At 46.5% G+C, this 54,011-nt stretch carries 68 protein-coding genes (1 of these 68 running past the window's edge); 26 read left to right on the forward strand and 42 right to left on the reverse strand.

The genetic code is table 11. The features are described from left to right. On the forward strand, positions 1-419 hold a 419-nt coding region (locus FZD51_RS17500; RefSeq protein ID WP_148975950.1), incomplete at its 5' end, for a transposase. Positions 420-702: 283 nt separating this feature from the next. Here FZD51_RS17500 and FZD51_RS17505 read toward each other — a convergent pair. Together FZD51_RS17505 and FZD51_RS17510 are read right to left on the reverse strand one after the other, a co-directional pair. Beyond that, positions 703-1,542, reverse strand: coding sequence for an aldo/keto reductase (locus FZD51_RS17505; protein ID WP_148976115.1), 840 nt, complete (start codon positions 1,540-1,542; stop codon positions 703-705). 36 nt (positions 1,543-1,578) lie between these two features. Further along, positions 1,579-2,790: an MFS transporter gene (locus FZD51_RS17510; RefSeq protein ID WP_148975951.1), complete on the reverse strand. Its 1,212-nt coding sequence runs from the start codon at positions 2,788-2,790 to the stop codon at positions 1,579-1,581. Between the two features lie 174 nt (positions 2,791-2,964). On the opposite strand from FZD51_RS17510, the gene FZD51_RS17515 reads away from it, so the two are divergent. Then, on the forward strand, positions 2,965-3,336 hold the full coding sequence (locus FZD51_RS17515; RefSeq protein ID WP_022543312.1) for a winged helix-turn-helix transcriptional regulator: 372 nt from the start codon (positions 2,965-2,967) through the stop codon (positions 3,334-3,336). Positions 3,337-3,890: 554 nt separating this feature from the next. Then, entirely contained in the window at positions 3,891-4,634 is a 744-nt protein-coding gene (locus tag FZD51_RS17520) for a MerR family transcriptional regulator (RefSeq protein ID WP_148975952.1), read from the forward strand. A 37-nt stretch (positions 4,635-4,671) separates the two neighbouring features. On the opposite strand, the gene FZD51_RS17525 is transcribed toward FZD51_RS17520, so the two are convergent. Beyond that, the gene (locus FZD51_RS17525) at positions 4,672-6,906 is read right to left on the reverse strand and encodes an EAL domain-containing protein (protein ID WP_148975953.1); all 2,235 of its coding nucleotides are present in this window, start codon (positions 6,904-6,906) and stop codon (positions 4,672-4,674) included. Positions 6,907-7,073: 167 nt separating this feature from the next. Continuing rightward, positions 7,074-7,343, reverse strand: coding sequence for an IDEAL domain-containing protein (locus tag FZD51_RS17530; protein ID WP_187445809.1), 270 nt, complete (start codon positions 7,341-7,343; stop codon positions 7,074-7,076). Between the two features lie 207 nt (positions 7,344-7,550). Here FZD51_RS17530 and corA point away from each other — a divergent pair, with 207 nt between their 5' ends. The 3 genes from corA (at position 7,551) to FZD51_RS17545 (ending at position 10,552) form a co-directional block, all read left to right on the forward strand. Then, positions 7,551-8,501: a magnesium/cobalt transporter CorA gene (corA, locus tag FZD51_RS17535; protein ID WP_148975955.1), complete on the forward strand. Its 951-nt coding sequence runs from the start codon at positions 7,551-7,553 to the stop codon at positions 8,499-8,501. A 23-nt stretch (positions 8,502-8,524) separates the two neighbouring features. After that, a complete protein-coding gene (locus FZD51_RS17540; RefSeq protein ID WP_148975956.1) occupies positions 8,525-9,232 on the forward strand; it encodes a hypothetical protein in 708 nt (235 codons plus the stop codon). Positions 9,233-9,679: 447 nt separating this feature from the next. Continuing rightward, positions 9,680-10,552: a hypothetical protein gene (locus FZD51_RS17545; RefSeq protein WP_148975957.1), complete on the forward strand. Its 873-nt coding sequence runs from the start codon at positions 9,680-9,682 to the stop codon at positions 10,550-10,552. Positions 10,553-10,586: 34 nt separating this feature from the next. Here FZD51_RS17545 and FZD51_RS17550 read toward each other — a convergent pair whose 3' ends face one another. After that, on the reverse strand, positions 10,587-10,982 hold the full coding sequence (locus FZD51_RS17550) for a VOC family protein (RefSeq protein ID WP_148975958.1): 396 nt from the start codon (positions 10,980-10,982) through the stop codon (positions 10,587-10,589). A 169-nt stretch (positions 10,983-11,151) separates the two neighbouring features. Here FZD51_RS17550 and FZD51_RS17555 point away from each other — a divergent pair, with 169 nt between their 5' ends. Continuing rightward, positions 11,152-11,607 carry a DinB family protein gene (locus tag FZD51_RS17555; protein WP_148975959.1) on the forward strand — a complete coding sequence of 152 codons (456 nt, stop codon included), beginning with the start codon at positions 11,152-11,154 and terminating at the stop codon, positions 11,605-11,607. Between the two features lie 44 nt (positions 11,608-11,651). On the opposite strand, the gene FZD51_RS17560 is transcribed toward FZD51_RS17555, so the two are convergent. From FZD51_RS17560 to FZD51_RS17590, 7 genes are all read right to left on the reverse strand, one after another. Further along, complete coding sequence (locus tag FZD51_RS17560; RefSeq protein ID WP_129613642.1) at positions 11,652-12,371, reverse strand: YebC/PmpR family DNA-binding transcriptional regulator; 720 nt, start codon at positions 12,369-12,371, stop codon at positions 11,652-11,654. Between the two features lie 235 nt (positions 12,372-12,606). After that, on the reverse strand, positions 12,607-13,038 hold the full coding sequence (locus FZD51_RS17565; RefSeq protein ID WP_148975960.1) for a hypothetical protein: 432 nt from the start codon (positions 13,036-13,038) through the stop codon (positions 12,607-12,609). Then, positions 13,035-13,313 carry a hypothetical protein gene (locus FZD51_RS17570; RefSeq protein WP_148975961.1) on the reverse strand — a complete coding sequence of 93 codons (279 nt, stop codon included), beginning with the start codon at positions 13,311-13,313 and terminating at the stop codon, positions 13,035-13,037. The genes FZD51_RS17565 and FZD51_RS17570 overlap by 4 nt, the downstream gene beginning before the upstream one ends. Before the next feature lie 89 nt (positions 13,314-13,402). Next, positions 13,403-13,750, reverse strand: coding sequence for a DUF6054 family protein (locus FZD51_RS17575; RefSeq protein WP_148975962.1), 348 nt, complete (start codon positions 13,748-13,750; stop codon positions 13,403-13,405). Positions 13,751-13,861: 111 nt separating this feature from the next. Then, positions 13,862-15,301, reverse strand: coding sequence for a substrate-binding domain-containing protein (locus tag FZD51_RS17580; protein WP_148975963.1), 1,440 nt, complete (start codon positions 15,299-15,301; stop codon positions 13,862-13,864). A gap of 212 nt (positions 15,302-15,513) precedes the next feature. After that, positions 15,514-16,923 carry a dipeptidase PepV gene (gene pepV, locus FZD51_RS17585; protein WP_148975964.1) on the reverse strand — a complete coding sequence of 470 codons (1,410 nt, stop codon included), beginning with the start codon at positions 16,921-16,923 and terminating at the stop codon, positions 15,514-15,516. Further along, positions 16,916-17,749: a DODA-type extradiol aromatic ring-opening family dioxygenase gene (locus tag FZD51_RS17590; RefSeq protein WP_148975965.1), complete on the reverse strand. Its 834-nt coding sequence runs from the start codon at positions 17,747-17,749 to the stop codon at positions 16,916-16,918. Before FZD51_RS17590 ends, pepV begins: the two co-directional genes overlap by 8 nt. Positions 17,750-18,025: 276 nt before the next feature. Here FZD51_RS17590 and FZD51_RS17595 point away from each other — a divergent pair, with 276 nt between their 5' ends. Further along, complete coding sequence (locus FZD51_RS17595; protein ID WP_148975966.1) at positions 18,026-19,702, forward strand: glycosyl hydrolase family 28-related protein; 1,677 nt, start codon at positions 18,026-18,028, stop codon at positions 19,700-19,702. A 111-nt stretch (positions 19,703-19,813) separates the two neighbouring features. After that, a complete protein-coding gene (locus FZD51_RS17600; RefSeq protein WP_148975967.1) occupies positions 19,814-20,533 on the forward strand; it encodes a DUF3784 domain-containing protein in 720 nt (239 codons plus the stop codon). An 82-nt stretch (positions 20,534-20,615) separates the two neighbouring features. On the opposite strand, the gene FZD51_RS17605 is transcribed toward FZD51_RS17600, so the two are convergent. Both FZD51_RS17605 and FZD51_RS17610 read right to left on the reverse strand, forming a co-directional pair. Continuing rightward, the gene (locus tag FZD51_RS17605) at positions 20,616-21,347 is read right to left on the reverse strand and encodes a ZIP family metal transporter (protein WP_148975968.1); all 732 of its coding nucleotides are present in this window, start codon (positions 21,345-21,347) and stop codon (positions 20,616-20,618) included. Between the two features lie 57 nt (positions 21,348-21,404). Beyond that, entirely contained in the window at positions 21,405-21,623 is a 219-nt protein-coding gene (locus FZD51_RS17610) for a hypothetical protein (protein WP_148975969.1), read from the reverse strand. 200 nt (positions 21,624-21,823) lie between these two features. Here FZD51_RS17610 and FZD51_RS17615 point away from each other — a divergent pair, with 200 nt between their 5' ends. Continuing rightward, entirely contained in the window at positions 21,824-22,219 is a 396-nt protein-coding gene (locus tag FZD51_RS17615; RefSeq protein ID WP_148975970.1) for a DUF2512 family protein, read from the forward strand. Between the two features lie 39 nt (positions 22,220-22,258). On the opposite strand, the gene FZD51_RS17620 is transcribed toward FZD51_RS17615, so the two are convergent. Both FZD51_RS17620 and FZD51_RS17625 read right to left on the reverse strand, forming a co-directional pair. Next, on the reverse strand, positions 22,259-22,732 hold the full coding sequence (locus FZD51_RS17620) for a DUF4275 family protein (RefSeq protein ID WP_148975971.1): 474 nt from the start codon (positions 22,730-22,732) through the stop codon (positions 22,259-22,261). After that, complete coding sequence (locus FZD51_RS17625) at positions 22,704-23,402, reverse strand: HAD family hydrolase (RefSeq protein ID WP_148975972.1); 699 nt, start codon at positions 23,400-23,402, stop codon at positions 22,704-22,706. The genes FZD51_RS17620 and FZD51_RS17625 overlap by 29 nt, the downstream gene beginning before the upstream one ends. Positions 23,403-23,738: 336 nt before the next feature. On the opposite strand from FZD51_RS17625, the gene FZD51_RS17630 reads away from it, so the two are divergent. From FZD51_RS17630 to FZD51_RS17640, 3 genes are all read left to right on the forward strand, one after another. Beyond that, complete coding sequence (locus tag FZD51_RS17630) at positions 23,739-25,175, forward strand: carbon starvation CstA family protein (RefSeq protein ID WP_148975973.1); 1,437 nt, start codon at positions 23,739-23,741, stop codon at positions 25,173-25,175. 232 nt (positions 25,176-25,407) lie between these two features. Next, a complete protein-coding gene (locus FZD51_RS17635) occupies positions 25,408-26,364 on the forward strand; it encodes a DUF2268 domain-containing putative Zn-dependent protease (protein WP_148975974.1) in 957 nt (318 codons plus the stop codon). Next, positions 26,361-27,035, forward strand: coding sequence for an AlkZ-related protein (locus FZD51_RS17640; protein WP_148975975.1), 675 nt, complete (start codon positions 26,361-26,363; stop codon positions 27,033-27,035). Before FZD51_RS17635 ends, FZD51_RS17640 begins: the two co-directional genes overlap by 4 nt. 265 nt (positions 27,036-27,300) lie before the next feature. On the opposite strand, the gene FZD51_RS17645 is transcribed toward FZD51_RS17640, so the two are convergent. The 3 genes from FZD51_RS17645 to FZD51_RS17655 all read right to left on the reverse strand — a co-directional run bounded on the left by FZD51_RS17645 (position 27,301) and on the right by FZD51_RS17655 (position 29,403). After that, entirely contained in the window at positions 27,301-28,041 is a 741-nt protein-coding gene (locus FZD51_RS17645; protein WP_148975976.1) for a TPM domain-containing protein, read from the reverse strand. Beyond that, entirely contained in the window at positions 28,041-28,616 is a 576-nt protein-coding gene (locus FZD51_RS17650; protein WP_148975977.1) for a LemA family protein, read from the reverse strand. The genes FZD51_RS17645 and FZD51_RS17650 overlap by 1 nt, the downstream gene beginning before the upstream one ends. 160 nt (positions 28,617-28,776) lie before the next feature. Beyond that, positions 28,777-29,403, reverse strand: coding sequence for a metal-dependent hydrolase (locus FZD51_RS17655; RefSeq protein ID WP_148975978.1), 627 nt, complete (start codon positions 29,401-29,403; stop codon positions 28,777-28,779). Between the two features lie 231 nt (positions 29,404-29,634). On the opposite strand from FZD51_RS17655, the gene FZD51_RS17660 reads away from it, so the two are divergent. Together FZD51_RS17660 and FZD51_RS17665 are read left to right on the forward strand one after the other, a co-directional pair. After that, the gene (locus FZD51_RS17660; protein WP_148975979.1) at positions 29,635-30,144 is read left to right on the forward strand and encodes an SRPBCC family protein; all 510 of its coding nucleotides are present in this window, start codon (positions 29,635-29,637) and stop codon (positions 30,142-30,144) included. Between the two features lie 174 nt (positions 30,145-30,318). Continuing rightward, the gene (locus FZD51_RS17665) at positions 30,319-31,575 is read left to right on the forward strand and encodes a CYP152 family fatty-acid peroxygenase CypC (protein WP_148976116.1); all 1,257 of its coding nucleotides are present in this window, start codon (positions 30,319-30,321) and stop codon (positions 31,573-31,575) included. 155 nt (positions 31,576-31,730) lie between these two features. Here FZD51_RS17665 and FZD51_RS17670 read toward each other — a convergent pair whose 3' ends face one another. Then, the gene (locus tag FZD51_RS17670; protein ID WP_129613661.1) at positions 31,731-31,931 is read right to left on the reverse strand and encodes a cold-shock protein; all 201 of its coding nucleotides are present in this window, start codon (positions 31,929-31,931) and stop codon (positions 31,731-31,733) included. A 420-nt stretch (positions 31,932-32,351) separates the two neighbouring features. Between FZD51_RS17670 and FZD51_RS17675 the strand changes: the two genes are divergently transcribed. Further along, positions 32,352-33,602 carry a GGDEF domain-containing protein gene (locus FZD51_RS17675; protein WP_148975980.1) on the forward strand — a complete coding sequence of 417 codons (1,251 nt, stop codon included), beginning with the start codon at positions 32,352-32,354 and terminating at the stop codon, positions 33,600-33,602. A gap of 45 nt (positions 33,603-33,647) precedes the next feature. On the opposite strand, the gene FZD51_RS17680 is transcribed toward FZD51_RS17675, so the two are convergent. The 3 genes from FZD51_RS17680 to FZD51_RS17690 all read right to left on the reverse strand — a co-directional run bounded on the left by FZD51_RS17680 (position 33,648) and on the right by FZD51_RS17690 (position 36,662). Further along, positions 33,648-35,693 (reverse strand): catalase, encoded by a 2,046-nt coding sequence (locus FZD51_RS17680; protein ID WP_148975981.1) that lies wholly within the window; start codon positions 35,691-35,693, stop codon positions 33,648-33,650. A gap of 133 nt (positions 35,694-35,826) precedes the next feature. After that, positions 35,827-36,105, reverse strand: a complete 279-nt coding sequence (locus FZD51_RS17685) for a GNAT family N-acetyltransferase (protein ID WP_148975982.1) — start codon at positions 36,103-36,105, stop codon at positions 35,827-35,829. Beyond that, positions 36,075-36,662: a Clp protease N-terminal domain-containing protein gene (locus FZD51_RS17690; protein ID WP_148975983.1), complete on the reverse strand. Its 588-nt coding sequence runs from the start codon at positions 36,660-36,662 to the stop codon at positions 36,075-36,077. The genes FZD51_RS17685 and FZD51_RS17690 overlap by 31 nt, the downstream gene beginning before the upstream one ends. 111 nt (positions 36,663-36,773) lie before the next feature. Here FZD51_RS17690 and FZD51_RS17695 point away from each other — a divergent pair, with 111 nt between their 5' ends. Next, positions 36,774-37,421, forward strand: a complete 648-nt coding sequence (locus FZD51_RS17695) for a hypothetical protein (RefSeq protein ID WP_148975984.1) — start codon at positions 36,774-36,776, stop codon at positions 37,419-37,421. Positions 37,422-37,447: 26 nt separating this feature from the next. Here the strand turns inward: FZD51_RS17695 and FZD51_RS17700 are convergent, their stop codons facing one another. From FZD51_RS17700 to FZD51_RS17715, 4 genes are all read right to left on the reverse strand, one after another. Beyond that, entirely contained in the window at positions 37,448-37,702 is a 255-nt protein-coding gene (locus tag FZD51_RS17700) for a hypothetical protein (protein ID WP_148975985.1), read from the reverse strand. 34 nt (positions 37,703-37,736) lie between these two features. Then, positions 37,737-38,255 (reverse strand): GNAT family N-acetyltransferase, encoded by a 519-nt coding sequence (locus FZD51_RS17705; RefSeq protein ID WP_101551984.1) that lies wholly within the window; start codon positions 38,253-38,255, stop codon positions 37,737-37,739. An 18-nt stretch (positions 38,256-38,273) separates the two neighbouring features. Beyond that, positions 38,274-38,696: a DUF1801 domain-containing protein gene (locus FZD51_RS17710; protein WP_094768049.1), complete on the reverse strand. Its 423-nt coding sequence runs from the start codon at positions 38,694-38,696 to the stop codon at positions 38,274-38,276. A 129-nt stretch (positions 38,697-38,825) separates the two neighbouring features. Further along, positions 38,826-38,978, reverse strand: a complete 153-nt coding sequence (locus FZD51_RS17715; RefSeq protein ID WP_148975986.1) for a YfhE family protein — start codon at positions 38,976-38,978, stop codon at positions 38,826-38,828. Between the two features lie 118 nt (positions 38,979-39,096). Between FZD51_RS17715 and FZD51_RS17720 the strand changes: the two genes are divergently transcribed. The 5 genes from FZD51_RS17720 to FZD51_RS17740 all read left to right on the forward strand — a co-directional run bounded on the left by FZD51_RS17720 (position 39,097) and on the right by FZD51_RS17740 (position 42,686). Then, positions 39,097-39,423: a hypothetical protein gene (locus FZD51_RS17720; protein ID WP_148975987.1), complete on the forward strand. Its 327-nt coding sequence runs from the start codon at positions 39,097-39,099 to the stop codon at positions 39,421-39,423. A gap of 201 nt (positions 39,424-39,624) precedes the next feature. Further along, positions 39,625-40,572 carry an L-lactate dehydrogenase gene (locus tag FZD51_RS17725; RefSeq protein ID WP_148975988.1) on the forward strand — a complete coding sequence of 316 codons (948 nt, stop codon included), beginning with the start codon at positions 39,625-39,627 and terminating at the stop codon, positions 40,570-40,572. A 276-nt stretch (positions 40,573-40,848) separates the two neighbouring features. Beyond that, positions 40,849-41,562, forward strand: a complete 714-nt coding sequence (locus FZD51_RS17730) for a 2OG-Fe(II) oxygenase (RefSeq protein ID WP_009792404.1) — start codon at positions 40,849-40,851, stop codon at positions 41,560-41,562. 11 nt (positions 41,563-41,573) lie between these two features. After that, positions 41,574-42,395: an SPL family radical SAM protein gene (locus FZD51_RS17735; RefSeq protein ID WP_148975989.1), complete on the forward strand. Its 822-nt coding sequence runs from the start codon at positions 41,574-41,576 to the stop codon at positions 42,393-42,395. A gap of 108 nt (positions 42,396-42,503) precedes the next feature. Beyond that, a complete protein-coding gene (locus FZD51_RS17740; protein ID WP_148975990.1) occupies positions 42,504-42,686 on the forward strand; it encodes a DUF1272 domain-containing protein in 183 nt (60 codons plus the stop codon). Between the two features lie 220 nt (positions 42,687-42,906). Here the strand turns inward: FZD51_RS17740 and FZD51_RS17745 are convergent, their stop codons facing one another. Beyond that, the gene (locus FZD51_RS17745; protein ID WP_148975991.1) at positions 42,907-43,248 is read right to left on the reverse strand and encodes a hypothetical protein; all 342 of its coding nucleotides are present in this window, start codon (positions 43,246-43,248) and stop codon (positions 42,907-42,909) included. A gap of 95 nt (positions 43,249-43,343) precedes the next feature. On the opposite strand from FZD51_RS17745, the gene FZD51_RS17750 reads away from it, so the two are divergent. Continuing rightward, the gene (locus FZD51_RS17750; RefSeq protein WP_148975992.1) at positions 43,344-43,592 is read left to right on the forward strand and encodes a hypothetical protein; all 249 of its coding nucleotides are present in this window, start codon (positions 43,344-43,346) and stop codon (positions 43,590-43,592) included. Between the two features lie 118 nt (positions 43,593-43,710). On the opposite strand, the gene FZD51_RS17755 is transcribed toward FZD51_RS17750, so the two are convergent. From FZD51_RS17755 to FZD51_RS17765, 3 genes are all read right to left on the reverse strand, one after another. After that, positions 43,711-44,727: a S66 family peptidase gene (locus tag FZD51_RS17755; protein WP_148975993.1), complete on the reverse strand. Its 1,017-nt coding sequence runs from the start codon at positions 44,725-44,727 to the stop codon at positions 43,711-43,713. A 15-nt stretch (positions 44,728-44,742) separates the two neighbouring features. Further along, positions 44,743-45,237 carry a GNAT family N-acetyltransferase gene (locus FZD51_RS17760; protein ID WP_148975994.1) on the reverse strand — a complete coding sequence of 165 codons (495 nt, stop codon included), beginning with the start codon at positions 45,235-45,237 and terminating at the stop codon, positions 44,743-44,745. 463 nt (positions 45,238-45,700) lie between these two features. Then, complete coding sequence (locus FZD51_RS17765) at positions 45,701-45,997, reverse strand: hypothetical protein (RefSeq protein ID WP_148975995.1); 297 nt, start codon at positions 45,995-45,997, stop codon at positions 45,701-45,703. A gap of 133 nt (positions 45,998-46,130) precedes the next feature. Here FZD51_RS17765 and FZD51_RS17770 point away from each other — a divergent pair, with 133 nt between their 5' ends. Then, positions 46,131-46,862: an alpha/beta fold hydrolase gene (locus FZD51_RS17770; protein ID WP_148975996.1), complete on the forward strand. Its 732-nt coding sequence runs from the start codon at positions 46,131-46,133 to the stop codon at positions 46,860-46,862. A gap of 47 nt (positions 46,863-46,909) precedes the next feature. Here the strand turns inward: FZD51_RS17770 and FZD51_RS26260 are convergent, their stop codons facing one another. After that, positions 46,910-47,083, reverse strand: a complete 174-nt coding sequence (locus FZD51_RS26260; RefSeq protein ID WP_187445810.1) for a hypothetical protein — start codon at positions 47,081-47,083, stop codon at positions 46,910-46,912. A gap of 88 nt (positions 47,084-47,171) precedes the next feature. Continuing rightward, positions 47,172-48,017 carry a P-loop NTPase family protein gene (locus FZD51_RS17775; RefSeq protein ID WP_148975997.1) on the reverse strand — a complete coding sequence of 282 codons (846 nt, stop codon included), beginning with the start codon at positions 48,015-48,017 and terminating at the stop codon, positions 47,172-47,174. A gap of 155 nt (positions 48,018-48,172) precedes the next feature. Between FZD51_RS17775 and FZD51_RS17780 the strand changes: the two genes are divergently transcribed. After that, positions 48,173-48,688 (forward strand): CBO0543 family protein, encoded by a 516-nt coding sequence (locus tag FZD51_RS17780; protein WP_148975998.1) that lies wholly within the window; start codon positions 48,173-48,175, stop codon positions 48,686-48,688. Positions 48,689-48,772: 84 nt separating this feature from the next. Beyond that, positions 48,773-49,222: a MarR family winged helix-turn-helix transcriptional regulator gene (locus FZD51_RS17785; protein ID WP_148975999.1), complete on the forward strand. Its 450-nt coding sequence runs from the start codon at positions 48,773-48,775 to the stop codon at positions 49,220-49,222. Positions 49,223-49,258: 36 nt separating this feature from the next. On the opposite strand, the gene FZD51_RS17790 is transcribed toward FZD51_RS17785, so the two are convergent. The 9 genes from FZD51_RS17790 to FZD51_RS17830 all read right to left on the reverse strand — a co-directional run. Next, positions 49,259-49,684 carry an organic hydroperoxide resistance protein gene (locus FZD51_RS17790; RefSeq protein WP_148976000.1) on the reverse strand — a complete coding sequence of 142 codons (426 nt, stop codon included), beginning with the start codon at positions 49,682-49,684 and terminating at the stop codon, positions 49,259-49,261. 118 nt (positions 49,685-49,802) lie between these two features. After that, positions 49,803-50,192: a hypothetical protein gene (locus tag FZD51_RS17795; protein WP_148976001.1), complete on the reverse strand. Its 390-nt coding sequence runs from the start codon at positions 50,190-50,192 to the stop codon at positions 49,803-49,805. Continuing rightward, complete coding sequence (locus tag FZD51_RS17800; RefSeq protein ID WP_148976002.1) at positions 50,189-50,398, reverse strand: helix-turn-helix transcriptional regulator; 210 nt, start codon at positions 50,396-50,398, stop codon at positions 50,189-50,191. The genes FZD51_RS17795 and FZD51_RS17800 overlap by 4 nt, the downstream gene beginning before the upstream one ends. 144 nt (positions 50,399-50,542) lie before the next feature. Next, positions 50,543-50,983, reverse strand: coding sequence for an NUDIX hydrolase (locus FZD51_RS17805; RefSeq protein WP_148976003.1), 441 nt, complete (start codon positions 50,981-50,983; stop codon positions 50,543-50,545). A 10-nt stretch (positions 50,984-50,993) separates the two neighbouring features. Further along, positions 50,994-51,617 carry an alpha/beta family hydrolase gene (locus FZD51_RS17810; RefSeq protein WP_148976004.1) on the reverse strand — a complete coding sequence of 208 codons (624 nt, stop codon included), beginning with the start codon at positions 51,615-51,617 and terminating at the stop codon, positions 50,994-50,996. A gap of 78 nt (positions 51,618-51,695) precedes the next feature. Continuing rightward, positions 51,696-51,887, reverse strand: a complete 192-nt coding sequence (locus tag FZD51_RS17815) for a hypothetical protein (protein WP_009792424.1) — start codon at positions 51,885-51,887, stop codon at positions 51,696-51,698. 44 nt (positions 51,888-51,931) lie between these two features. Next, a complete protein-coding gene (locus FZD51_RS17820; RefSeq protein ID WP_148976005.1) occupies positions 51,932-52,471 on the reverse strand; it encodes a hypothetical protein in 540 nt (179 codons plus the stop codon). A gap of 37 nt (positions 52,472-52,508) precedes the next feature. Then, positions 52,509-52,937 carry a GNAT family N-acetyltransferase gene (locus tag FZD51_RS17825; protein WP_187445811.1) on the reverse strand — a complete coding sequence of 143 codons (429 nt, stop codon included), beginning with the start codon at positions 52,935-52,937 and terminating at the stop codon, positions 52,509-52,511. Between the two features lie 148 nt (positions 52,938-53,085). Next, positions 53,086-54,011, reverse strand: partial view of an aldehyde dehydrogenase family protein gene (locus FZD51_RS17830; RefSeq protein ID WP_148976007.1) — the 3' portion only. The gene runs 553 nt beyond the window's last position; the window shows 926 of its 1,479 coding nt (coding positions 554-1,479); the start codon falls outside the window, past its right edge; its stop codon occupies positions 53,086-53,088.

The raw sequence follows: 54,011 nt of genomic DNA on the forward strand, positions 1-54,011 counted from the left end.
GCTCAAGTACCAAATATGTATCTTATAAACACTTAAAGGAATTTGTCGCTGATTTAAAGCTAATCTATACTTCAATCAACGAAGAAACGGCAAGGGAAAGATTGATGGAATTTAAAGAAAAGTGGGGGAAAGAATATCCTTCTTCGGTTAGGTCCTGGGAAGAAAATTGGGATATTTTGGCCGCCTTCTTTGCATATCCACCAGAAATTAGGAAGATAATATATACTACGAATATTATTGAGGGTCTTCACCGCCAATTTAGAAAAGTAACAAAAACTAAGTCTATTTTTCCTAATGATGACAGCTTAAGAAAAATGCTTTATTTGGCCGCTCAAAATATTACGAAGAAATGGACAATGCGTTACCGTAATTGGGATATGATATTGAACCAGCTTGAGATCTTAAACCAAACATCATGATTGGGGACTCTGTCCCCAAACCCCTGAAGTTTATCGCTTTTGTTTTCCCTAAAACGGACAAACAAAAAAACGGACAGCATAATCTATCCGTTTTAGTGTAAAAGCCATAAAACCGCTCAGGTTGCACTTCTGCATTGCCCTATCCTGTTTTATGGTAAAAGGCAATTATAGTATTGCCAGCCTATATCTTTTTATACCTATAATTTCTTGCCTTGAGAAGATTGTCGAATATTACTTACACAAGATTTTACGCAGACCCTGCCGGGGCTTTTTCGTTTCCCTATTAAAAATCAATATGATCCGGGTCCGGCCCTACACGCAGATTTTGATTCAGTGAGCTGATCTGCTCCATTTCATCGCTTGACAGTTCAAAATCAAATATATTACTATTGGCAGCTATCCTGTGCTCCTTCGTGGATTTAGGAATTGTAATCACACCATTCTGCAAATCCCAGCGCAGGATAACCTGGGCTGCAGATTTACCGTGCTTCTCTGCAATGCTAGTAATGATATCATTGTCCAACAACTGCCCCTGCATAAGCGGGCTCCACGCCTCAAGCTGGATTCCATTTTCCCGGCAGAATGCTTTTACTTCCTGCTGGGTAAGCCGCGGATGATATTCCACCTGATTGATCACCGGCTTGACCTCAGCATCCTTCAACAATTCCTCCAGGTGGTGCACTTGGAAGTTGCTCACGCCTATAGCTCTTACTTTTTCTTCATTATAAAGAGTTTCAAGCGCACGCCATGCGTCTTTATACTTCCCTTCCACCGGCCAATGGATAAGATACAGATCCAGATATTCTAGCCCAAGCTTCTGCAGGCTAGTTTCATACGCCTGGATTGCTGACTCATAGCCTAAATCACTGTTCCACACCTTTGATGTGATAAAAAGGTCCTCGCGTGATATGCCTGCTTCCGCAATCCCCCCCCTGATTCCCTGTCCAACGCCTTCTTCATTTCCATAAATGGCAGCTGTGTCTATGCTCCGGTAACCCAGCTTGATGGCTGATTTTACGGCGTTAACAAGCTCCGGCCCTTCTTCTACTTTAAAAACGCCCAATCCGATCCATGGCATTTCCACACCATTATTTAAAACTGTTTGATCTTGAATGCTTTTCATCATCACGGTTCCTCCTTTATTTTTCCGGAAGCTGCTTTAAGCAGCTCCCCCATTGATGCTTGTTGTTTTCATATCCCGGTTTTCCAGCTTCATGCTCCAGCCTGTTAGAATGACAGCGCCAAGCACCATTGCGGCACCAATCCACGGTGTATGGATCAGCCCGATAGAGTCCGTGACGAGGCCTCCCAAGTAAGAGCCAATCGCAATTCCGGCGTTGAAGGCGGCAATATTAATAGCAGAAGCAACATCCACCGCTCCAGGGACAAACCGTTCTGCCAGCATGACCACATATACCTGCAGCCCTGGGACGTTCATGAATGCAAACAGCCCCATCAGCAGGATGACAATCAAGCCTGCAGTCTTATAAGGTGCAGCAAATGTGAGCAGCAGCAGAACCACAGCCTGAATGATGAACATATAAAAGAGTGCCCTGATCGGATTTTTGTTCGCCAGGCGGCCGCCGGCCATATTTCCTATCGCAATGGCAATTCCATATAAAAGCAAAATGGCAGCCACTGTACCAGCTTTAAAGCCGGTCACTTCCTGCAGCAGCGGTGACAGATACGTAAATACAACGAATGTGCCGCCGTAGCCAAGCGCAGTAATGATAAAAACCAGCAGCAGCCTGCCGTTTGTAATCAGTTTGATCTGATCGGCAAATGCAGCTTTCGACCCTTTTGAAAGATTTTTTGGCACAAGGATGCTGTTGGCAATAAAGGCAATGATGCCGATCACGACAATGGCCACAAAAGCAAATCTCCAGCCAAACTGCTGGCCGAGGAATGTCCCAAACGGAACACCTGTTACTGTGGCAACAGTCAGCCCTGTGAACATGATTGAAATGGCGCTTGCCCTCTTATCCTTCGGCACTAAATCGGCGGCAATGGTAGAGCCGATGGACATGAACACCCCGTGGCTCAAGGCAGAAATAATCCGCGCTGCAAGGAGAATACCTATGCTGCCTGAGGATGCAGCAATGATATTCCCTGCAATGAATACCACCATGATCCAAAGCAAAAGTGATTTGCGGGACATTTTAGCTGTGAGCGAGGTAAGGACAGGCGCTCCGAACATGACCCCCAGTGCATATATAGAAACAGTCAGTCCTGCTGTGGTGACGGGAATATTCAAATCTTCCGCGATCATCGGCAGCAGCCCGACTGAAATGAATTCAGTTGTTCCGATTGCAAACGCACTGACTGCAAGCGCAAGCAGCGGAAGCAAACTTGTTTGTTTGCCAGATGGCATATTTTTCTCCTCCTATTCCTGTCTATGAAAATTTTATGAGTATAGCAATTTCCTGCCGGCAAATGCTATTATGGGATATAGCGTTTCTTTTGAAAAGTACGTACTTTATAGTGCTATAGGCACCGAAAAGTTCTATAGGCACCTTTTAGTTCCTATGAAACAGGAGTGATCATGATGGAGAAAAAGAAATACAATATATCGGTGGAAGCCACCCTTGAAGTAATCGGCGGGAAATGGAAGACTGTGATTCTCTGCCACCTTACCCACGGGAAGAAACGGACGAGCGAGCTGAAACGGCTCATGCCGAATATCACACAGAAAATGCTCACCCAGCAGCTTCGCGAGCTTGAGGAGGACGGTGTCATCAACAGGATTGTATACAACCAGGTGCCTCCCAAGGTCGAATACGAGCTCAGCGACTACGGCAAATCTCTGGAAAGCATCCTTGACGCACTCTGTGCCTGGGGCGAACGCCATATCACCAAAGTCTATGGCGATAAATTTTCCGTTCTGGAAGAAAGTGTACTGAACGATAAATTGAAATAGAAAAGCGGAAGCGGCTTGCCCAGAGCCGACAAGCATAAGCCCCGGCAGAATAAAAGGCGTTCTTTGCCTTTAATTCTGCCGGGGCTTATGACTCGAGGCTCTAGCCGCTGGAGCTGGACAAATAGAAAAGCGGAGGGCGCTTGCTCAGCCCCGACAAGCATAAGACGCTTTAGGATAGAAGGCGTTCTTTGCCTTCAATCCTAAAGTGGCTTATGACTCGAGGGGCTAGCGCCCGGAGCTGGACAAATAGAAAAGCGAAGGGCGCTTGCTCAGCCCCGACAAGCATAAGACGCTTTAGGATAGAAGGCGTTCTTTGCCTTCAATCCTAAAGTGGCTTATGACTCGAGGGGCTAGCGCCCGGAGCTGGACAAATAGAAAAGCGGAGGGCGCTTGCTCATATAAGGAACGCAGGTAAAGACACCTTGTCCCCCTCCTGCCCTGCACCTCCGCGGGCTTTCTTTTTTATTGTGCCTTTTTATAAATTCTTCTATTTTACATGTTGACTCTCACGCTGCGTAATACTTTAAAGTATTGGTTGAAGGGAGGCCGGAACAATGGCCATGAAAGTGAAAGAAGCTGCCGATCTGGCCGGCATCAGTGTGCGCACACTGCATCATTATGATGAAATCGGGCTCCTCGTCCCGGATGAGCTCTCGGAAGCAGGCTACCGGCTGTACTCAGATGAAAACCTGCAAACCCTGCAGCAGATCCTCTTTTTCAAAGAGCTCGGCTTCCCTTTGAAGAAAATCAAAGATATTATCAGCAGCCCTTCGTTTGACCAGCAGAAGGCCTTCGAGCTGCACCGGGAAATGCTGCTCGAAAAGCGCAGCCGCCTGGATAAGATGATTGCATCGCTGGATAAAACGATCAGGCATGCAAAAGGAGAGATACACATGTCAAATAAAGAAAGATTTGAAGGCTTTGACTTCGGTTCCAATCCCTATGAGCAGGAAGCCCGTGAACGCTGGGGGGATGAAGCTGTAGATGCCTCAAATAAAAAGATTTCCAACATGACAAAAGAAGAGCAGCAAAAAATGGGGGATTCCATGAACGGGATTTACCGGAGCCTCGCGGAAGTGCGGCATCTGGCCCCTGACTCTGATGAAGCCCAAGAGGCAATAGGAGAATGGTTTAAATTCCTGAACAAAATGGGCAGCTATTCACTGGATGCCTTCAAGGGGCTCGGGCAGCTGTATGTCGATGATGAGCGCTTCACCAAAAATATTGATCAATTCGGGGAAGGCCTCGCTATCTTCATGCGTGACACGATGGCCGTATATGCAGACAAAAGTAAATAAAGAGAAAACCCAAGCCCTTCTGCGGCTTGGGTTTTCCTTATTGTAAACTTTTAATGAACTCCTTAAATACTTCCCCTGTTACAGGCCTGCTGAAGTAGTATCCCTGGCCAACCGGGCAATTGTTTTTCAGCAGGAACTCTGCCTGTTCTTTATGTTCAATGCCTTCAGCGACTACACTGAAATTCAGATTTAAGCCCATATCGATTATGGCCTTCACAAGCGATCCATTTTGGGCAGGATCCAGTATATCGTCTACAAACGACTTATCAATCTTGATAGTGTCGATCGGCAGGTGCTTCAAATAGCTTAATGAGGAATAGCCTTTTCCGAAATCATCAATGGAAAGCCGGATGCCTATCTTTTTTAATTCATTCAGGGCAATGGTCGCCTTTTCGATGTTCTGCATGATGCTTTCTGTAATCTCCAATTCAAGGCAGCCAGGCTCAATATCGCAGGAAGACAGAACAGATTTTACATACATGATGAATTCAGGATCCTCCAGCTGCCGGACTGATATATTGACTGCTATCGGAACCGATCCGGCTCCCTCCGACTTCCAGCGCTTATGCTGTTCACATGCTGTCCGCAGGATCCATTTTCCCATCGGCACAATCAGACCGGTCTCTTCTGCCAGCGGTATGAATTCCCCGGGAGGAACAAGCCCTCCATCTGGACGCTGCCAGCGCACGAGCGCCTCTGTCCCTTTCAGCTTCCCTGTCTTCAGATCTATCTGCGGCTGGTAATGAAGAAGAAGCTCACCGCGGTCAAGCGCTTTGCGCAGTCCATTCTCCAAAGCCATTTTCCGGGAGGCCAGCCCCTCAAGGGAAGAGGTGTAAAATTGAAAATTATTCTTTCCTCTTTCCTTGGCCAGATACATGGCTGTATCTGCATGCTTGATCAGCGTTTCCTGATCAGTCCCATGCTCAGGATACAGGCTGATGCCGATACTTGGTGTAATATAAAACTCTTCTCCTTCCAGGATGAAAGGCCTGTTGAACTGCTCGAGGATTGCCCGTGCCGCACCTTCTATCTGCTGCTTTTCTTTTTCTTCAAAAAGGATGATGAATTCATCACCGCCCTGCCTGGCTACAAGCCCGAGGCTTCCTACAGTATCCTCCAAACGGATACCTGCCTTTTTAAGGAGCAGATCGCCGGTAGAATGGCCTTTTGTATCATTGATAATTTTGAAGCGGTCCAAATCCAAGAATAAAACCGCCGCTTTCTCTTTTCCGCTGTTCAGAATTCCCTGCAGCCGCCTCATGATTTCATTCCGGTTTGGCAGTCCTGTCAATGTGTCATAAAACGCCATATACTCCATGGTCTTTTCAGACTTTTTCCGTTCCGTAATATCCCGGCCAATCACCTGTACAGCTTCTCTGCCGCCGTACCGGATCGGCATGGAGGATACTTCCACATCAACAAGGACGCCATCAAGCCTTTTAGCCTGTACCTCAAAGCGCCTCTTCCCAGCCAGGTCGCTGTCTGCTGCCAGCAGCGTATTATAAATTTCAGAGGTTGCCTCTTTATTGACAAAGTTAATAATAGGCTTCCCAAGAAGCTGTTCTTTACTGGAAGCGCCGATCAGCCGGCATCCTGCTTCATTGATATATACAATGACATTCCCGGAAATAACCCCTATAAAGTCAGGAGACAGCTCAACAAGGCCCCGGTACCGGTCTTCACTTTCTTTTCTGTCTGTTATATCAAACAGGACGCTCGAAAATTCTATCAGCCTGCCTTTTTTGTCAAGGACGGGGATTCCTCTATCCTGTATCCACCGGATTCCCCCTTCAGGGCGGATGATCCGGTATATGCTCACAACCGGCTCGCCATGTTCAACTTTTTCTTCACGTTCTTTCAGGACAGATACATCGTTCGGATGGATGACTTTTCTCCATAAATCATGGTCCTTGTAAAACGATTCCCGAGGAAAGCCATACAGCTTTTCAATTCCGGAGGTAATCATCAGCCTGCCGCTCTTCATATTATGATGCCAGATGGCGACGTCAAGGGTATCAAAGATATTGTTAAGCCTTTGATTGCTTTTTCTCAGTTCGGCTGTCGTTTTCTGGATGCCCTTTTGGATAAAAACGAGGAACAATACAATCAGGAGCCCTACACTGATCACTGTATGGATCAATTCGAACACCCACAAGTTCCGTGGAGGAAAATAATAGGCAAGAGCTGTTTTAATAGCCTCATCCACTAAAAATATGAAACATAATATAATAATCCATACCAGCATGGTATAATTCCTGGCGAAAAATCTCATTTATGGCAAGCTCCTATGTATATGCTTTTAAAAGGAAATATCCGTTATTTCCACTATTATCCCATAAATAACGGATAAACAAAAAAAAAATCGGGCTCATTTCCAAATTGAAAAGATGGGCCCGATCTCGGAAATATAAATATATTCTCTCTTCTATTCATCCTGTTTTATAACACCGCTTCCCAGTTTTCTGATGTAAGCGCCTGAAAACGCTCTTCATCTTTATCATCCAAAGCTTTGTCTATTTCATCATATCGTTTGGCTTCAAGCCACTCGCCCTGCACTTTTCCAATGACTTCGTTCACTGCATCTGTATATTCTGTTGTTTCCTGAGACAGAATCTTTCTTGTCTTCCAGCTGTCTTTATCCGCTAGGTCATGGATGGATGATAAATATTGATCCTGGTTGAATTGGTTCGGTTTGTATTCGGAATTCATATAGTTCTGCCTCCTGTTTTTATAAGATAATATCATTCAATTGTGTTAGTACTTATTTATTACCCGAATTTCCTAAAAAATAACGGGTCAATCGGTCTTATGTCTTTATTTCACAGAAAAAGCCTGTATCATCAACCCATTTTCAAATTTTATTTAAGCGATTATTTCGTTTATTATAAAGAGGATGCACTGTTAAAAGGAGATAATATGATCAGAACGATTGCGGTTACTAAGAATCATGAAATTAAGAGCAATTGGGATATCACCAGGCTGCTGGAAGAGGATATTCTCTGGTACTGGGCGGATTTCAGCAATCCATCCGATGCAGAAATCGAACTGCTGAGGAAGCCGCTGAATTTCCATCCTCTGGCCATCGAGGACTGTATCCATGTGCTTCAGCGCCCAAAGCTCGACTATTATGAAGACTATGCATTTTTTGTTACGCATAGTGTCAATCCGGATACGATTGTTCGTGAAGAAGTTAACTTTTTCCTCGGGAAAAATTATGTGATTACTTTCCATCACCATCCCTCCACTGAAATAGAAGATGTCAGGGAAAGGCTCAGGCTGTCCAACTCGCCTGATAAATGGGAGCCGCTCTTGGTTCTATACCATATTCTTGATAAAATTGTGGACAACTACTTTCCGCTCGTCTACCAGCTGGAGGACACGCTGAATGATATTGACGAAAATTCAAAGGACAGGCCGATGGAGCTTCTGCTCGAAGATCTCTTTGATGCCAGGCACGATCTCCTGGCCCTGAGGCACACTGTCGCCCCGATGAGGGATCTGATCTACAGGATGCTGAACTCCCAGCGGCTCGCTGGCTTCCAGGAAAAAATCAAATATTTTTCCGATATCCATGACCATCTCCTGAAGCTTGCCGAGATGATTGAAGAGAATCGGGAGCTGACTACCGATATCAGGGACAGCTATCTATCATTGAATGCCCATCAGACAAACAGGGTCATGAAGGTGCTGACGGTCATTACGACCATATTCATGCCGCTCACCTTCATCGCAGGGATATACGGGATGAATTTTGAGCATATGCCAGAGCTGGAATGGGACAGCGGCTATTATGCCACTCTGCTGGTCATGCTCACTATCGGGCTTGCCATGTTTGCCTGGTTCAAGAAAAAAGGCTGGTTCAAGTAGAAAATAAAATAGGAGGATCATCCATGTTCAAAACGATACCACCCGGCGAATTTTTCACCTTTGCCGATGAAAATGACTATGCGGCTAAATTAAGGGAGTGGGGATTGATTACAGCCTCCGCCAAAAATGCTAAACAGGAATTTTCTTATAAACGCGGTGCTTCCGCTTATACTGTCGCCATAAAAGGATTTTTGCAGACAGGCAATCATGAAACGGCTGTAGTGGCGTTTTCCAATGACGCTCTTCACTGCGTCCATCCTGCCTACTTAAAAGAAATGCAGAGCTCTTCCTTTGGCAAAGGCAGTGCCCTTGAAACGGGAGATTCCCCGCAGGATACCGGGCTTCCGGAAGCAGGAGAGCCGGTGAAGGCCCAGGCAAAGGCAGGGAATGACAATAAGACGGCAGAGAAGAAAAAGAGAAAAGCTCCTCCCCTTGACCTTCCGTCTGAAAAGGTTCCATTTGAGGCGGCCATTAAGGAATTCACCACAAAATATAATCATTTTAACGAGACTGATGAAGAAATCATTGTCTTTGAGCAGGTGCAGATTACAGGAGAAAGCCCTCTCGAAGTTGGCGAAGCCTGGTGCAGCTACAGCAAAACACTGAAAAAAGCAGAGCTGGCCGAAGGAAACAGGCTGACCTTCGAAGCCAAAATCGTCGACCGGAAGCTGAATAAGGATGTGCGTTATAAGATCAATAATCCTTCCAAGATTAAGAAGCAGGAGGATTAAGGACGACAGCTGTTTCAGTGACGATTGACAGATAAAGAGGACAGAAGAAACCTTCTGTCCTTCCTTTAATTTTTACGTAGATATACATTAAACACTGTTGGTATGAAAATGGATAAACATACAATGCCTTGCCTGTTTCCTTGCCCAAAAATTTTTGGAAAACCTGCTAATTGGAGTGCAAGGCACGTAGACTCCTGCGGGATTGCAGCGGAAATGTTGAGACCCCACAGCGCGCAGCGCGAGGAGGCTCAACTTCGCCCCGCGGAAAGCGAAGTGCCTGGAACGGAAATTAGCAGTCCCATCCGAAAATCCATCCTATTCTCGTAGTACCCAGCAAAAGTATTTACTACGTCGGTCAGTCTCTCAATTTTCCAGCGCTGACCTACCGTTTCCTCCAGCAAAGATAGGGAAAACATCTAATATCAATTCTAAATAGGAGGATTTTCAATGAATAAAAAAAGACTGATGCTGCCGGTTTCACTAGCCTTTGCCATATCTGCAGCAGGCTGTTCCGGAACTGATGGCGCGGGTTCACCTGCTCCGGAAGAAACCCAGCAGGATGAGACCGCAATGCCTGACGATCAAAACACAGAAACCAATGCAGATGAAAATGAAGCCGAAGCAGATGGGACAGAAGAAAACAGCACAGAGGAAGAAAACAGCCATTCTGGCAGCACCCAGACAACCGATGACGTCATCGGGAGTGTGAAAGAGCAGCTGAAGATGGAGAATGCTATCCTGCCCTCTTCATTTTCTTTGAAGGAAGGCTCCCATCTCTCAGCCTCCATTGAGGAGGATAAGACAGATTCCTATCAGGTGACCTTTTACCAGACAAATGAAGTGGTTCCTGTTAACGACCCTTTATTAACCCCAGATGGAGATGCCCCTGTTGTCGCTGTCTTCAAAGCCCATATTAAAACAGCAGCTGACAATGATCAGGAACTGTTTCCGCCAATGTCGGTTGATGATGAGATACCGGCAGAAATGGCTATAGATCTCGGCCATGATATTAAGGGTATGGGCGAGGGAGCTGCAGGCCACAAATACTTGAGCTGGAAAGAGGGCAATTGGATCCTCCAGATCAGCTCAGTCTCAGAAGATCAAATGGATGATCAGGCAGTTGCACGCCAGATGGTTGATTATCTTGAGTCCCATTACCTCCCTGCACCACATGATGATGGCCGCATCAAAGTTCATTACAGGCAGGGCGGCAATGAGGTCGAAAATGATATTTACTGGGAAGATGGAGAAAGAATCTACGAGCTCGAGACAAAGAAAGTGCCGCTTGAAGCTTTGGAAATGGCTGTTAGTACAAAATAAAGCAAAAAAGCCGGAATCTTTTTTCCGGCCTTTTTTATTGTGCGGCAAGCTCAACCTTTATCCGGTCCGGGTCCTCGAAGAATACTGCATAATGGCCCTCACCGCCGGCATATGGGTATCTGTCCTCATAAAGGAGGTTGACCCCGTTCTTTTTTAGCTGTTCTGCCATCCGGTCGACCTGGATGCGGGAATCAGCATGAAAGGCAATGTGATTCAGGCCCGTCCCTGAACGATGATATGGGATATCAAGGTATTTCTCCTCTGTCTGCACAAATACGATATAGGCTTCATCCAGCCTCCAGCTCCGCCCCTTTTCCCATTCCTGAAAAGATTCATAGCCAAGCTCTTCTAAAAACCAGCCCCAGAATTTAATGGTTTTCTGCAAATCAGATACGTTGATTTCAATATGATGGATATGTCCAGGCATAATCCTGTCCCCCCTCTAAATCTATACATTCCATTCTACCAAAGGCCCCCTGTGAGTGGCGCTCTTTTATGCAGGCACTACCTTTGAATGCCCCGGGAAAGTGAATTATACTGATGGCAGCAGGATGTGGAGGCACAGCCTGAATTTTTCATAAAAAGAGAGGAAGATCTTAATGGATAAATGGAATGGATTCATCCAAGGCTGGCTTGGCCACAGAAACGCGCTGATCGAACTGCTCGGCACACTTGAAGAAGGGCAGCAGGATTTCAAAGCATGGGAGCAGGGGATGTCTGTTTCTGAGCTGACAGCACATATAGCAGGTTCTATGGAGATGTTTGTGCAGACAGTGAAGAAAGGCGAATTTACGCCGCCGCCTGAGTATCCGGCCATTGAAACATTGGAGCAGCTAAAAGCACTTGTCCAGGAGGAAACTTCTAAAACAAAAGCAGCACTTGAAGAGCTGACCCAGGACCAGCTTGGGAAAACAGTCGATTTCTACGGCATGACCATGCCGGGGATCGTACTCCTTGAAAATGCCAAAGACCATGAAATACACCATAAAGGACAGCTGTTTACATACGCCCGCCTCGCAGGCATCGAGAAACTGCCTTTCTTTGTGAGCAGATAAATAAGAAAAAGCAGGCTCCCCAACAAGGAAAGCCTGCTTTTTAATTATTCTCCCAAATCCACGTTGTGGTACACACGCTGGACATCTTCCAGATCCTCAAGGGCATCGACCAGCTTTTCGAACTGGGCAAGGTCTTCTTCAGATAAGGAAAGCTCATTCTGAGCAAGCATCGTTTGCTCTGCTACTGTAAACTCTTCAACCCCGGCAGCCTTCAAAGCCTCCTGGACGGCATGGAATTGATCAGGCTCGGCATAAACGATGACTGTATCCTCTTCTTCAAGGATATCACGTGCATCGACATCTGCTTCCATCAGGATTTCCAGCACTTCATCAGCTGACTTGCCTTCAAGTCCGAAAACCGACGTTGCATCAAACATATAGGATACAGAGCCGCTGACGCCCATGTTTCCGCCATTTTTTCCGAATGCCGCGCGGACATTGGATGCGGTCCTGTTCACATTATTGGTGAGTGCATCCACGATGACCATTGAACCGCTCGGCCCAAAGCCTTCATAACGGAGGTTGTCATAGCTCTCTTCTCCGCCGCCCTTTGCTTTATCAATCGCACGGTCGATGATGACTCTTGGCACGTTATAAGTTTTGGCGCGCTCGAGCACAAACTTAAGCGCCTGATTGGATTCCGGATCCGGCTCCCCCTGCTTTGCTGCCACATATATTTCCAGTGCAAATTTTGAGTATAACCGGCTGGTATTCGCATCCTTCGATGCCTTTTTTTCTTTGATATTATTCCATTTACGGCCCATCTGTTCCACTCTCTTTCACTTATATCTGATCTATGGCTGCATGGAAAAACCATTCCATGCCTGCAGAAAATAGTAAGTCTCACCCACTATTATACATGAAACCGGGCGGCTATTTCGAGTTAAATGAATATGTGGAAAATCAAATGGCTGCTTTATAATGATGCGCTTTAATCTCTGCTGAAAAGGAATATATGATGAAGGGCAGCAGCCTGTACCTTTTTAAGCCGGGCAATTTTCAGTCAGCATGAGTTCTTAAGTAGTCAGCAGCTTTTCCTGGATCAGTTGTTCTAAGGACCGGCTTTTCAAAGCTAAACACAATAAAATATGGAGCCTGCTGGACTTCCAGGTCAGTAAATAGTCTTTGAACTGTATCCAGATTCCTAAAGTACACACTTTTGGCGCCAGCTTCATATACATCCTCCGGAACGCCCAGGTCTGCCTGGTCATTTTCCCTTATAGCCAGGACGGTATATTCACCATCTTCATCAGCCAGCAGTTCCTGGTATTCGGTCTCCTCTTCAACGTTCAAGCTTAATGTATATTCTGCCTGTCCCTCTTCCCATTTCGCCTTGATTCTCACCGTCACAGGGCCAGGCTGGTTGGTGAGAGTATACGATTCATTTGTTATCGGCTTTTTTCGGTCACTTCCGTAAATCGTGTCTATCACATAGTATTCAGGCTCATCCCTTGTCCCGATTTCACTGTTAATTCAGAACGGGGTTTCACTTCTGTTACAGAAGCTGCATTCGCCCTTTTCACTGCCTGTGTCTCACCAAGCCAGGTATAGCCCCGCAGATCGGCATCTACTTTCTCCCCATCAACCATGACCACCGGATTTGGAGGTTGTTTTTCATTTGAAATTTTAATAGCATCCATCAGCAGCATAATGGCCAGGGCTGCAAGAATTCCTATCCCTATTACCAGCTTCTTCTTTTTCAGCACAAAACACACCTCTTAATCTATTATTGTACTTTCTAACAGTTTACCATATAAAGGAATTTGTTATCAGGTGAATTTCTATCATGAGTTTTCTATTTTAAATTATTTCCCAATGTATAAGGCCCCAGAATTTCCTTCACCTTATTGACAAAGCTTTTGCCTGCTCCCCAATCAAAGCTGATCAAGCTTTCCGCGCTTCCCGCAGAAATGCATCTCACTTTGTTATCTCCTCTTACATTTTCCATGATGACCGTCAGTGACGCCCTTCCACCCGTGCGGAAATAAAATCTTTCAAACACAAGGACACAGAACTCAATTCCTTCGGCAGGCGTATGGTACTCTTCATAGATTTTATCTGTGTTCAATGGTTCCGATTCCAGCAGTTTCATAGCGCATTCAAAAGGGGTTATTGAAGTTTTTAAATCCGATAAATGATTCATAGTGTCTCCTCCTGTCTGTCTGTATTACGGATTGGAGCATGAAAAGGTTCCAGCCATTGGAAAAAGGGACCGTTTAGTCCCCCTGATTTTTCCTTTCTATAGTAACCCCGCTCAGCTTTCAAATTCCTTTATATACCCGATTTCTTCCACTATTTGCTGCCCTTGCTCACCCTGCATCCATTCCAGGAACGGAGGGATGTTTTTGTTGGTATTGGATTTGAGAGTTATGGCGTACAGGGAAGCAGTAAATGGATATGTTCCAGAGGCAATGTTCTCCGGGCTTGGGTCCACGCCATCTATCGCTAGAAGCCTGATGTCCGTGTTTCCGTTCATTCCTGTGGCAAAGAAGCGAAAGGAAAATCCGAGGGAATTGTCATAGTTCCGGTAATCCGCAACCTGCTCAATAATTCCGCCCATGCCCTCAGGGACCTCTTCCTTCAACGGCTCTATGATAGGTGTATCACCCATGATTTTCTCCAGGAGCGTCTGGCTTCCTGAATTTTTTGGCCGCTGAAACGCAATGATTTTGCCGCTGCTTCCGCCAACCTCCGACCAGTTTTTTATTTTTCCTGAATAAATGTCTTTTACCTGTTCAACAGTAAGGCTTTTAATGCTGTTTTCCGGGTTGGCGAAGAATACAAATGCCTCTTTTCCAATGGGGGTCATCACGAGTTCCTTCCCTGCATCTTCGGCCATTTTCCGCTGCTCAGCGGAGGGCTCAGCACCGAAGTAAATATCCGCCTCTCCTGACAGAAGGCGTTCATAAGCATAGATGGTATTGGTGAAGCTCACCACTTCCTTTTCAAAGGAAACTTCCCGGACATTTTTATAAACTGCATTCGCAAAGGCTGAATATACAGGGTATGCTGCTTCTGCTCCGTCCAGCACTGGCATGGAACCGGCATCCGCAATTGAAAAATCAGCTCCTCCCTCAAGTGTGGGAAGCCGGTTGTTCGTATTGGTTATATCATAAGGTGTCAGATCTGTGCTTGAGTAGCCGCCAGCATAGTCGAAACCATAAGAAGGGAGGACGGTTCTGCTCCGCTCCAAATGGATGAAGGCTCCGCTGCCTATCGAGAGCACAAATACTACAGATAGAATGGCAGCCTTCTTTTTGTGAACCATCCGAACGTCATTTTTCCTTAGAATCATTGAAACAACAATAGGCGGCAGGAATGCCATCTCATATGTCAGCGGTGCCCATAAGAAGGTCCGCCCTTCGCCCATGAGGGATGAGAAAATGAATATGGGGGCAAAGGGAATATGAAGGATACCATAAAACAGCCAGTATTCGTGGCCGGAAAACCCTCCTGTCAGTATCATAAAAACCGCCCATATGACTGCTGTATATACGAGCGGTCCACAGGCAAGAAGCCAATCGTTCTCGTTCAGTTTCCTGCTTTTAAATGTACCAATCAGCAGTCCGCCTGCCGCCAGCACGATAATCTGCAGGAGAAAAGCATAGTCCGGCCAGGCCCCAAGAAAAAAGAAAGACAGCATAGATAGAAGGAACGGGGCAATCCCAAAATACAGAATCCATTTACCAAGCATTCCAGCACTTCCCTTATTTTTATAATTAGTGTAATTTTACACTTTGGACCAAGCGTTTACAATAACAAATAAAGATGAACAGCAAAAAAACTCAGCTTCATGCTGAGCTTCTTTGCTTAAATTGATTTTGTTTAACCTTTTAAAATCGAGAGGGATCACCTATGCCAGACCGGCTGCCGCCACATGAATAAAAGATGATCAGACAGCCTTTTTTATTTTGCAAGCTCATAAATAGCCCGTGCATAGATGGCTTCCGCCTTCACGAGATCGTCCACTTCAATGTATTCGTCTTTTTGATGGGCAGTCATCTCTTTACCGGGGAAGCAGGCGCCAAAGGCGACCCCTTTTTTCATGAACCTGGCGTAGGTGGCTCCTCCTGTTGACAAAAGGACCGGCTCTTCTCCCGTCTCTTCCTGGTATGCCTTTTGAAGGGCTTCAATCACCGGATGTCCCGGGGCCACATAATGAGGCTGCGACTCTCTGTAATCTTCAAGGTCAAACCCCTGCGACTCAGCCGCTTCCTCCAGCCTTTTTTTCAGATCTTCATAAACGGAGGAAACCGGGCAGCGGATATTCAGCTGCACAAAGCTTTCCCCAGCCTGATCAAAGGAGATGATGCCCGGATTGACTGTCAGCGGACCGGATACTTCATCTTTGTATGAAACGCCAAGCCTGTGGCCGTAAAAATCCCCATGGAGAAGCTTTAAGAAAGAAAGGAATTCCGCCCCGGTGTGCTGTACATCCAAATCCGCCAGGAAAACGGCAAGCAGGGTTCCTGCATTCACACCTTTGAAAGGCTCCATCCCATGGGCTGCAGTTCCATACAAATTGAAAGTAGCGACATCATCAGTTATGGCAACATCTCCGCGGACGCCGTTCACATTACAGAAAAGGATAAAGTCTTTTTCCAGCTGCCCAGCATCAGGACCTGCCACACTGGCAGAAGCACTTTCAGGCACCATATTAATGCGGCTGCCCGATTGGAAGGACAGCAGGGACAAGACCCTCTCCTGCCCCTGTTCTTTCCTGCCCGTCCCAATTGCCAATTTCACATTCATCTGGCCCTTTTCAGCATTGATGATCGGAAAAACCGCATCAGGAGCAAAGCCTTCCTCCGGCATAAGCTCTGCTTCTGCATAATGGCGCATGCAGCTCATCCCGCTCTCCTCATCTGTCCCGAAGATGATCCGGACATTTTTCCTTAGCTCAAGTCCAAGTTCCCTGACCATTTTTAATCCATAAAAAGCGGCAAGTGTCGGACCTTTGTCATCTATGCTTCCACGTGCATACAGTCTGCCTTCCCTTACCTCAGGTTCAAAGGGCGGTGTTGTCCATTCGCCGGGGGCTGGAACAACATCCACATGGCAAAGAATGCCGATTGTTCCCTCCCCGCCGCCTTCCAGCTCGGCATGCCCGGCCATCCCATCCACATTTTTCACTGTAAAGCCTGCTTCTTCAGAAAGCTTCAGCATATACTCCAGCGCTTCGCCGATTTTATCCCCCATCGGCCTTTCTGCAGTTGCCGTGGATAAATCTTTGATGCTGGCAATTTCTAATATCCCGATCAGATCCTTCATCAGATCGTTTTTCCGTACCTCTGCTTCCCTTTGCCAATCAATCATTTTCCCTTGCCTCCCGGTTCTGATAATAAGCGGCGCAAATCAATCCAAAATAGGTGGGCGCTTCGAAAGAGAACAGCCTGCTGTGCCGTTCCTCCTCCGGGACTGCCCCTGCCAGGATCAGTGTCTGCCAGATCCCGTCCGGCTTTGCATTCTCCACGAGCTCCGGATCGAACAAAGCAAGATCTTCCAGCCTCCCTGACTCTATCAATTCTGCTGTCCGGCGGTCCAATTCCTCCGCAGCCGGATGGTAGCCATAAGGCCCTTCGCTGTCATGCGTATGAGACCAGTCACAGCTGGCGATCAGGCCGACCTTTCTCCCTGATTCTTCTGCTGCTTTTCTGATTGCCTTGCCAAAAGCGATATGCTGCTCATAAGCTATTTCTCTCGAAGGTGTAATGACCACAACCGGCACCTCAGGCATAAATCGCAATGGTACGATTGCACCCCAATCGAGGGGAAGGCAGGATAGCGGGCCGGCACTTGTTCCGTAATTGATTCCGGCTGCAGGAAGCCCTTTCGCTTCAGCCTCAGCCAAAATGGAGGCAGCAAGCATCAGATCGGTTTTCCTCTCCATCATAAAGGAGGAACCATTTTCAGCTACTTCCCCCTCAAGCCTTTCAGAAACAGCCACTGAGAATTGTCCATTGATGCGCGATCCATGGGGAGTAAGCACTATCAGACTGTCAGGCCGGGCTTTATCCATCAGGGCCCCAAGCCTCCCCATGCTCTTTCTCGTCTTTTCCATGCGCTCCGGTTTTTCTCCTTGCAGTTCAGGTATGATTTCTCCACCATGCGGAGTGATGCAGGCAAATACAAACGGATTCATCCAGTCTCTTCCCTTCGTTTATGATCTATTTTTAATCTGGGCATCTGTTCCTTTGAAGCGAAATTTTTTTCAGGCAAGACACCTGCTGCTTCTTTGCACTCATCTCCTTTTCACATGTATTCTTATATTAAAACTAACCCAGCTGCAATTTTCTGTCTATTCTTTTCCTATTTTGCACCTCCCTCCCCTCCTCTGGATGCAATAAGGTTAGCAGCATGTCCGGACGGGAATAATACAATGGGCCAGCAGGCTCAAAGGAATAGAGGTGATCTGTAAATGCTATTTTTGGATAAGCAGCATGATCCTTGCCGCAATAAAGAGCTGATAGATAAGTTTAGCCCGGGGCTTGATACAAAAACGCTTGCCGAGGAGACAGACAGGCTGTTTAACGAGAGAAAAGCCACTGCCGGCCCGGGACACATTGGAAAAACGCCTGATTACGGCAAAGGGTTCTTCAAGAAATTGATTAAAGCGGCAGAAAGCCTGGTACTGACCGCAGACCGGAAAAATGAAGAGACCGACAGTACAATAGTAGATGAATCCGGCATTGCTGCCCCTCTTTGGAAAAAGAAGCTTGACCAGGAATATACCCGGCTTTTCAAGACCTTAGAAAAAGAGGGTTGTGTTAAAGAATGCGGAGCAGCTGGAGATGGGATAACCGATGATACAGAAGCCTTCAGGCGGGCCATCGGCAAAGGCAGGGCAAAAGTCAGCATTCCGGCCGGCACCTATCTGGTGTCTGGCATTCAGCTCCCTTCATGGACTATCCTGCAGGGAGAAGGAAAAGGCCTGACAGTCATAAAACTTCTTGACCAGTCTCCTAAGGCGGCAAGGCTGGTGACCAATTCAAATCATTGGAAAGGAAACCATCATATCCTTGTCCAGAACCTGAGCCTGGACTGGAACGTCGAAAGGCTAGGCAATGAGGCTAAAACAAGCACCTGGGGAAACCACTCCAGCTGCCTTACGTATGCAAACGTCAAGTATGGATGGGTGAAAAATGTAGAGGCCATCAATCCCGGCCTTCACTGTTTTGATATTTCGTCCACCCTTTATAACTACTCAGGAGATGGCTACCGCGCACGCGGAGGCAGCCGCTATGTCTGGCTGGACAAGCTGAACGGCTATGGATTTGGAGATGACGGGATCACCACCCATCACAGCGACAATATCCTGATCTCCAACTGCCATATGTGCGATCCAAGCGGCCGCACCCACAAAAAAGGCTTCTCCAATTCAAACGGCATTGAAGTGGATGATGGCTCAAGAAATGTCTGGCTCGTCAATAACTCATCCGCACGCTGCTTCGGCGGGGTGGAAATCAAGGCACATCATAATTCTTCAGCAGCCTCTGATGTCCAGATCATCGGCCACCTTTCTGTCAATGATAACCGCTCCTTTAACTTCCGCCACATCGGCCACCATAAAGCCGGCGATCCGGAATCACGGACCGCCCGCAATATCAGGGCAACAAAGATAGTAAGCATCCACCCGGTGCATACAGACCTTTATGCTGGCTCTGGACCCAGGGGATTGGTTGTATCAGCTTATAAAAATGTTGTGATCAACCAATTCACACTGATAGGCGACCCTGAATATGACTATGCCGGCAACCCAATCATTGCCATCCAATACAGGGCGAGAAATGTCGTTCTTAACCGCCTGTCCATCCAGGGCTTTAAACAGGCAGGAGCAGATGTCAAAGTGTTCGGCGGAGCTCAGCGGGCCGATCATGTAGAGATCAGCAAAGCCTCCATCCAAGGATCTGCAAAGCAGGGAATCCTCATTGGCGAAGGCATCCGGCATGTCAGCGTTTCAGAGGTCCGGGCAGAAGGAGAGACCGGCAAGTTCGGACTGGCTGATAACAGTGAACATGCCAGTATTGAAGATGTACACGCAGAAGGCTATAAGACGCCTATCTCTGTTGGAGGCAGAAAGCATGGGAGGGCGTGAAGAAACAGGCAATTCCTCCAGAATTACCGTTCAGGAATCGCATAAAGCTGAATCCAAAGTCCTTCTCCATCCGTATAAGTAGGTTAGTGAACAAAAAAGGAGTGGCTTTTAATGTGGTTCCTCGCAGGTATACAGGTATTTGTTATTGTGCTTTTTTTTATTCTCGGATGGGCCATCCGCTATAAAAAGAACTACTGGCTCATTTCTGGTTTTGCCGGACGTCCCGCAGCAGAGCAGGAGGAACTCATTCAAAATAAAATGCCCCAGAAAACGGGCGGCCTCCTGCTGGCGACGGCAATCGGGATGCTCATCCTTCTTCCGCTGATCTTTACGGGCTTCACATATGCAATGGAAGTCCAAATTGGCTTTATGCTTCTTTTCCTCCTCGGCGGCAGCATCTATTTGTCCAAGTTTGAAATTCCCCGCAAAAGGAAAAGAATGTATTGGTTCACCAGCATACTCTCCTTCGTAGTGATTGGGTTCATCAGCGGCCTTACCTATCTCGGCTATCAAAAGCCGGAGGTCTCCATCACAGAAGAAACGTTTGAAATAACAGGCATGTATGGGGATGAATGGCCGCTTGAGAGTATTACGAAGTTAGAGCTGCTTGAGGAAATGCCGGAGGTTACCTGGAAGGAAAACGGCTTTGGCCTGTCCACCCTTGCAAAAGGCCGCTTTACGGTAGAAGGCTATGGAAGCAGCCTCCTTTTTATCCACAAAGAAGCCCCCTATATTTATATTGAAATGGGAAAAAAGCATATCTTCGTCAATGGGGAGAACGAAGAACAGACTTTAAAATGGCATGAACAGCTGGCAAACAGTGTCGAGTAATTGCTGCCGGCTTTTTCTCAGAACAATGGCCGCAGGTTCCGGATTCCTTCTCCGAACCTGCGGCCATTGCCTTTTCCTTTCCTTATCCAAACTCGTGGACAAGGAACAGCATAGCAAGGAGCCCGAGTACAAAAGCATAAGTTGGAATTTTCTCTTCCTTCCTTTCATTGCTGTCAGGGATCAGCTCTTTAAAGATCACGAAAAGCATAGCCCCGGCCGCAAAGCTCAGGCCGTATGGAACAAGGCCATCCACCTTTGATGCCAGAAAGTAGCCGATCGTCCCGGTAACAATTTCGACCGCTCCCGTAAGAGCGGCAATCAGGAGGGATTTAATTCTTGAGATATTTTCTGAGAGCAGGTAAATGGCGACCAGGAACCCTTCGGGGGCATTCTGCAGCCCGACAGCCAAAGCGATGATGGTTCCGAGATTATCCTCGCCCGATCCGTAGCTCACCCCCACCGAAAGGCCTTCCGGCAAATTATGAAGCATGATTGCAATGACGATGATAAGCGTTTTTCTGTCGATGCCCGGATTAAAGCGTATGTCGCCGGCATCCAGCTCCGAAACCTTTGAATTCACATAGTTCAGTACAATTGTACCGGCAAGCATCCCTATTGAGAGCACCAGTAAATTAGAGGCCTTAAGTGCCTCAGGTATAAGGCTGAAAGCTGTCGCTGCCATCATGACCCCTGAAGCAAATCCCAGCAGGATGCACTTCAATTTCCCATTAATACTATCCAAAAACAGGATTGGAACAGCGCCCAATCCTGTTGCCATTGCAGATAGTATAATGCCAATGAAAGAATTGTCCATATCAGCCCTTGCCTTTCCTCACCAATGTCCGCTGCTCCTTTACTTCGCCCGGGTCGCTTACTTCTCACCGGCCCCGGAAATGATGGCTGCAGCAATCGATAATCCTTCTGAGATTCCCTTTACATAAGCTTCCTTCTCTTCGCTCCCCTTCTCGATAGCCAGCTTGATCTGCTTATCTTCATAAAGCTTTCTCTCGTCTTCCAAAAGTTTAATAAGCTGGTCGGTCCCTTTCCCTTCCATGCTGCTCAGCTCCATTTCATGTTGGATGTTGGCCATATATTTCCCTGGATTACAGCTATTTTATAGAATCAGCATGAAGCAATTTTTCAGGATTTTACCAATCATTACCCGCCTGCCATCCTTTTAAGCATGATTGCTTTTGGTATTAATTCCCTTACTTGCAGGAAAATAATTGGGTTTATGCCCGGGCAGGCCAGGCTAAGTAATGGATATACCAACACGAAGGAGGATGAACAATGGAACATATTAAGGCACTTCTCATTAAATTTTTAATGATTGCTGTTGTACTGGGCATTATTTTAACCGGCTTTTTTGATGTAAGTCTTATCGATTCCCTGCTCATTAGTGTGGTTCTGACCATTCTGGCTTATATTGCCGGCGACCTGTTAATCTTCCGTACAACAGGAGACCGTTCAGACCAGGGCAAAAGAAATTTGATTGCCACTATTTCAGACGCGGTGCTCGCATTCCTGGTTATTTGGTTCATGGGCAATAACCTTGTTGCCAATGACGGTGACATCATCACCGCTTCCATCATCAGCGCCATCGTCATTGCAGCTGGAGAATGGTTCTTCCATAAATACCTGGACAGCCATGTTTTCGGTGAAAAGCATAGAACAGATGCATATTAATCAAAATAAAGAGTCCCGGGGCCATTTCCCGGGACTTTCTTATGTGCTGGCCGAGCCTGCTTGAATAATAGCAGCCGGAGATTGGTCAAGATGATGGAAATACGGCCCGCACAAACCTGTCTCATGTGTTCTGACATAGGTCCAGCGGAACTGCCTGTCTGTTATATACACATCTTCCTCTCCCAGCAGATCGCAGGTTTGAAGGGCAAAGGCATCCTCGAGAATCAGAGCCTCGTCGCAATGCTGGTAAAAAAGATAGCAGCTTGCCTTATCTGCCCTGCCGAATGCTGCATCCGCAACGTCTCCTTCAAGACACTCCGCTTTCTTCCAGCTGAAAAGATGCCAGAGATATCCGCACGCTCCGTCCGAATCGTGCAGATAGACGCCCGCCTTCTCAGCAGTGCTCAGCCCTCCTGCAAAGCTATATTCCCATTGAAAACGCAAATAGGCGCCCCAAGCCTGAAGCTCAGTCTCACGAATATTTTTATTCAGCAGCTTTTGCACCAAGTCCATCCTCTTCGCCGCCTCTCATTCTATCTATCAACAACGGAAGTTCTTTTAAATCATCAATCTTCCACTTCACAGCCGCATGACTCCAGTTTGGATCCCTCTTCCATACAGCTTCCATTCCGCACCTCTTAGAGCCTTCTATATCGTTAACCGGATGGTCTCCGACAAACACACTCTCATATGGATATACGCAGAGCCTGTCCATCGCTCTGTGAAAGATTTGTGGATCCGGCTTGCTGATGCCCTCCCGCTCCGAAATCAGGATCACTCCGAAATATTCCTCAACCTGAAGAGCCTGGATACTCGCCATTTGAAAATCCCATCTGCCATTCGAGATAATCCCCATCTTTATTTGCCTGTCTCTCAAATCAGACAATGTTTCAATTAGATGGGGAAACGGAACACAGCTTTGGTGGAAATGATTAAGATAATCCATCAAAAGATCTTCAGCCGGAATCCCTTGGAAAGTGAATTCCGCTTCCATCTGCTGATAGACTTTATCTTTCCAGACATATCCCCGGGCATCCAGTTCTTTAAATCTATTCGTGAACACAGCTTGAGGGATATGGCTGAGTTTATCGTAATATCTCTGATACTGCTGAATTGAGAATTCTTTGATAGAAGCATCACGGTCCAGCAGGGTCCCATCCAGATCAAAGAAAACAGCTTTCATTACAGCTCCTCCCGATTACTTCGTTCCCCCCATTTTACATCCTTTTCTCCAAAGCGGATATATTTACCGACCAATTTTAAAAAGCTGCCTGGTCAGCAGCTTTTGTACAGCTACCCCATTTCTTTAGAAGCAACAGACCATCGCTTATAAGAATTCAGGAAAAAAGCCGGCTGAACAGTAAGGGCTTTCTTTATGATCAAATAGGCTCTGGTGCAAAAATGGTGTCAGAGCCAATAAACCAAATTTTATATTTTTTCTGAAAAATCTGTTGTTTTTATGCATAAAAGTGTTAAAATGTTTCATATTCCAAAAGCAATCAACAGGAGGAGAACAATAATGGCTACTTTTTTTGGAGCACTAGTCCTGCTTGTACTCGGCTACGTTTTTTATTCTAAATTTGTGGAACGCGTATTCATCATTAATGACAGCACACCGACACCCGCATATACGAAAAGGGACAATCTCGATTATGTACCGATGAGCTGGTGGAAGGGAAATCTGATCCAGCTTCTGAATATAGCCGGCCTCGGGCCGATTTACGGTGCTGTGGCTGGAGCTTTGTACGGACCAGTAGCATTTATCTGGATAGTGATAGGGACGATTTTTGCAGGAGGCGTGCACGATTATTTTTCAGGCATGATGTCCCTCCGCCATCAGGGGGAGCAATACCCTTCCCTTGTCGGCCGTTATCTCGGACAAACCGTTAAAACAATCATCAGCGCCGTTTCGCTTGTATTGATGGTGCTGGTGGCAGCCGCCTTCACCGCCGGCCCCGCCCAGCTGATCGCCCAGCTGACACCTCTCAGCTTTACGGTCTCGCTGCTGATTATTTTTGCCTATTTCCTGCTGGCAACCATCCTGCCGATCAACCGCGTTATCGGAAAGATTTATCCGCTGCTCGGGGGTATCCTGCTTTTCATGGCATTGGCAATCGGCATTTCCTTGCTGTTTTCCGGCAAAAGCATCCCCAACCTGACATTGGAGAACCTTCATCCCGGGGAGCTGCCGATCTGGCCGCTATTGATGGTCACTATTTCATGCGGGGCCATTTCAGGCTTCCACTGTACGCAAAGCCCGATTGTCGCCTGTACGATGAAAAAAGAATCAGACGGCCGCAAAATCTTTTATGGCGCCATGGTTACTGAAGGCGTCATCGCCCTTATCTGGGCAGCAGCCGGCATGACCTTTTTCAATGGAACAGCCGGCCTTGGCGAGGCGCTCGCAGCAGGAGGCCCATCCGGAGTCGTGAATGAAATCTCCACCTCCCTTCTTGGGACACTTGGCGGGATCCTGGCCATTCTTGGAGTTATCATTCTGCCTATCACCACAGGAGATACGGCACTTCGCTCTTCCCGTATGATCCTGACTGAAATTTTTGCCAAGTTCTTTAATATGGAAAGCAAAATCAAGATTCTCCTAGTAACCGTGCTGGTTGCAGTGCCGGCCCTGTTCCTGGCAACCATTGACTATACCTTCCTCTGGAGATATGTCGGCTGGACCAATCAGGTGGTTGCAACCGTCATGCTATGGACAGGCACTGTATACCTTCTGAAGAACAGCCGCTTTCACTGGATCTGCGGGGTGCCGGCCATGTTCATGACAGGCGTCGTCTGCACCTATATTTTCTACGCACCTGAAGGATTGGGGATGGATTACCGGCTGTCCATGATCATTGGCTTCTCGCTGGCGGCCGTCGTGCTCGCCTGGTATATCAGCCAGATTATCAAATACCGCCAGCTTCGGGTGAACAGTAAGGATTTTCGTGCGGCATAAACCTACAGAAATAAGGGCCTTGGCCCTTTTTTTGTTTACACTATTTTTTTAACTGTTATAAAAGAACTGCAGGCACGCGGAGATATCCTTCCTTGGGGGAATAGAGTCACCAATGATAGGTTTTATGCTCATAGTTGGCCTTCAATTATATTTCCAGGATTTTATATGAAATTTTTTCCAGATTAAACTATAATAATTTTATACTAATTTAGCAGAAAGGCAGGCACCAGCGATGAAACAGCCCATCCTCACTCTGGTTACTCTCATACTCATGTTTGCAGTTCTTTCTGGATGTGAAAAAGAGGCCGATGAAGCATCTAAGCCGGTCATCTCATCCTTCAAAAATGATGGCGGAAACCAGAAATTCAACATTGTCCATGCACAGTACCTCTATGAAGATTATTTGGATAATCTGGAACAGACACCCCGCCAGGAAAGGCAGGCGCTTTATGAAGAAAAAATCCTTAAGCCTATTGAAAAGGAATGTTTTACAGGCCTTGAACATCCCCAAATGGCAGAGCAGATTCAGAGTTATCAGGTGAACAAACTTCCAGAGACCCTTCAAAAAGTAATTGAATCAATGGACAAGGACCATTTAGACTCCCTCATCAAAGATGCGCTCGAAAAATCTTCCAAAATCCTTCCTTCCGCCCAAGACATCAATGTATGCATATTTCCGACCGATAACACCTTCCATAGAACGATGGTGGCCACCGGCGCCGGCAGGATTATTGTTTATTATAGTGAACATTTGACAGATCGCATGATTAAAAGTTCAATTGCCCATGAATATCATCACAGCGCATGGACTGAACAGCACTTTTCGATTTCCCATCAGCAAACAGTTTTGGACAATCTTATTTTTGAAGGAAAAGCAGTGATGCTTCAAGAAACAGTATATCCAGGAACGTCCGGCATCCCCCTCGATACTAAAGCAGATCCAGTTCTTTGGGGAAAAGTGAGCGAAGACATGGATAAGTCTGATTATAACAGGTCAATTGAGGTGCTTTTTGGCGGCGGCACCCTTCCCCTCCATTACGGCTACAGCGAAGGATACAAAATCGTGAAAGCCTACATTGAAGAAACAGGCAGCACCGTAGAGGAGTGGACAGCCGCTTCGCCTGATGAAATATTGAAAAAAGGCAGATACATAGAAAGATATTATCCAAAGGAGGAAGCTGAATTATGAAAGATTACAAAGCAGCGGAATTTAATGAAGCAGCAGTCATCATCAAGGAGCTCGGCCTGCTGCCGCTGGCTCCCCTCATTCCGGGATACCCGGCGCTCAATACCATTACGGATCCTGAAAGCTGGCATGCTGGAGGAGATTCAGACCCTTGGACATGGCGGACCCGGTTTGCGGGAGAAGGGATTGCCGCTTACGGAAAGTTCATCAGTAAAAAGGCAGTATTTCTTTCAAAAGACTGGGTACCTCTTTTTCTCGCTGCTCTGGGGAAAAACGATGTGCCTGAAGAAAGATACCATAAGGGGGAGCTATCAAAAGAAGCGCTGACCCTGTTCAGCCTCATCAATGCCCATGAAGGTATCGACACGCGCCTTTTGCGGAAAAAAGCTAACCTGCTTGGCAAAGAGCAGAAAAAGGCGTTTGATCAAGGATTGCAGGAACTGCAGGGAAGCATGGATATTGTCATATCCGGGATAAAGGAAAAACAAAATGAAGCAGGGGAAACGAACGGATGGAACAGCACCTCCTATGAAACGATGGAATGCTGGCTGGAGAAAAACGGGATTGAGCGCCTCTCTATCAGCAGAGAGGAAGCCAAAGAAAAACTATTGCAGCATTTCTCCGGTTTCTGCCCGGACGATGCGTTGAAGAAGATTTCAAAAATATTAAGCTAAAGTGGTGAAAAGCCGGAAACTACTCATAGTTTCCGGCTTTTTTTATTATTCTGTCAGCCTGAAGCTGGGGGTTATCCTTAAGACGGGTGTGCAGCGGCAGAATGTGAGTGGTTTAGAATCAGAGCGGTGCTTGAATTTACCGATTGAAGCATTAATCCACTTAAAGCCGCTGTTTTATTGATTATTTCCTGACTTTTTTTAATCATTTCCCGCCTTTTTCTACCGAATCGGCAAAATCGCACGCAAGCAGCCCTTCTTTTCTCTCTCACCAGCCCCTGCTGGCACCCCCGCCGCCGGATGAGCCGCCCCCGCCGCCGCGGGGACCGCCTCCGCCGCTTCTTCCTCCGCCCCGCGAAATGACAGAAAGAAGAATATAGGTCAATGTACCGCCAAAAAACATGAAATCCAGCACGATGACCCCGACGATGATGATGAATAATAGCCAGGAAGGAATGCCTGTGCCCTGCTCTCCTGCCGGCTGTTCTGCACCCTGGCCTTGGCCATACTCGGCTGCGGCTTCGCCGGCAAGCGTTTTATATGTGTCAAGGACAGCCTGCCCCGGCTGTCCGGCCTGCAGCCGGGGAAACGTCACTTCATCAAGTATCCTTCCGGCTTTGCCGTCGGGTATCCGGCCCTCCAGCCCATAGCCGACCTCAATCCTGGCTTTTTCGTCCTTCATGGCAAGAACAAGCAGGACGCCATTGTTCTCCTCGGCACTGCCGATGGCATATTGCCGGAATGCCTGGTTTGCGTATTCCTCGATCGGCCGCCCCCCGGTCGTTTCTACTGTCAGGACTGCTACCTGGGCAGTGGTCCGGTCTTCAAGGGAGCGCCCAAGGGCCCGTATTTCATTTTCCTGTTCCGGACTTAAGACATCTGCAAAGTCCTGGACATATATATCCCCGGATGGGGCGGGAATTCCGTTTTCTTCACCGTGTGCCGCGCCTGCAGAGATAAACAGCAGAAGCAGCGCCAGAACAAGCGGGAATGCCCGATGCCGGATCATTACTCATTGCCCCCAAAGTCAACTTCAGGCGCTTCTTCGGCAGCTGGATCGGCCCGGAAGTATTCTTTTTCATCGAAGCCTGTCACTTTAGCAACAATTACACCGGGAAAATTTTGGACTCTTTTGTTATAGCTTCCCACCTGCTCATTATAATCCTGGCGGGCTACGGATATCCGGTTCTCTGTTCCGGCAAGTTCATCCATCAGCTGCGTAAATTGCTTGTCCGCCTTCAGATTCGGGTAGTTCTCAACCACAACGAGCAGCCTGCTCAATGCATTCGAAAGCTCGGTATTGGCCGTAGCTTCTTCTTCAGGTGTCCTTGCTCCTGCCAGCCTCGCCCTGGCATCAGAGATGGATTGGATGACTTCCTTTTCGTGGGCAGCATACCCTTTGACAGTATTAACGAGGTTCGGGATCAGATCCAGCCTTCGCTGAAGCTGGTTTTCGATCTGCGCATACGCTTTGTCCACATCTTCCTCAGCATTTACAAATCCATTATAGCTGGATCCCAGCATCATAAAAATGATAACTAAGGCTACAACGGCAATCGCTATCCCTGCAAAACCCTTTTTCAAGTTGTCCACTCCCAATTCATAGATGATTTATCTGCTTGAACATTATTTTTCCTTCTTTTCCCGAAAGCTAAACTTTCAAGAAGAGAATGAAAGATGGCATTTTCAGGATAAAAATTTCCAGCTCATAAAAAAGAAGCAGCCCCCATTCAGGACCGCTTCTTCATATCTCTTTTGACGAAAATGGCAGCAACAATTTAATGCCGCGCTTATTGAAAGGTAAAAACTTCATATCGGTAATAAGATGGCTCGCATAGGCAGCCATACAAGTTTTAAAGACTCCTTCTATCGCAAGGGAAGCATCGAGCCTGTAAGCAATCACCGCAAAGAAGATCAGGCCTGCTGCCGAATGTGTGTAGGTCCTGTGGGAGACGAACGATGCTGCAATGATGTATACACCCAAAAGCAAAAGCCAGCTTTCCTGAAGAGATAAACCGCCGGCTGCTATCCCGATCCCGGTAACCGTCAGCATCCTCCTCTTCGTGATGAAGGATGCCAGGATTACAATGGCTGCTCCAGCCCCCATTCCGAGCCAGCGCTCTTTGCTTTCTCCTTCAAGGAAGCTGTACAAGCACATCAAAAGCCCAATCGTCTGGGCAATCGAGCGGATCGCTTTATGTGATATTGTAATTTTATTGCTGAGCTTGCCGTCGATATCGGCATCAGGCAAGAGGGCTGAAGCTGTGCCGATCCCCACTAGTACAAGAGTTTCCGCAGGGCTTGAATGCACGGCATTTGCTGCCATAAATCCAATGACGGCCCCGACTGTCATATGCGCTGTTCCGTTCATGCTGTCATCCTGTCTATTTTTATATGTTAATCATTATACTAGCATAACAGAACATATGATTGCATGGGGAATTAGTCTTTTTCAGGAAAAATATAACTTCATTTTTGATAAATAAATTTACAGCTTTCATTCTTTTAACGTATATTTAGAATAGTATAATTATGGCCGGGCCAGACATCGCAGCTTCTATTTCCCACCTCCCTCGGCTGAATATTTCAAAAGGAGGAGGACATGACAATGCTAAAAGATACCCGAACCGGGCTAGTGATTTCAAGGAAATTCGACGCACCGCGCGAGCTTGTATTCAAAGCATGGACAGAAGCAGAGCACCTCAAGAACTGGTGGGGCCCTAAAGGATATGCCATGAAGGTCACCATGCTGGAACTCCATCCAAAAGGAATGTTCCACTACAGCCAGAAGTCTCCCGAAGGCTATGAAATATGGGGGCGGTTCATATATGACGAAATCTCCCCTCCGGAAAAACTTATATTCATCAACTCTTTTTCAGATGAAGAAGGCAGTGCAGTCCGCGCTCCTTTTAATTCAGGATGGCCCCTTGAAGTGGTCAACCAGGTAAGTTTTATCAGTACGGAAAATAAAACAGAGATAGAGCTGCTGGCATCTCCCCTTAATCCTGAGATCCATGAGCAGCGCAGCTTTGAAGCTGCACTGGATGGTTTGCACCAGGAATATTCCAGCACCTTCAGCCAGCTGGATGAATACTTAAGGATGATTATATAATCTGTTATTCTCCCCATTCACTTTGATGGGGAGTTTTTTTGTTCCTGCAAACGATATTGCCGGGTTTCAGAAGTTTCTATTAAAGAAACTTCTGCCCGGTGTTTAGCCGCCTGTAATTAGTGAAAAATAATACAAGACAAATGCAGGTATAAAAAGGAGCAGATGCTGATGGCAATGAACGGACAGATCCCCCATGATAAAAGTCTTGATAACAGCCTTTCTTTAATGCAGGAAGGCTATGAATTTATTCCCAACAGGAAAACGCGGTACGAAACAGAGCTTTTTGAAGCCCGCCTGCTTGGGCAAAAAGTGATTTGCATGAGCGGAAAAGAAGCGGCGCGGCTATTCTATGATACAAGCCGTTTTCAAAGAAATGGCGCAGCCCCGAAACGGATTCAAAAAACATTATTTGGTGAAAACGCCATCCAGACGATGGACGGTGATGCGCATATCCACAGAAAGCTCTTGTTCATTTCCCTGATGACGCCTCCCCATCAAAAAAGGCTTGCCGGGATGGTCATGCATGAATGGAAGGCAGCGGCAGCCAAGTGGCAGGAAAACGGAAATGAGGTTGTGCTGATGGAAGAAGCCAAGGTTATTCTCTGCCGCACAGCCTGCGCATGGGCTGGTGTCCCGCTGAAGCCCGAGGATGAAAAGGAGAGAGCTGAAGAGTTTGCCGATATGGTAGACGCCTTCGGTGCGGTCGGGCCGCGCCATTGGAAAGGCAGGCATGCGAGGAACAGCTCTGAAGACTGGATACGGGGCATCATAGAGGATGTCAGAGAAGGCAAGCTGGCTGCAGAAGAAGGCTCCGCCCTGTATGAAATGGCTTTCCACAAAAACCTGGACGGCACCCATCTTGATTCACAGATGGCCGCTGTCGAGCTCATCAATGTTCTCCGCCCGATTGTTGCCATTTCGACTTTCATTGCCTTTTCTGCCCTTGCCCTTCACGGTCATCCCCGCTATAAGGAGATGCTCCAAACCGGCAGCGTCAGCGAGCTTGAAATGTTTGTCCAGGAAGTGCGGCGCTTCTATCCTTTCGGTCCGTTCCTTGGAGCGATTGTACGTAAAGACTTCATCTGGAATGAGGCGGAATTCAAAGAGGGGATGCTTGTCCTTCTCGACATTTATGGGACCAACCATGACCCGCTGCTTTGGGAGGAACCGTACGAATTCCGGCCGGAGCGTTTCGAAAATTGGGACGGCAGCCTCTTTGACCTGATCCCTCAAGGCGGCGGCGATGCTTCAAAGGGGCACCGCTGTCCGGGGGAAGGCATAACGATTGAGGTTATGAAGGCAAGCCTTGACTTCCTCGTGAACGAAATTGGCTATTCCGTTCCGGAGAATCAGGACTTGAGCTTCAGCCTTTCCAGGATGCCGACATTTCCAGAGAGCGGCTTTATCATGAGCAATATAAAAACAAAATAATGATTTTATAGAAAAGGACAGCTTCCTTCTACTGGGAGGTGTCCTTTTATCCAGGTGCATATGTTTTGAGGTTCTGTTCAGCCGGTTGTTTCACTTTATTTCCACACAAAAAAAACAGGCACTCAATTGAGTGCCTGTTTTTAGCTCGCACGTAATTATGCTTTAACTACGTTAGAAGCTTGAGGTCCGCGTTGACCTTCTTCGATGTCGAAAGAAACTTCTTGACCTTCGTCAAGAGTTTTGAAGCCTTCGCCTTGGATAGCTGAGAAGTGAACGAATACATCTTGACCTTCTGAAGTTTCGATGAATCCGAATCCTTTTTCTGCGTTAAACCATTTAACTTTACCTGTAGCCATGTTTGTTGCCTCCTTGCGTGTAAACACACATTGTATTACTATTCTTGCTCAAAGTTATCAAGGCGAAAAGTATCAAAACTGTTCTTTCCTTATATACCGAACAAAAATAATTTCACTTTATGATAACAGATTAACAAAGGATAAGCAAATTTATTCGTTAAAAAAATGGAAACGGTAACAATCCGATAAATCTCGACAATTTTCTTGTGTGCCAGGCACCATAGTTGGACAAATGTCCATCTGCCGGGCCTGGCATCCTTCTGTTCAAGTTGGGAAAATCATGTAATATTTGTTTTTTTTATGTTCTGAATTTTTAAATTGCTATATAATTAGGAAATAGGTTTGTGGCAGTTAAGCTGTTTGACTTTTTAAGACCGATTTTTTTATAACAATCGCGGGGAAGGGGTCCAAATACCAATTATGCTAAAGGCGCGATTATTTATCTTTTTTATTTTCTTCACTTCACTTGCAGTTGCTTCCCAGTCGGAATGGACTGTTCCGGACATGAATGTATATCTCCTGGCCCTTGCTTTCTATTGGATCTTTTCTATTTCTTATTTCCATCTTAGGATACACAGCAAGCTGGGCAGCTCGACCATTGACTATGGCATTACCTACAGCCTTTCATTCGGACTTTTCGCCGGGCCGGCAGGACTGCTTATATTCGAGACGCTCTATCGCTTTACGGTTTATTTTACAAAAGTGAAGACCAAAACAGCAGATCCTGATGAATTCATCCATACCTTTTACAACATCGGTGCCTTTACGCTGAATAACAGCATTGCCTATTTCATCTTTCAATCTCTGTATCCCCGGATGGAAGGCATCCCATTCGGCTTCTGGCTGCTGATGCTGCTGCTTATTACCGTGACAGCCATCCTGTCGGACCTTTATTTGATCATTTTCTTCTCATTCCTTGGAGAAATCAATACGCGCAGGGAGGCAATCGATTTTATAAAAAGCAGGAGTGTCCTTGATATGGGAAAGATTGCTTTCACAAACGGATTCCTCCTTCTTTTCCTGCAGCAAGGGAAATGGGATATGCTCCTTGGCCTGTTCCTGCTGAATTATCTTGTGAGCCGGTCTTTCCTCTCCAAGTCACAGAGTGCACAGCATAAGTATGAGCGTGATAAATTTGAGCAGATGGCATATACCGACTTTCTTACAGGTGTCCATAACCGCGCCTTCATGGACCAGAAAATGAAGGAATTGGACAAGGCCCAGGAAACGGTTGGGATCATAGTGGCCGATATAGACAAATTCAAGCAGATCAATGACTCTTATAACCACGCAGTAGGCGACTGCGTCATCAGGCATTTTGCGGATTGCCTGAAAGGGGTGCTCACAGAGGAAGATGTCCTTATCCGGAGCGGCGGGGAGGAATTCACTCTTTTCCTCCGAGGCAGGGACTTTAATCAATGCAGCCTGCTGATCGAAGATATTAACGGGGGGCTTCTGGAAAGGCCGGCTGAAGCCGATTTCCACGGGAAAATGATCCAGATAGGCTATACAGCCTCTTTCGGTCTTTATTATGGAAAGGTAAACACAGAAACACCAATGGAAAAAGCCTATATCCTGGCAGACCAGCTGCTTTTTCAGGCAAAAGATCTTGGCAGGAACCGTGTTTCGGCCAAGAATGGTTTAGTCAGCCTGGAAGCCATAGGCTCTTAGCATATACAGAAGAAAGCAGCGGAATCATGTTCCGCTGCTTTACTATTATACGAGCTGCCGCTCCCAAAAGCGGTGCTGGGCAATTGCCTGGATAAACTCCTCTGCGAAGCTTTCTGTTCCATCTCCAAGTACAACTCCTGCAGCATTGCTTTTACCGCTGTTTTCAATCCATTTCCTGCCTTCATGAGTCGCTCCGATCGGCTTGAAATGGGAGAAGGCTTCATTGATGAAGTAGGCTGCATCCTGCTGGAATTTCTTTGTTCCGCCATTGCCTCCTGCGGCATATATGCCATCCACCAAAACAGATTCAGTGGTAAGGAATGTTTCTTGGACTTCAAGCTCGCTTCCATCAGAGCCTTTAATCATCCCGAGCCTGCTGCTGATTATGACGGGCATAATGCCTTCTGCCTTCAAGGCTTCCAGCACCTTCATGATCTCTCCATTAAATCCATCAGCGGCAATGACGCCCACCTTGCGTGTTGCAGGGAGCTTTTTCGTTTTTTCCTGGCTGAGTGCAGGCGACGATTTTGTTACAGGAGAACCGCCCTCTTCAGGAGGGACTGCCCCGATATTTTTTGCAAATTCTCTTGTCATTTCAAGATCGACATTGGCAAACATGTCCACAACCTGCTGCTGGATCGACTTGCTCTTCACTTTGCCGAGTTCAAAACTGAACGCATCGATGATATGCTGCTTTTCCGGTCCGCTCATACTGTTCCAGAAAAGCTTCGCCTGTGAGAAGTGATCCTTGAAGCTGTCGCTCCTCGCCCTGACCTTGCGCCCCTCGACCTTTTCCTGGTAATGGGCATACCCGCCCTCTGCCTCTGAAGCAGGTGATGGGGTATTATTCGCGATTGAATTATTATGATAGCTCACCGGCCCTTTATTGATGGTCTGGCGGTGGAAACCATCCCGCTGATTATTATGGAAAGGACAAACCGGGCGGTTAATCGGTATCTCATGAAAATTAGGCCCCCCGAGGCGAAGTAGCTGTGTGTCTGTGTAGGAGAATAAACGCCCCTGAAGCAGCGGATCATTGGTAAAATCAATCCCCGGCACTACATGGCCCGGGTGGAAAGCGACCTGCTCAGTCTCCGCAAAAACATTATCCACATTCCGATTGAGCGTCATTTTTCCAATGATTTGGACGGGTATGTCTTCCTCCGGCCAGAGTTTCGTAGGGTCCAGAATATCGAAATCAAAGGCAAATTCGTCTTCTTCTTTTATGACCTGGATACCCAGCTCAAATTCAGGATAATTACCCTGTTCAATGGACTCCCAAAGATCCCTGCGGTTAAAGTCAGGATCTTTCCCGGCTATCTTCTGCGCTTCGTCCCAGATAAGGGAATGAACGCCAAGCACCGGCTTCCAGTGGAACTTAACAAAATGCGAAACTCCCTCTTCGTTTACAAGACGGAATGTATGGACGCCGAACCCTTCCATCATGCGGAAGCTTCTTGGAAGGGCCCTGTCTGACATCGCCCACAAAACCATATGGGCAGATTCCTGGTTGTTGGCGATAAAGTCCCAAAAGGTGTCATGTGCAGAGGCTGCCTGCGGCATTTCTGTATGAGGCTCAGGCTTCACTGCATGCACGAAATCGGGGAATTTGATCGCATCCTGGATGAAAAAGACAGGCATATTATTGCCTACCAGGTCATAATTGCCTTCTTCTGTATAAAATTTTGTCGAAAACCCGCGTACATCCCTTACAGTCTCTGCTGATCCGCGGAAGCCGACGACTGTTGAAAACCTTACAAATACAGGAGTTTTCGCACCAGGATCCTGCAGGAACTTTGCCTTCGTGAATTTCTTCATTGATTCATATACCTGGAATTCCCCATGTGCTGCAAAGCCGCGTGCATGGACGACCCGCTCCGGAATCCGTTCGTGGTCAAAATGAGTCATTTTTTCCCGGAAATGAAAATCCTCCAGCAAGGTCGGCCCCCGTACACCTGCCTTAAGGGAAAACTCATCCTCTGAAACTTTTAGACCCTGATTGGTTGTCAGTTTTTCCCCCCGGTCATCTGTCCGGAATTCCTCGAGCTGTTCGTTTTTGCTGGATTCATTTACATTGCGGTTATCTTTCATTCAGTCTCCTCCTAATATTGCATGGCTCATATTGACTGGCAGCTATGTACAAGTCCTTTACCCATTCCCAGCAGAAGAGAGAGCTAAACAGAGAAAGCAGACTAAATGTTTCAATTTTTTGAACAGCAACATGTTAATCAGGATACGGAATGACGACAGCCCGGCACGTCTTTTCATAAAATTCAATCGGTCCCGCCCCGCCGATGACCGCATATTCATAGCCAATTTCTTTCATATTCTTCAGGCAGGCATGGAGAAGGGCGCTTCCTGTTCCTTTTTCCCGAGTGCCTCCAGCCACTCCCATCGGCCCGAAATATCCCTTTTTTCCCTTATATGAATCAAACACTGCAAACCCGATCAGCTTCCCGTCTCCACTGAAAGCTATGTAGACCGGCGGTTCCTCCTGCTCCATTCCAGCTTCAGCCGTTTGGGCCCATTCAGCCGAAAAATGGGCTTCTGCAATGCGGCAAGCATCTCTCTATCCTTTTTGCCAGCTTTCCTGACCGTAGAGAACAGCTTGTCAGGCGGTGAGTACGATGCCAGGTGTACAGCTAAATCTCTGGCTGCTGCCCCGATTGCTAGCATCTGCTGTTTATCTTCCTTCCCTGCCAATTCAGCAAGAGAATCACAGGAAAGCAGCGCCTTCAGGAGATGGCCTTCATTAAGGATCATCTGGCCGTATCTTTTCATATAGCCGGCAGCCGCCTCCATCACGACCTTGGTTTCCTCAGATATCTCTGCCGGAAATCCAGCCGGCAAGCTCCCCCCTTCTTCAGAATTTTTGATTGCTGCTGAGCGGAGGGTGCTTATGTCTAAACGGCACTTATTCGCCAGTTCCGCAAATGCCCCGGTCCTTTCAAGCAGGCAGCCGGCCAGCAGATGCTCCGGCTGGATAAACCGGCAGCCAGTCCCCAGCCGTTCTCCTTCTGCCAAGCGGATGATTCTTTTCAGGCGGTCTGTCATTCTCATTTTTCTTGGCCTCCTTCTGTTTGTTTAAAATAGGGAACCTTTTTCCATCTTTTCCGTATTAATTAGTAGGGCAAGGGGTAAAAATTATAGACAATAGGAGGGCGGAAAACTATGTGGCTTGACCTGTATTTTATTATCATGTTCCTCATTGGATGCCATTACCTGCTTCAGCTCCGGCTTCGTATAAAAAAAGCGGCCGATCTGTCGGGACAAGCTTTATTCCCACGCACAAAGGAAGAATATTCAGGCATCCTGCTGCCAGGCGAATGGAAGGAAATGCAGCCGATCACGAAAAATACCAAATCCTATCAGTATATAAAATGGGGAACAGGATGTGCTTTTTTCCTCATGGCCGGCTTCCTCCTGCTCCTGCTTTTAACTGATTGGCTTGACCCCGCCTTCTTGAATGCGGCTTATATATTCTTTGCCATTGCAAGCTTCATCCCCCAGCCGCAGAATCTATTTATCATGAAGGACGGCATTATTCTGCACGGAAGGTTTTACAGCCAGAGTGAGATCCGCTCTTTTGAAACAGAGAAAATTGTCCGATGGCATCCTCTTTACGGGCTGGACTCCCGCGCAGACAATGGCTATCAATTAAAGCTTAAGGTGAAGAATCGTTTGTTTCAGCCAGGCCTCATTGCTGTGCCGGACAAAAAGCACTTAACAGCAATAGAAAACCTGCTTGGAAATATAGGTATAGAAAGAACCAGTTCAAGTGAATATGAGAGTAAAAAAGAATCCTCCAGCGGGGCATAATGCTGGAGGATTTTTTACGGCTCCTTTCACCGGGCACTTTTTTTCCACGACAGCACTGCTCCAAACAGGAGCGCACCTGCAATAAAAGTCACAGGTAATATCCAGGGGGACGGTGCCGGTCCAAATGAAACCAAGGCCGGTGCTGAGGCAGCTTCATGCCAGGCCCTGTCCATATCAGGTTCATAGTTTTTGGTTTGTAAATAGCCATTCACCATAGAATAAGCCGCATATATTAGATGGCATGATGCTGAAAGGATACATGCCTTTACTGCCAGCTTCATCGCTTCATCTCTCCTATTCTTGATTTTCTGGCTGCTAAAATGCAGCGTTAAAATCCTTCCATCCATACACACAGAGCTCGAGCTCCCGGCCGCTGCCGATTTTTATTGGGATAGCATCCTTCAGCAGCCTTGCACCAGTGTGTTCATAAAAGCTGCAGGCATCATTTTCTTTCAGCACCTTTACGATAGCAGAACGAATTCCCTCTTTTTGAAATACTTGAAAAAGCTCTTGCAGGAGTGCCTTTCCAAGGCCAGTTCCCTGATGCTCTTCAAGCACATATAGACAGGTGACATCCCCCTTGAAACCGCCATACTCCCCTGTTTCCTCTTGGCTTCCGTCTGCAAAACCAACTATCCTGCCATTTTCCTCTGCCACAAGTACAATATTTCCGGGTATCGCGATATTCCTGTGCCACAGCTCTGCCCTTTTTTCCACGGAAAGAGCTGCAAGATATTCATCATCAATAATGCCCCTATAAGCAGTCCTCCATGTTTCCACATGGACTTTGGCGATTCCTTCTGCATCCTGGTCCTTCGCTCTCCTGATCTTCATTCTTGCCCCTCCCGTCCCCTAGGATTCCGGATATGTATTCCTTAGAAACCGGATCGATTGGAGGATCAGCTCCCTTAATACCTCTTCATCCACATCTGCCAGCTTATTGATGTACACACAGGCCTTGCCGGCTGTATGCTTGCCGAATCTTTCAAGCAGTTCTCCCCTTTGAGTGTCTCCGGTGGCAAAATAGAGGCTGATCTTTGCCTTCCTCGGGGAAAAGCCGACAAGCGGTGCGTCTCCTTCATGCCCGGTCTTATATTTATAATGATAAGATCCAAATCCGATAATGCTCTCTCCCCACATCTTCGCCTTGTATCCGCTTGTATCCTCAAAAATTTCAATCAGTCTGTAGGCATCCTGCCGTTTCTTCGGGCTGTCTACATTTTCAATGAATTCTTCTACACTTTTATCATTTTCCCTCGTCTTCTGCTCGTACATCATTTCCCTCCTTAAGTTTCTATTTTACTTAGTGTACATTTCTACAACAGGGGCTGTTCTCCTTCCTGCAGACGGCCTTTTTATAAGATGCAAAAAGCCCCGCCGTCTTGCGGCAGGGCTTCCTTTCCATCATTCACTTTTTTCGCTGGAATCGGAGTCTTGTTTCTTTTCAGCTTTATAGGCTTTCTTGAAATCACTGCTGTAGTTCACTTCCTGGGTATCGGAGAGACCGTTGTTCTTCTCTGTGTTGAACCCTTTGTATGGTGGTTTTTTGTCTGCCATTTTAGCATTCTCCTTTCCAATTTATATTCATTATTCTTTTACCCTCCGGACATTCCTGCAAACAGAAAGTTTAGAGGCCCCCTCTAATTAGGTAAACAAAGAACAGAGGTGATGAAGAATGACATTGAAAAAGATAGGTACGCTTCCCGAATTGGTGAAGAGGGCGGAACATGCGGCCGGTTCCCGTTTATACATCAGCCAGGAGGAATCCTCTCGTCCTGGTGCTGTTCTCGGGGACGAAGACAGTCCCAGCGGCTCCTCGATGGGTCTGGAGCTTAGTCTCCTTCTCCAAACTGGCTCTGAACAGTTGTACTACAGCAATAAGTACGATGAAGAGGATCTTTACGAAGCAGATCTTGGTTTCCTGGAAGGATTGAAGGAGAATACAGATTACACCCTCCTCTCCCCCTCAGATTTCAGAAAAAGGCTGGAAAGTGCTGAATAAACGGCTTAGAACAGCTGCTTTAGCGGTTATGAAAGGATCATAACCGTTATTTTTCAGGGTGATTGTGAAGTGTTTCGCAAAATGGCCACAGAGTTTGTGATTATTTTCACATTTATAATATATAATAAAAGTATCTTAAATTACCGCCTCGCGGGATATAAGCAGATATATGACTCTTACAATTGAAGGGAGAAATTCAGGATGAAAACAAATAAAGTGAACAGGGTTGTTGTGATTGGCACGGGAGCTGTGGGCTGCAGCTATGCATACTCAATGGTCAACCAGGGCGCTGCAGAAGAAATTGTCCTGATTGATGTAAATGAAGCTAAGGCCGAAGGTGAAGCAATGGACCTTAATCACGGGATGCCGTTTGCCCCTTCCCCAGTCAGGCTGTGGAATGGAACCTATGATGACTGCAGGGAAGCTGATCTTGTCGTTATCACTGCAGGCTTGCCCCAAAAGCCTGGCGAAACAAGGCTCGACCTTGTTGCAAAGAACACCGGCATTTTCAAAACCATCGTCAAACAGATTATGGCGAGCGGCTTTGACGGCATTTTTCTGGTCGCAACAAATCCGGTTGACATCCTGACATATGTGACGTGGAAAGAATCCGGCCTCCCGAAGGAAAGAGTCATCGGATCAGGCACCGTACTTGATTCAGCCAGGCTGCGCTTTAAGCTGGGCGAGTATTTCAAAGTGGATACAAGGAATGTCCACGCAGCCATCATCGGAGAACACGGAGATACGGAATTCCCTGTTTGGAGCCATAGCAGCATTGGCATTGAACCCCTTGGCAACTTTTTGAAGCGCAAAGAGGACGTGAACCCGGACTGTCTTGAAAAAATATTCGTCAATGTACGTGATGCAGCCTACGATATCATTCAAAGAAAAGGTGCGACCTATTATGGGATCGGAATGTCGCTGGCCAGGATTACGAAAGCAATCCTCCATAACGAAAATTGCATCCTGACCATTTCTGCTTATTTGGACGGCGAATATGGAGAAAAGGACCTTTATATAGGTGTTCCCGCCATCATCAACCGGGAAGGCATCCGTGAAATAATTGAAATCGACCTGAATGAGAGAGAGAAAGAGCAGTTCCGCACCTCTGCGAAAGTATTGAAGGAGATTATGGCCAATACACTTTAATTCAAATAGGAGCCGGCTGACCGATGCCGGCTTCTTTTTTTTTAGATATATCAAACTACTCTTCTCCTTTCTTCATATCCTTAGATTTTGTTTCACTGTCTTCCGCAGATTAAGCAGAATGGAAAATAGTGCGGTAACAGCGGCAAGCACAATCATCATACTACTCCTTCCTAAATATCAGTTCAAATATCCTTTATTTACCACTATATAACTCATTCTTAATACAAGACTTTGCTAATAATAGAACATATCATTAGAAATAAAGGAGGCCGCAGCATGGACAGCGAAATGGGCAAAAAGATAAGCACACTTGATTGGGAGGCGCTTCATCAATCCTTGGATGAGGCTGGATTTGTAAAATTAGGCACCCTCCTATCCCCCGCGCAATGCGATTCTCTTATCGGTATGTATGAGGATGAAAGCCTTTATCGAAGCACCATCAATATGGAGCGCTACCGTTTTGGGGAAGGTGAATACAAGTACTTCGCGGATCCCCTTCCCCCTCTTTTGCAGGAGCTCCGCTCAGCTTTTTACCCTGAGCTTGCGAAAGCTGCCAACCGCTGGCTTGCCTTGCTTGGCAAAGAGCCTGCCTATCCCGGCACCCTGGAGGAATTTCTGGAAGAGTGCAGGCAGCACGGACAGGAACGGACAACCCCGCTTATCCTGAAATATGAGCAGGGAGGCTACAACTGCCTGCACCAGGATCTTTACGGAGATGTGTTTTTTCCTTTCCAGGTATTATTCACTTTGAGCAGAAGAGGACAGGATTACACCGGCGGTGAGTCTCTTCTCGTAGAACAGCGCCCAAGAGCACAAAGCCGCGGGCATGTAATTACGCTCGAACAGGGTGAGGCCCTGATTTTCCCAACGAGCAGCAGGCCGGTCCAAGGGAAAAGAGGCTACTACAAAAACACTGTCCGCCACGGTGTCAGTACACTCTCCTCTGGTACCAGGTATGGATTGGGAATCATCTTCCACAATGCAAAATAAGGATGATAACAATGAAAGCTAATATAGCTTATAAAATACCTAAGACCATTTTGACAAAAGGCACCGGGTTCCTTTCCGGCTACAGCCACTCACTTAACCCTTATACAGGCTGTGCGTTTGGCTGCTCCTACTGCTATGTCAGAGAAATGCCAGTCTCCATCTTCCGCAGCGAAGAATGGGGCAGCTGGGTCGACGTAAAACAGGGTGCGGCAGAACTGCTTGATAAAGAAATAACAAAAGCAAAACAGAAAGGCCCTGTGACCATTTTTATGTCTTCCAGCACAGACCCCTATCAGCCGGCTGAGCACACAGAGAGAATTACCCGCTCCCTGCTTGAAGCTATGGCAGAAAACCAGCCGGATTTCTTGTTTGTCCAAACAAGAAGCCCCCTTGCAGCAAGGGATGCGGATCTGTTTCAAAAGCTTGGAGAAAAGGTCCGGATCAGCATGACAGTGGAAACGGACAGCGAGAGAATAAGAAAGCATTTTACGCCCTCCGCCCCGCCGATCCCCGCAAGGCTGAAGGCCCTGCGGGAGCTGAAGGAAGCAGGAATACCCGTCCAGGCTGCCATTGCCCCTATGCTCCCCAGCAGTGAGAAGTTCCCGGAATTACTTTTCCCCATTGTAAACCGGATCTGCATCGATGATTATTTTATGGGAGATGGAAGCGGAGGACGAAGAACGGAAAAGATCGGCATCCCTTCTCTTTACGAAGAACTGAATCTAAAAGAATGGTACAACCGGACCGCATACAGGAAACTATATAAGCGATTTACAGAAGTATTTCCTCCGGAAAAGGTTCTGATCAGCAAAGAGGGCTTCCTTCCGCAATAAGGTTTTCAGCCGCTGCTGACCCCGGAAAATAGTTGGGATCTGACCCTGAATGATTGCCTGAATTTCTGCTAATCTTAGCTATGAAAATAGACGGATGGAGGGCTTTCTATGGGTTTGGAAATGAGAAAAGAATGTGAAAGATGCAGTGCTCCTTTGAGGTTGGACGATACAGCTTTTATATGCGTATATGAATGCACTTTTTGCCGGGATTGCACGGAAGAGTTGGAGAATATCTGCCCGAACTGCGGCGGCGAGCTTGTCAAGAGGCCAAGAAAGACTGCTGCTGGATGAAGAAAGCTGTTTTTGCCGGCTTGGATAGCGTTCTTCAAGCCGGTTTTCAGACAATATGGCGCTGGGAGAGCCGGCAGCCTGCCCCTTTTTGAGCTCATTTTATTAATCGGCCTGATAATCTGCCAAATTCGACGGTTATTCTACCGATTCAGGGCATAATCTACCGACTTCATACGTTATTCTACCAACTTCATCAGTTAATTTACCAACTGCCTCTTTTTTAGTCCTTCCCCTCTAAAAACGCCTGTGCCTCTTCTACCTCGTTCGTTTCCAGCATAAGCTTTTTCATTTCACTTCCCCCGGTCTCAAAAATGAATATGGCCGGGACCTCTTCAAAGGAATACTTCGGAAATTCTTTGCGGGCCTCTTCAGGATCAGCAATATACCGGAGCTCGCCAACCGGTCCGCCGCTGCCGGCAAAATCGCTGAATGCTCCGCTCAATGTCTCATCTCCCCCGATGATAAGAACTTGATAACTTCCGGAGGATTGCCCGGTTGCCCCGCAGGCTCCAGCCAGAATGGCAGCAGACGCCAGAAAGAGAAACAGCACTATTTGCTTCATATTTTGCCTCACTCCTTTTTGTTAGGTTTCAGCAGGAATACCATATATATTATGGAATAGTTTATAAGAAATTAGTGTTGAGGAGAATTTCTTTCATGAAATATAAAAAAGAGAAACTGGTTCTAGCCGGTATAGTGATCATTTTCCTGCTGCTGCATTCAACCCCTCACCTTGCCCTCAGAACCCATGTTTTTATAAGCGGCTATCCTGGTGCTGCTTTGACTTCAGGCATTATCGAGGATGACTACCATAACAAAGCAGATTCCAAAAATTTTCCAGGCTTAATGGCAAGGCTTATACACTTACAGATCCTCCAATTGAAAAAGCAACTGAAGGCCTTTTAAGAAACTATCTTGTAAGGAAATTCGGCTTCCTTTATTTTGCTGAGTATTATGGTGAAACTTAAATGCCATGCCTCATTAAGGCACGATTAAAAAGGCAGACTCCGCAGCCTGCCTCTTCTTATGCTTTAAAATGCTGAACTATGTTGCCTTTCCCGTCCCGGACCTCAATTTCCGCGTATGCTCCGTTGATCAAAGTGACCTGCGGAGGGACATGGCCGCAGTCGATGTCATAAATAACGGGCACTTCAAGCTCAGCTGAAAGCTCTTTATATACATCCTCTGCAGTATAGCCGCCAACTGCTGTGTTGGCGCTGCTGCGACCAAACATGATTCCCGCACAGTCTTCAAACCAGCCGGCCATCTTCATATGAACCAAAGTCCTGCGCAGATCGGTTGTTGTCATTTCACAGTTCTCAAAATACCAGACAATAGGATCCCCGCCAAGGTGCTCCCGCTGAAATTCACGGACACGGCCGTAAGTGGTGCCGATCAGATGCCTGATAACATCAATGCATCCGCCGAGCAGCCGGCCTTCCATTTTCTCTGGACTGCCGGATATGGTTTTCCAGCTCGTCGGCTCTGTTAAATGAAATACATATGGTGAAGGGTTCTCATGCTGCCATTCCTTCTGATAGTTGCTGGAAGATTCCTGTTGGACCGATCCGCCCTCTTCTGTTTTCAAAACATCCAGCCACCTGGCTGTTGTTTCATCCATTTGCTCGCCGCGCAGGTCAGCAAGATTGGTTCCATGGGCTGTCGCCATCCCGGTCATCAAAGTGACGGCCAACAGCAGCAAACTCGTATCCGAATAGCCTAATATCCACTTTTCTTCCATTCCGGCGAAATCTACTTTATCCAGAATTTCTACTAAAAGCTCCCCTCCCCACGGAGGAATGATTAAATCTATCCCGCTGTCTGCCATCATTTCATTGAATTCATCCGCTCTGACAGAAGCAGGGGCCGACTTAGCTTTTTCCTGTGTCCACAGAGTGTCCCCGCACTTTACGCGGAATCCCCTTGACTCCATGCGGCTGCAGGCGGAGCGGATCATGCCGTGGAGCTCTTCCGGCACCCCTGACGATGTTGCTGTTACGCCAATGACGGCCTCTTCCTTTAAAATCGGATATTTGATCATGATTTCATTCCCTTTCTAAAGCTGCATGTGCAGCACATACTGCTCGCCCTTTTTTCCGGTGATTCGAAGGCCCTGGTCAATGAAACCAGCCTTTTTATAGACATGCTGGGCCGCATGATTGCTGTGATTGACCCCAAGGACGATTTCATTTTTATCAGGAAAATGCTTTTTTACAAAGTCAGGCAGGAGCCTCAATGATTCACCCGCAATACCTTTCCCCTGATAGCTGGAGCTGATCGAGTAGGCACGAAGCAGCATCGCCTGTTCATTCGGGCTGTACTTGATGGCCCCGCCCTTGCCATGAAGGACGAAGAAGCCTGCTATATCCTCTCCATATTGAATGATAATAGGATGGCGGTCATCCTCCTGCAGGCAGGCCTCAATTGCAGGAACCGGCATTGAGGTAAAGCCGAGCTGCTCTTCCGGGAGCTGATAGCCCTTAAGCCGCGATTCATCTTCGTTTTTATAAAATTCAAGGGAGACTGTTTTTATCAGTGCTGTTTTTTCCATATAAGATCACCTTCTATCTTTCTTTCAGGCCCCGATGCCGCAATTACCTTAGGGTACCCAGCCTTTCGTTAAAGAACGTATATTCGATTATGCAGGCTCATATTCCTGCTAATTCCTCAATATTTTTATAAAAAAAAGCTCAATGAAACACACATTACATATTTAAGCTCTGATTGCAGGGTCCCCGCCCAGCCAAAAAGAGCGGACCTTACCCGACCTGAATGAGGGAAACATCGCCAGGCTGAAAAATAAGCGGATAAATTTTACTTATTTTCAAAAAAGCTCAAAATATAGCTCTAATAGACGGAGAAATTCCGGCTATCGATTAAAAAAAACAGGAAAACAGGCTACTTCGCTCCGCTTAACCGGAATTTCTAATTAAAACACCCCATAATAGCCTTTTGAGCAAACCTGCAGGGTTTCAATAGCCCGGAGAGTTAACATCATTAAATCCCGCTTCCCATCAATGGCTGCCCTCATACCCTGGAAATGTAATGCTTGTTATGACAGGATCTTTATTTCCATACCATTCATAAGCAATGTCGTAGATTCCGCCCACTTCAATCAGATTCCAGACATTTTCGTCCTCGACCATCAGCTTCCGCCCATTAAGGAGAATATAATATTCCGTGCCCTCTTTTCCTTTATCTTCAACTGCCGCCGCTTTTGCTTGGCCTGTATGTATGATGAAATGGTTTCCGGCAAGCAGGAAGAAGATGATTAGAATAGCAGCCGCAGCCAGCACTCTATACTTTTTCATTTGAAACCCTCCCATAGCTTTCCTTTATATACGTGCAGAGCTCAGGGAAGGTTTCAGCTGTACACCCATTCTGGAACCTTCTCCTTTTTTAAAATACAATGAAAGATATATCCAGCCGGCAGGAGGATTTTCTATGAAAAAAATCATTAAGGTTGCTCTTATCATTGTTTTAGCTGTTATCCTTGCAGGCGGAGCTGCATTTTACATATGGTCTCAGTTAACTTATAAACCGTCAAAAGAACTTTTTGAATTAGTCGGTGAAGAAAATATCCGGCATGAGAAGGATTGGGTTGTCTTTGATCCGGGTGAAGTAAGGGAAGCAGGCATCATCATTTACCCTGGAGCCAAGGTGGAGCCAGAGGCGTACAGCTATTTGGGCTCAAGGCTTGCCGAGAATGGGTACCTGGTGCTGGTGCCGGAAATGCGCCTGAATTTTTCCATCCTCGAGGGAAATAAAGCAGACGAACTGATCGAGCATTATCCAGAGATTGAGAGATGGTATATTGGAGGACATTCCCTCGGAGGAGTTTCCGCTGCTGCTTATGCATCTAAACATCCGGACCTGATTGATGGGGTCATCCTGCTCGGTTCCTATCCAAGCAGCGGCTCTGACTTTTCAGATTCCACGATGCCCATGCTTTCGATTTATGCGGAAAAAGATGGACTGACCACACCCGGGAAGATTGAGAAAACACGGCATTTGCTTTCTGATGGAGCAGACTTATATGGAATAGAAGGCGGCAACCATGCACAATTCGGCATGTATGGACCTCAAAAAGGAGACAATCATGCTAGCATTCCGCCTCAAAGACAGCAGGATTTAATAGTAAAAGAAATTTTGAGGTGGCTTGAAGCCAGTACCTGACCAGGATTATTATTACTGTCCTAAACAAAAAAGGGCCTAAATGGCCCTTATACCTTCTCCTTTATCTGCCTAAGCTCTTCCTCGAGCAATGAGAGCCGTCTGTTGATGCTGTTTATCTGGGTTTGAACATCATTGTTGGATGTTTTGCCTGCATTGTCTCCACTTACTTTATCTGCCGCCGTTTTAATTACTTTCGTGAGGTCATCTTTATTGAACTTCAATTCTAATCCCCCTTGCCTGTTTTTTGGGGATATTCCCGGACAGCTGCTTTATCAAACACATCAGGCTGTTTTGGTATAGGAATTCTTCTTAAATTACGCCTTGTTCCTTCAGCACCTGCCTGATCATTTCCTTATGGCTGTCCGGATCGAACCAGGAATTATTCACCACAGCCTTTTTCAGATCAAGCTGCTTCATCGTGTCCAGCTCCAGCTGCTTCCTTGCCTCCAGTACCTTCAGCGTTCCCTCCAGGCCTTTCCATCCGCGGCTGAGTCCGTACCCTTGGCCAGTGTAATATTCGGTGAAGCCCTCGAACCACTCTGCCGGCCTCTCTTTCACAGCCTTTCTGAAGGCTGACTCAGGATCGTCCTGCTCCAGATAGATCAGAAGCGGATCAAGTTCTTTAATCGTTTCGCCAAGCCGCTTAACATAAGCCATGATTTCATTTGCCGGCTCATTGTACTTTATCATCCCGATGGTTAAAGGATTCTGAATGAAGCAGCATTCGAATATATACACCGCATCTCCATTTGCTTCTTCTGCAAAGCTGAGCCAGCTGGCCTCTATCAGCTCCATATGCAGCTTCATAGGCAGTTCGTAAATATCAGTCCGGATAATAGGATCCAGCAGGCCTTCAGGAAATGCATCAGGATATTTCCGTTTCATTTTTTCATATAGAACTAGATAATAGCCATCCTTTTTGATTGTAAATTGTTTAATAAGCTCTGCCTGGCCGCCTGCTTCCTTCAGCAGTTTCTCCATCCTTTCTTCCGCTGCATAAGCGGCTCCATCATAGTCGGCAGGATGGTCGAGATTGCCTTCCAGAAATAATCTGGTCTCCAGCCCTGCCTCATCGAGTATCTCTTTTGTATATCTGGCAGTTGTTGACTTGCCGAAGCCGGGAAGCCCCTCAACGAGTATTAGTCTGGTTTTCATTTTTTGCACCTCTGTTGTCTTGGGATAAACTTTTGCTTTCTCCTAATTCGCCGCCAGCTGGCGTATATCCTTTTTCAGCAGGCCTTTGGGAGCAGGTTATTTTCCCGCCCGCTGGATAACCTATCCTTATATCAACTTATAAGAGGGTTAAAATAATGCAGTCTTCATTTGTGTTACTCTTCATTATTATTGGCATCATTTTCGGGGTTTGGAGAAATTTTGCTCAGTACTACAGCACGCTTTTGTACTGGATCATTGCCAATCTGATCTATGAACTGCTTTTAGCCAGCTTTCAGGTCTGGGAATTCAAGCCTATTGGAATTGACCATATTCTTCTGCCGACTCATAACGCCATTTCTATGGCCATTGCTTTTATCATCTACCCTTTTGTGCTGCCTGTTTTTCTTGGAAGACTTCCGGAAAGACTGCGGGGAAAGGCATGGTGGGTATTCATTTGGTCGATTTTTTTTACAGGTGTGGAGCTCATAGCCTATATAAATGACAGCATTGTCCATCATCATGGCTGGTCCTTCCGCTGGTCCTTTCTGTTCAATATCGTGACCTTCACACTTCTGATTGCCCATTATCGCAAGCCGTGGACCGCGTGGCTCCTTGGCGGGATTTTTATAGCTGCTCTCTATCTTATATTTGATGTTCCGACTCCCTATTAAGGAAAACGGTATGCAGTTTAGTTTATTAAATATAGTGCGGAGGTTATAGTATACATACAGACTATAACGATAAGCGGTGAAAAAATGACAAACGAGTACAGCCATTTAAAGCTCGAAAATCAGCTTTGCTTCCTTCTTTATGCTGCTTCAAGAGAGATGACCAAGCAGTATAAGCCACTTTTAGATAAGCTTGAAGTCACCTATCCTCAATACCTTGTCCTTCTCCTTCTTTGGGAAAAGAAAAGCCTGACCGTAAAAAAACTGGGGGAGCTTCTCTACCTCGATTCCGGCACCCTTACACCCATGCTGAAGAGAATGGAGCAGCAGGGCCTCCTGAAACGGGAGAGATCTGCTGAAGATCAGCGCTCTGTATTTGTGACTCTGACAGAAAAAGGAGTATCTCTTCAGGTTCAGGCAGAATCCATCCCTGCAAAAATATTCGAAATGAGCGGCGCAGACGAAGAGGAATACAACGCGCTGAAAACCTCCCTTCTGCAGCTTTTGCAGATCCTTCATCATAAACATGAGCAATGAAAAAGGATGCCAGCCAAGCGGGCATCCCTTTTTATTTTACTGAACAACTTCAAGCTGAACATCAATATTCCCATTCACAGCTTTTGAATATGGGCAGACCCCATGTGCTTTCTCTACCAGTTCATTCAGGAGGCTGTCTTCGATGCCTGTTCCTTTCACCTGCAGAACAACCCCGAGCTTAAAGCCTTGATCGCTTTCGTCTTTTAAAAGACTGACATTTGCAGTCACTTCAGATTGAAAAGAGACTCTTTCTTTCCTTGCAACCATCTGCAGCGCACTGTCAAAGCAGGCTGCATAGCCGGCCGCAAACAGCTGCTCTGGATTTGTAGCTTCAGGAACATCCTTTTTTCTTGGAGTTCCGGGCATCGCTACATCCAAAGCCAAATTCCCTTCTGCTGATGAAACTCGGCCTTCTCGTCCGCCAACTGCTGTTACTGATGCTGTGAATAATGGTTTTGTCATGTGAATCACTCCTGTAAATTAATTGTGCACAATTTAATTTTATAAAATCAATTACAGAACAGCAATGTTTTTGCTCAAAAATAAAAACCACAGCAGGCACTGTGGCTTTGGGATGATATTAATCCGCATATCTCTTAACAAGTACATATTGGATGACCGGATACGTTATATAGGCGATGCACAAAGCGATGAACAGTGTGTAGTTCTCCCCATTGGCAACAAGGAAGACGTCGGCAATCCATAACAGCAAAAGGGCTGCCAATACAACATAATAGCTGATTCTGGCGCTGTTTTTGATGATCTGCCTGCCCATTTCATCTTTTTGGACTTCCTTCCTCGTCCCCCACGTAATGAACTGAACCCAGCCGGTCAGCAGGGCGATGATTACGAAGAGCTCAGTTGCCCCTATGGAGGCATCATCGATTCTGATATAACTGATGAACGTTCCCCCAAAATAGATGGTTGCTGCAATCAGAAACACGAGCACTGCGATTTCTTTTCCTTTCATCTCTCATTCCCCCTGCTCCTAAATTGGAATAGCTGATCCACTGTCATGCCAAGGGACTCTGCCAGCTGAAAGGCGAGTGCTAGGCTGGGATCATATTTGTTGTTCTCGATTGCATTAATCGTCTGGCGCGAAACGCCGCATGCTTTGGCCAGCTCTTCCTGGGAAAGGCCGCTGCTTTTTCTCACTTCTTTGATTTGATTTTCCATTCACACCACTCTGCTGTAATTTTGTCAAACATGTTTTACATTTACAGATTAACATGACAGCATTTTACATGTCAAACATGTTTTACATTCTTTTCAAAATAAAAAAAGAACCGCAGAGGCTCTTTTCACATGAATGGATACTTTTTAGATATATCCTGTCTTTTCAAGCATTTTCCGGGCTGTACTATTCAGTGATGGAAGGGAGTGCAGGGGAAAGTAGGCCAGCTCCAGGCTTTCTCCGTCTTTTTTAAGGCTGCCCTCAATGCTAACCGCTTTATAAACTGCGGTCGCATTATAAATTTCATCTCCATGGGGAAATTGATAATAAAACTCTTTCCCTGAGACGAGCGTCAGCAGCTCCAAAGATTGGGCCGTTAAGCCCGTTTCCTCGAAAAGCTCTTTCCGTGCCGTCTCTTCAAAAGAATCGCCCAATTCCATCCCGCCACCTGGAATCCCCCAATCCAGTGTATCTGACCGTAGTTGAAGCAGCAGCTCTCCCTTGCCATTAAAAACGATGATTGCTGAACCGGGAGCTATGATCGGCTTTGTACCGATATATTTCCGCAAAGATTGAATATAATTCATAGGAACTCCTTTAGAAAGACTGGAAGTGCTGAATATCAGAAATGATGTTCTTTAACAGATCGATAGATTGGATGGGATCACCGCTAAGTTCCAGGCTGTGATCGCCTCCCTCCACTACTTTAATAGAAAGATTGGGATTCCCTTTAATCCTTTCAATCCGTTCCCAAGTGAAAAAAGGATCCTGATCCCCAATGATACAGAGCCCTTTATGGCTGCCCGCCGCCATGCTAGTCAATACAAACTCTTTTTGAAGCAAAGGGGTCAGCCATACTGCTTTCGCATCCAGAAAGCTTTGATCCTTCAATAGATAAGGCAGTGCCATGGTTCCTATCGATTTAGCAGCGATATAAAAATGGTCATACCCTTTATTTTTCAGTGCATCTTCAATCGCAGGCCGAATCGCTTCAGCCAGGTCTTCTCCAGATAAGGCCATCTGCTCTTCACGATTAAATGTGTAGTTGAGATGAAGAACATCGAAGCCCTTGGAGTAAAATAACCCTGTACAAAAATGAAGCAGCGGAGCCTGTGCCGTATACCCTGCCCCCGGCAAAATAATCGCCAGGCTATCAGCCGTTTCTTTTTGCTCTATTAATCTGGAAGAAATTTTAGCATGATTTACTTTGTTTGCTGTCATATTTGACACTCCTTCGGACGCTGTAATTTTTACATAAATAATCGCTCTATCTGCTGACCCTCAGCCGAAAGGCTCTCTCTAATAGAAAAAGATAGCCAGAATAATAAACAATAAGAACGTAAAAATAACCCCAAACAACAGCTGCCATACTAATTGCCTGAACTTTTTATCGTCTGTTTGAGCTTCTTCCCCGTCCTTAAGAAGAGATAAAATACCAGAGGTGAACATGGCATCCCAAAGCTTCCAGGTTTCCCGCTTTTTCTCATTCATAGCCTTCACCCTTTCTAAAAAGTACAGAGGATCTTTCAGCCCATTTATTCTGTCTTTGCCTCCATAAAAACATTCCCGTTCAGCTGATATTCTTCAATTAGGTCATCAGACAGCCTGATGGCTTCCTTCCAATTGTCTGCCGGAGCTGCAATCATCATTCCTTCAGAACCAGTCCAAACACCGTCCTTATTGAATTTTTGAATTGTAAGCCGGCTAAAGGACTTGGCAGCATGAATCTGGCCAAAAGGAATGATTTCAGTATTTGAAATGCCATTCTTGTGAGGGAAGTGGACATAGGATACGTGTGCAGAATTGTTTTGATCAAATTTCAGCTCCATTTTCCTGTCCTCGGGCGGCACAGAAATGCTTTGCCCCTCAATCTCAATCGTTCCTTCAAAGATTCTATCCCCAGTCATTGTAAAGCGCTGCTGCCCGTCTATTTTAATATTAACTTTCTTTCCATTCTCAGCTTCTCCCAACTGGTAAATCAATCCGCTCAGATCCCTATGAATGTTTTTCGGAGAATAATACCAAAACGCAATACCCAGTATGGCAATTACAGCCGCGAGGAAGTACTTCTTCATCGAAACCCTCCCACATAGCCAGGTTGATATCTTACTTCTATAAGTACTTCTTGAATCCCTTGCTCACTGCCCCGTCAAATCCCTCATGTTCAAAAAACTGATGGGCCATTTGCCGCTTCGAGCTGCTTAACAGCATGATCCTATGGCAATCCAGCGTTCTGCAGTAATTCTCTGCATATTGCAGTAGCTTCTGCCCAATCCCGCGGCCGCGATGATGTTCATGAACCACAATGTTCTCAATTACGCCATAAGGCCTTAAGCCATGCAAGGCCTGCAGACATATATTGAGTGTCAGCGTTCCGAGAAGGATTCCTTCTTCATCGTAGACAAGCAAAAAATTATTGGGGTCAGTTTTAATTGTCTTAATTTGTTCTCCTAAAACATTCCTTTTCCTGCTATGAGGAACCAGCATTCCATAAAGTTCGGATATTTGCTTCTGATCGGCTGCTTCGGCTTCACGGATCAAAGAAACTTCACACCGCCTTTCCAAGGTTTTACCAGTCGGCAAGCATAATCTATTATAAATTCCCATAATTATACATTAACTACTTCAACTCTGTAAACTCAGAAAAAAACAAAGGCTGCCTCTTAAGCAGCCTTCGTTTTTTCATTCTTTATTCTGGGATATATGGCAGCTCCAATGTCTTCGGGATATTGATGACATGCACTTCGAGATAGGATTTCAGCCCTTCTTTGCCGTATTCGCGTCCAACCCCGGACTGCTTTACACCTCCAAAAGGAAAGCGGACATCAAGTCCCTGTACAGCGGCGGTATTGATCATTGTGGTGCCGGCCTCAATCCTGCGTGCAACCTTAATTGCATCTTCTTCGTTTCCCCAAACAGAGCTTGTCAGTCCATAAATGCTTTCATTATGAAGTTGGATCACCTGCTCTTCGTCATCATAGGGAATGATCGGGACAGTCGGGCCGAATTGCTCTTCCACTACGATTGGATCATGCGGATCTGCACCGAGTACTAATGTTGGCTGCAGGAAGTAACCGTTATCCATCAGGTCCTGATCGAGGATCTTCCCGAGCTGGATGACTTCTGCCCCTTTGCTTTTTGCATCTTCAACCAGACTTTTCACATACTTCACCTGTCCAGGGTTATTGACCGGCCCGACGGTTACTTCCGGATTGAATGGATCGCCGACCCTGATCCAATTGTCCGCTGCTTCCCTGTATTTTTCCACGAAGTCTTTATAAATCGATTGATGTACATACACTCTTTTGGCAATCATGCAGATCTGGCCTGACGTCAGGAAGTTGGAGATAACCATACGGCGCATTGCTTTTTCATCGTTTACATCAAAACTTGGCAGTACGATGGCAGCATCATTCCCGCCGAGCTCAAGCGTCATTTTCTTGATCGTTTCGGAGGCAGCCTTCATAATGCTCTTAGCTGTTTTAGTTCCGCCTGTAAATGCGATTTTCGCTACCTTCGGATTGGATGTAAGCTCAACCCCTACATCTGCCTCCCCATGAACCAGATTGAGGACACCCGGCGGGAATTCGGAAGCAATGATTTCCACCACCCGGC

The sequence above is a fragment of the Bacillus infantis genome, from assembly GCF_008180445.1.
Taxonomy (GTDB): Bacteria; Bacillota; Bacilli; order Bacillales; family Cytobacillaceae; genus Bacillus_AB; species Bacillus_AB infantis_B.

Bases quoted from the DNA above. Each gene is read 5' to 3' on its own strand.
- FZD51_RS17505 (WP_148976115.1), bottom strand. From the start codon at position 1,542: ATGAAAAGCATTCAAGATCAAACAGTTTTAAATAATGGTGTGGAAATG.
- FZD51_RS17510 (WP_148975951.1), bottom strand. From the start codon at position 2,790: ATGCCATCTGGCAAACAAACAAGTTTGCTTCCGCTGCTTGCGCTTGCA.
- FZD51_RS17515 (WP_022543312.1), top strand. From the start codon at position 2,965: ATGGAGAAAAAGAAATACAATATATCGGTGGAAGCCACCCTTGAAGTA.
- FZD51_RS17520 (WP_148975952.1), top strand. From the start codon at position 3,891: ATGGCCATGAAAGTGAAAGAAGCTGCCGATCTGGCCGGCATCAGTGTG.
- FZD51_RS17525 (WP_148975953.1), bottom strand. From the start codon at position 6,906: ATGAGATTTTTCGCCAGGAATTATACCATGCTGGTATGGATTATTATA.
- FZD51_RS17530 (WP_187445809.1), bottom strand. From the start codon at position 7,343: ATGAATTCCGAATACAAACCGAACCAATTCAACCAGGATCAATATTTA.
- corA (WP_148975955.1), top strand. From the start codon at position 7,551: ATGATCAGAACGATTGCGGTTACTAAGAATCATGAAATTAAGAGCAAT.
- FZD51_RS17540 (WP_148975956.1), top strand. From the start codon at position 8,525: ATGTTCAAAACGATACCACCCGGCGAATTTTTCACCTTTGCCGATGAA.
- FZD51_RS17545 (WP_148975957.1), top strand. From the start codon at position 9,680: ATGAATAAAAAAAGACTGATGCTGCCGGTTTCACTAGCCTTTGCCATA.
- FZD51_RS17555 (WP_148975959.1), top strand. From the start codon at position 11,152: ATGGATAAATGGAATGGATTCATCCAAGGCTGGCTTGGCCACAGAAAC.
- FZD51_RS17560 (WP_129613642.1), bottom strand. From the start codon at position 12,371: ATGGGCCGTAAATGGAATAATATCAAAGAAAAAAAGGCATCGAAGGAT.
- FZD51_RS17575 (WP_148975962.1), bottom strand. From the start codon at position 13,750: ATGAATCATTTATCGGATTTAAAAACTTCAATAACCCCTTTTGAATGC.
- FZD51_RS17580 (WP_148975963.1), bottom strand. From the start codon at position 15,301: ATGCTTGGTAAATGGATTCTGTATTTTGGGATTGCCCCGTTCCTTCTA.
- pepV (WP_148975964.1), bottom strand. From the start codon at position 16,923: ATGATTGATTGGCAAAGGGAAGCAGAGGTACGGAAAAACGATCTGATG.
- FZD51_RS17590 (WP_148975965.1), bottom strand. From the start codon at position 17,749: ATGAATCCGTTTGTATTTGCCTGCATCACTCCGCATGGTGGAGAAATC.
- FZD51_RS17595 (WP_148975966.1), top strand. From the start codon at position 18,026: ATGCTATTTTTGGATAAGCAGCATGATCCTTGCCGCAATAAAGAGCTG.
- FZD51_RS17600 (WP_148975967.1), top strand. From the start codon at position 19,814: ATGTGGTTCCTCGCAGGTATACAGGTATTTGTTATTGTGCTTTTTTTT.
- FZD51_RS17605 (WP_148975968.1), bottom strand. From the start codon at position 21,347: ATGGACAATTCTTTCATTGGCATTATACTATCTGCAATGGCAACAGGA.
- FZD51_RS17610 (WP_148975969.1), bottom strand. From the start codon at position 21,623: ATGGCCAACATCCAACATGAAATGGAGCTGAGCAGCATGGAAGGGAAA.
- FZD51_RS17615 (WP_148975970.1), top strand. From the start codon at position 21,824: ATGGAACATATTAAGGCACTTCTCATTAAATTTTTAATGATTGCTGTT.
- FZD51_RS17620 (WP_148975971.1), bottom strand. From the start codon at position 22,732: ATGGACTTGGTGCAAAAGCTGCTGAATAAAAATATTCGTGAGACTGAG.
- FZD51_RS17625 (WP_148975972.1), bottom strand. From the start codon at position 23,402: ATGAAAGCTGTTTTCTTTGATCTGGATGGGACCCTGCTGGACCGTGAT.
- FZD51_RS17630 (WP_148975973.1), top strand. From the start codon at position 23,739: ATGGCTACTTTTTTTGGAGCACTAGTCCTGCTTGTACTCGGCTACGTT.
- FZD51_RS17635 (WP_148975974.1), top strand. From the start codon at position 25,408: ATGAAACAGCCCATCCTCACTCTGGTTACTCTCATACTCATGTTTGCA.
- FZD51_RS17640 (WP_148975975.1), top strand. From the start codon at position 26,361: ATGAAAGATTACAAAGCAGCGGAATTTAATGAAGCAGCAGTCATCATC.
- FZD51_RS17645 (WP_148975976.1), bottom strand. From the start codon at position 28,041: ATGATCCGGCATCGGGCATTCCCGCTTGTTCTGGCGCTGCTTCTGCTG.
- FZD51_RS17655 (WP_148975978.1), bottom strand. From the start codon at position 29,403: ATGAACGGAACAGCGCATATGACAGTCGGGGCCGTCATTGGATTTATG.
- FZD51_RS17660 (WP_148975979.1), top strand. From the start codon at position 29,635: ATGACAATGCTAAAAGATACCCGAACCGGGCTAGTGATTTCAAGGAAA.
- FZD51_RS17665 (WP_148976116.1), top strand. From the start codon at position 30,319: ATGAACGGACAGATCCCCCATGATAAAAGTCTTGATAACAGCCTTTCT.
- FZD51_RS17670 (WP_129613661.1), bottom strand. From the start codon at position 31,931: ATGGCTACAGGTAAAGTTAAATGGTTTAACGCAGAAAAAGGATTCGGA.
- FZD51_RS17675 (WP_148975980.1), top strand. From the start codon at position 32,352: ATGCTAAAGGCGCGATTATTTATCTTTTTTATTTTCTTCACTTCACTT.
- FZD51_RS17680 (WP_148975981.1), bottom strand. From the start codon at position 35,693: ATGAAAGATAACCGCAATGTAAATGAATCCAGCAAAAACGAACAGCTC.
- FZD51_RS17685 (WP_148975982.1), bottom strand. From the start codon at position 36,105: ATGGAGCAGGAGGAACCGCCGGTCTACATAGCTTTCAGTGGAGACGGG.
- FZD51_RS17690 (WP_148975983.1), bottom strand. From the start codon at position 36,662: ATGAGAATGACAGACCGCCTGAAAAGAATCATCCGCTTGGCAGAAGGA.
- FZD51_RS17695 (WP_148975984.1), top strand. From the start codon at position 36,774: ATGTGGCTTGACCTGTATTTTATTATCATGTTCCTCATTGGATGCCAT.
- FZD51_RS17700 (WP_148975985.1), bottom strand. From the start codon at position 37,702: ATGAAGCTGGCAGTAAAGGCATGTATCCTTTCAGCATCATGCCATCTA.
- FZD51_RS17705 (WP_101551984.1), bottom strand. From the start codon at position 38,255: ATGAAGATCAGGAGAGCGAAGGACCAGGATGCAGAAGGAATCGCCAAA.
- FZD51_RS17710 (WP_094768049.1), bottom strand. From the start codon at position 38,696: ATGTACGAGCAGAAGACGAGGGAAAATGATAAAAGTGTAGAAGAATTC.
- FZD51_RS17715 (WP_148975986.1), bottom strand. From the start codon at position 38,978: ATGGCAGACAAAAAACCACCATACAAAGGGTTCAACACAGAGAAGAAC.
- FZD51_RS17720 (WP_148975987.1), top strand. From the start codon at position 39,097: ATGACATTGAAAAAGATAGGTACGCTTCCCGAATTGGTGAAGAGGGCG.
- FZD51_RS17725 (WP_148975988.1), top strand. From the start codon at position 39,625: ATGAAAACAAATAAAGTGAACAGGGTTGTTGTGATTGGCACGGGAGCT.
- FZD51_RS17730 (WP_009792404.1), top strand. From the start codon at position 40,849: ATGGACAGCGAAATGGGCAAAAAGATAAGCACACTTGATTGGGAGGCG.
- FZD51_RS17735 (WP_148975989.1), top strand. From the start codon at position 41,574: ATGAAAGCTAATATAGCTTATAAAATACCTAAGACCATTTTGACAAAA.
- FZD51_RS17740 (WP_148975990.1), top strand. From the start codon at position 42,504: ATGGGTTTGGAAATGAGAAAAGAATGTGAAAGATGCAGTGCTCCTTTG.
- FZD51_RS17745 (WP_148975991.1), bottom strand. From the start codon at position 43,248: ATGAAGCAAATAGTGCTGTTTCTCTTTCTGGCGTCTGCTGCCATTCTG.
- FZD51_RS17750 (WP_148975992.1), top strand. From the start codon at position 43,344: ATGAAATATAAAAAAGAGAAACTGGTTCTAGCCGGTATAGTGATCATT.
- FZD51_RS17755 (WP_148975993.1), bottom strand. From the start codon at position 44,727: ATGATCAAATATCCGATTTTAAAGGAAGAGGCCGTCATTGGCGTAACA.
- FZD51_RS17760 (WP_148975994.1), bottom strand. From the start codon at position 45,237: ATGGAAAAAACAGCACTGATAAAAACAGTCTCCCTTGAATTTTATAAA.
- FZD51_RS17765 (WP_148975995.1), bottom strand. From the start codon at position 45,997: ATGAAAAAGTATAGAGTGCTGGCTGCGGCTGCTATTCTAATCATCTTC.
- FZD51_RS17770 (WP_148975996.1), top strand. From the start codon at position 46,131: ATGAAAAAAATCATTAAGGTTGCTCTTATCATTGTTTTAGCTGTTATC.
- FZD51_RS17775 (WP_148975997.1), bottom strand. From the start codon at position 48,017: ATGAAAACCAGACTAATACTCGTTGAGGGGCTTCCCGGCTTCGGCAAG.
- FZD51_RS17780 (WP_148975998.1), top strand. From the start codon at position 48,173: ATGCAGTCTTCATTTGTGTTACTCTTCATTATTATTGGCATCATTTTC.
- FZD51_RS17785 (WP_148975999.1), top strand. From the start codon at position 48,773: ATGACAAACGAGTACAGCCATTTAAAGCTCGAAAATCAGCTTTGCTTC.
- FZD51_RS17790 (WP_148976000.1), bottom strand. From the start codon at position 49,684: ATGACAAAACCATTATTCACAGCATCAGTAACAGCAGTTGGCGGACGA.
- FZD51_RS17795 (WP_148976001.1), bottom strand. From the start codon at position 50,192: ATGAAAGGAAAAGAAATCGCAGTGCTCGTGTTTCTGATTGCAGCAACC.
- FZD51_RS17800 (WP_148976002.1), bottom strand. From the start codon at position 50,398: ATGGAAAATCAAATCAAAGAAGTGAGAAAAAGCAGCGGCCTTTCCCAG.
- FZD51_RS17805 (WP_148976003.1), bottom strand. From the start codon at position 50,983: ATGAATTATATTCAATCTTTGCGGAAATATATCGGTACAAAGCCGATC.
- FZD51_RS17810 (WP_148976004.1), bottom strand. From the start codon at position 51,617: ATGACAGCAAACAAAGTAAATCATGCTAAAATTTCTTCCAGATTAATA.
- FZD51_RS17815 (WP_009792424.1), bottom strand. From the start codon at position 51,887: ATGAATGAGAAAAAGCGGGAAACCTGGAAGCTTTGGGATGCCATGTTC.
- FZD51_RS17820 (WP_148976005.1), bottom strand. From the start codon at position 52,471: ATGAAGAAGTACTTCCTCGCGGCTGTAATTGCCATACTGGGTATTGCG.